Here is a 57,332-nt window from a genome sequence, read left to right as displayed (position 1 = left end):
GGCGACCATTGTCTATGGCGCCCCACCCCTGATCGCCGCCAAGGCGCTCGACGGCGAGATGGATGCCAGTCTCAACTTCTGGAATTTCTGCGCCCAGCTGGAGGCCAAGGGTTTTCGTCGCCTCGCCGGCATCGAGGACATCCTGCCAAAACTCGGTGCCAAGGGAGCGGTCTCCGCGGTTGGCTATGTCTTCGACGAGAGCTGGGCGGCAAGCCATCGTGACGCCGTGGCGCGCTTCATCGCGATGACCCGCAAGGCCAAGGAGCTGCTCGTGACCTCGGATGCGGCCTGGGACAAGATCGTGCCGCTCACTGGCACCACCGATCCGGCCATGCTCAAGACCTATCGCGACCGCTATCGCGACGGCATCCCGCGCCGGAGCATCGCCGACGAGGAGGCGGATGCGCGGGTGCTCTACCGCGTGCTCGCCGAGATCGGGGGCCGCGATCTCGTCGGACCGACGGTCGACCTCGATCCCGGTACCTTCTATCACGCAGTCCCCGGAGACTGAGGTGCTGCGTCTCCTCTCGTTCGCCCTGTTGCTCGCAATCTGGTGGATCGCCGCGCTGTTCGTCGGCGGCGCAAAGCTGCCCTCGCCGCCGGCCGTGCTCCAGGTGATGATCGCGGAGGCCTTGAGCGGTGCGTTGTTCCTGCATCTTGGCGCCACGCTGGCGCGCGTGGCGCTCGCCTTCACATTGGCGATGTCGCTCGGCAGTGCCATCGGCTATCTGATGGGCCGGGTGAAGCTTGCCGACCGGCTCGGTGATCCCTGGCTGATCCTTCTGCTCAATCTGCCCGCATTGGTCGTGATCGTGCTGGCCTATATCTGGGCTGGCCTCACCGAGGCCGCCGCGATCGCGGCGATCGCCATCAACAAGCTGCCGACTGCCATCGTCACCCTGCGCGAGGGGACCCGCGCGCTCGACAGCTCGCTCGACGAGATGGCGAGCGTGTTCGCGATGCCGCGCTGGCGCGCCTTCCGCCACGTCGTGCTGCCGCAGCTCGCGCCTTATATCGCGGCCTCCGCCCGTTCCGGATTGTCGCTGGTGTGGAAGATCGTGCTGGTCGCCGAGCTCCTGGGACGTCCGAACGGCGTCGGCTTCGAGATCGGCGTCGCCTTCCAGCTGTTCGACACGCCGCGGCTGCTCGCCTATTCGCTGACCTTTGCCGCCGTCGTGCTCGTCATCGAAACCTTGCTGGTGCAGCCGTTCGAAGCCCGCGCAACACGGTGGCGGCCCCGTGCGGCTTGAGGTCGAGATCACAGGCAAGACGTTCAGGAGTGCCGCGGGCGGAACGCACGAGGTGCTGGCGCCAGTCAAATTCACGCTTCAATCCGGTGAAGTCGGCGTGCTGATCGGCCCGTCAGGCTGCGGCAAGAGCACGATGCTGCGCATCATCCTGGGGCTCGACCACGAATTTCAGGGGCGCATTGCGCGGCCGCCGCAGGCACGGATCGGCATGGTGTTCCAGGAGCCACGGCTGCTGCCGTGGCGCTCGGTCGAGCAGAATGTGCGATTGGCTGCCCCTGACGTCACCGATGCGAAGCTCGCCGAGCTGTTCAGGATCCTGGAGCTGGAGGCGCATCGCGACCATTTCCCCGGCGAATTGTCGCTGGGCCTTGCCCGGCGCGTGGCGTTGGCGCGCGCCTTCGCGGTCGAGCCCGACCTGCTGGTGCTCGACGAGCCCCTCGCCTCGCTCGACGATGCGCTCGCCGGCCGTCTGCGCGACGAGATCGCAACGCTGGTGGCGAGCCGTCCGGTGATGACGCTGCTCGTCACTCACAGCCTCGACGATGCGATCCGGCTCGGCGACCGCCTGCTCTTCCTGTCGCCGCGCCCGGCTCGCATCGTGCAGGAGGTGCCGATCGCCATTCCGCGCGACGCACGCGGCGAAGCTGAGATTGCGGCGATCAAGGCCGGGCTAGCGCGGCGCATCCAAGGGGAAGGCGACGAACGCGCCGGGCGGGATGCCTCATAGGCAATCGCGCGAGGCGCGTGCTAGATTGGGTTGCAGCGGAGTCTGCTGATGAAGCGAACGATCGCCCTGATGGCGCTTGGCCTTGCTCTGCTCGCGACAACGGCGCGCGCGCAGGACATGATGCGCGATCTCGATCTGACGTCACCCGCCATGGTCTCTGCCGAGATGAGCCGGCAGGAGGTCGAGGCCACGCTGGCCAAAGCGAGCGCCGGCGCGCCCGCCGATTTGACCGGTAAGCGGTTATCGGGGCTCGATCTCAGTGGTCTCGACCTGAGCAAGGCAATTCTCCGTGCGGCACGGCTCAACAAGACGAAACTCGTCGGCGCCCGGCTTGATGGGGCGATCCTCGATCAGGCGTGGCTGCTGGATGCAGATCTCACGGGCGCGAGCCTGAAGGGCGCCAATCTGTTCGCGTCACAGATGGCACGTGCTCGCCTCGACGGCGCCAATCTGACCGGTGCGCGGATCACTGCAGATCTGACCGGCGCGAGCATGGTCGGCACGTCGATCGCGGATGCGCATCTCGGTGCCGACATGCGCAACCAGTCGATGGGGCTGATGCGCGCGGTGCTGAGATCCGCCAATCTGGAACGGCTGAACGCGCGCAACGCCGATTTGTCACGCGTCGACCTCGAATTCGCAGTCCTCAGGGGCGCCGACCTGAGCGGTGCATCGCTGAAAAACGCCCAACTCGGCGGAGCCGATCTGACCGGCGCCATCGTCATTGACGCCGATTTCGATGGCGCCGATCTCGTCTCGGCAAAGCTGATCGCCCCGAACGGCCTTGACCGCGCCAAAAATTTCGACAAGGCAAAGAACCGCGAACGCCTGATCAGGGAATGAAGGCGCGCCTTTGGGAGGACTGGCTGATGCGTTGGGTTCTGGCTTTGATCGCGTTGTTGACGCTTGCCGGCGAAGCCGCCGCGCAGACCAAGGGCAAGGGCATCCGGCTGTGGAATCTGACGACGGAGACGATCTCGGGCTTTCAGCTGTCGCCGGCCGGCAAGACCGACTGGGGTCCGAACCAGTGCTTGAACGACAAGGACAAGGAGGTCGACCACGACGAGCGGCTGCGCATTACCGGCGTCGAGCCCGGCCGCTATGATGCCAAGGTCAGCTATCCCAATGCGCGGCAGTGCATCGTTCGCGACATCGAGATCAGGGCGGATGCGGTATTCTCGATCGCCGACAAGGATCTGAAGGACTGCACCAAGTAGCGCCACCTCCCTCATCCTGAGGAGCCTGCGAAGCAGGCATCTCGAAGGATGGCTGCGGGCGAGAGCCGGGCCTGCATGGTTCGAGACGCGCTTCGCGCTCCTCACCATGAGGATCTTGGAGTAACGCGCGGCTCACGCCTTGTCGTTCGGGTGCGGATATTCGCAGCGCCACCGCACCGCATGCCACTTCGGATGCTCGCCGACCCATTGCGCGATATAGGGCGGCGCGGCCATCGCGCATTGCCGCGGCGACCCGGAATAGTTGAATACCAGATGCTGCTCCTCGCAGGTTGCAGGCGAGAGCACCGCACACACAGTCACCACCAGGTCAATCGGGTTCATCCGGGATCCTCTCGCAAGGGGCGGTGGAGATTAGCACGAAAGGGTTACGTTCCAAGGAGGGGGAAGTTTCAATCCGGACCGCGACGGAGCAGAACTTCACTTTCCAGCCTCGCCATCGGATGCACCGACCTTCATCCATTGGAAGACGTGAAACCAGCGCCTTGCCGCCCGTTCGTTTCGTCAATAAGCTGGTTCCCCACAACTGCTAACAGGCTGATGGCACTTACAGAACCTCCCTGGCGCGACGTCGGCGTCGCCGCATATCTGCTGGCGTGCGTCGCCGGCATCACGGCTTTCACGGGTCACGCCCGGCAAGTCGCCGCGCAACCGCAGTTGGACAAATCGGACTCGGGCCGCATGGAGCCTTCCCGTCCTGCAAACAACGACCAGCCGGCGGTCAAGCTTACGTCGAGCCAGCAGGGGCAGGTTGGCCTCGAAACCGCGATCGTAAAAGCCGCTCCGCATCCCGAGCAAATCCGCGCATATGGAGCGGTGCTAGACATCTCCCGCATTACGGAGCTCACCAACAGCTACGCCAATGCGCAGGCTCAACTCCAGACGGCGCAGGCCAAGCTTGAAGTCGCCAAGAGCGCATTCGAACGGACCAAGAATCTGGTCGACTCCGCCGCTCTCCCAAAAAAGGAAGCCGAAATCGCAGAGGGGACTTTGCGAGCCGACAGGGCGGCGCTTACCGCAGCGGAATCGCAGGTCCGAACTCTCGCGGCAACGGCGCAGCAGGAGTGGGGACCGGTGATCGGCCGGGGAATCGTCGAGCGCGCACCCTCCGTTGTCAGGTTGATCGAGCGCGATCAATTTCTGGTTCAGGTGACGTTGCCGCCCGGCGCGACTGTCATTGCGGCGCCGGGAGCGGCTCTCGCGCAGGCGCCGACGCGGAATGCGAATATCGATCTCCAATACATGTCCCCGGCAACACGCACCGATCCCCGGATTCAGGGATTGAGCTATTTTTTCTCTGCGCCAGGCGACAGCGGGCTGCTGCCCGGCATGAACACCATTGTTTATGTGCCGTCAGGCAACACCTACGACGGCGTGTTCATCGAGGACACCGCGATCGTGCGGTGGCAGGGGCGATCATGGGTTTACCTGCGAGTAAGCCCCGATAGCTTCCGACGGCACCCTATCAGCATGGATCAGCCGGTCTCGGATGACGATTACGTCGTCCGGGACATCCCATCCGGGTCCGAAATCGTCATGCGGGGCGCGCAGGTCCTGTTGTCCGAAGAGGCCAAGAGCGAGCTTCGGGGCGGCGACGATGACTGACGGCATCGGCTCCGGTTTGTCAGGGCCGCAAGCCGCTCTCGTCGCGTTCGCCATCCGCTTCCGCGGCATCGTGCTCGCGCTGTCCTTCGCGCTGCTGGGCTATGGCCTGTTCGCGCTCGGCGAAGCCAAATACGGAGTCTTCCCCGAGTTCGCGCCACCGCAGGTCACGATCCAGACCGAGGCCCCCGGCCTTAGCCCGGAGCACGTCGAGATCCTGGTCACGCAACCGATCGAAACGTCGATCAACGGCCTGGCCGGCGTCGAGAGTCTGCGCTCGTCGTCGATCCAGGGCCTCTCCGTCGTGACCGTCATCTTCCAGCCGCGCAGCGACATCTATCGGGCGCGCCAATTGGTGACCGAGCGTCTCGCCGTCGTCGCTGCGCGGCTGCCGCAAGGCGTGCAACCGCCGTCAATGACACCATTGACCCCGCTGGCCGGCACGGTGCTGGTCATCGGTCTGACGTCCGACCAGCGTTCGCTGATGGATCTGCGCACCATTGCGGATTGGACCGTTGCAAGACGGCTACTGGCCGTCCAGGGCGTAGCGCAAGTCTCCATTTACGGCAAAGATGTGAGATCACTACAGGTTCAGGTGCGCCCGGACGATCTGATCCGGTTCCGGGTCGGCCTGAACGACGTATTGGCCGCCGCGCGCAAGGCGACCGGAGTGCGAGGCGCCGGCTTCATCGATACGGCCAATCAACGCATCACACTGCAAACCCAGGGACAGTCTCTGACGCCCGACCAGCTCGCCCGCACCGTTCTTCTGCACGAGGGCGGCGCAAGCGTGGTTCTCGGCGACGTCGCCACCGTCGTGACTGCCCCCGAGCCGCCAATCGGAGCCGCGCTCATCGACGGCTCACCTGGCATCATGCTCATGGTCAGCCAGCAATATGGCGCGAATACGCGAGAGGTCACCACGCGCGCGGAAGCCGCGCTGCAGGAGTTGCGACCCGGCCTCGAGGCCGACGGGGTCAAGCTCCATGCGGACATATTTCGCCCTGCCAATTTCATCGACGCGGCGACAGAGAACGTGCTCTACGCGCTGCTGATCGGCGGGGCGCTCGTGGTCGTCGTTCTCTTTCTCTTTCTGTTCGACTGGCGCACCTCGATCATTAGTTGCACTGCCATCCCCCTGTCGTTGATTGCGGCCGTGCTCGCACTGCAATGGATGGGGGAAACCCTCAACACAATGACGCTGGGCGGCCTTGCAATCGCGATCGGCGAAGTCGTCGATGACGCCGTGATCGGCGTCGAGAACGTCGTACGTCGATTGCGCGAAAATCGCCTGGCCACCGAGCCGAAACCCGAGGCACGCGTCGTGCTCGACGCCTTCCTCGAAGTACGCACCGCCGTTGCCTATGCGACATTTGCGGTGCTGCTGGTGTTCGTTCCGGTCCTGGGGCTTTCCGGCATTGCCGGCCGACTGTTCGCCCCCCTGGGCATCGCTTACATCCTCGCAGTGATCGCCTCGCTCGCGGTAGCCCTGACCGTCACCCCGGCGCTCTCCATGCTGCTCCTCGTCGGACGAAATGGCGGACGGCACCTGCATGAACCGCCGGCAGTGCGGTGGTCCCGTCGCTACTACCGCGCCTTGCTGCGTCGTATCGGCCGTTACCCGAAGCTGGTGATGACGGCAGCCGCGGCCATCACGATCGCCGGCGCGGCAATGCTGCCTTTCTTCGGCGGGACCTTCCTACCCGATCTGCGGGAGGGCCATTTGATCCTGCACGTCTCCGCGATCCCCGGCACCTCGCTCGACGAATCCCTCCGCATCGGCAAACTGATGACGGATACACTCCGGCATATCCCAGGTATTCGCAGGGTGGCGCAGCATGCAGGCCGCGCCGAGGCCGGCATCGACACGGTTGGTCCGCATTCCAGCGAGTTCGAGGTCGATCTGGAGCCGGGACTCTCGGGTCGGGCACAATCCGAAGCCGAAGCGCGCATCAGGGCCGCTCTGGCCGACTTCCCCGGGGTTTCCTTCTCGAGCAAGACCTATTTGACGGAGCGCGTGGAGGAAACCGTCTCCGGCTTCAGTGCGGCTGTGGTCATCAACATCTACGGGCCTGACCTCGACGCGCTCGATCGCGCCGCGCGCGATGTCGCACGCGAACTCGACGAGGTTGGGGGCGCCCTGGATGTGCAGCGGCGAACGCCGCCCGGAATGCCGCAGGTCAATGTGACGCTTCGGCCGACCGATCTGCAGCGCTGGGGGCTCGATGCGGTCGAGGTCCTCGAATTGGTCCGCACCGCCTATCAGGGCGACATCGTCGGCCAGGGATATGAAGGCAATGCCGTCTTCAACATCATCGTGATCCTTGATGCGCATGCCCGAGCCAGGCTCACCCAGATCGACGACCTGCCGGTGCGCACACCGAGCGGTGCCTACATTCTGCTGAAGCAAGTCGCCGACGTTTACGAAACCTCGGGCCGCTATCAGATCCAGCACCAGAATGCGCAGCGCGTTCAGACCGTCACGTCGAATGTCAGCGGACGCGACCTCGAATCCTTCGTGGCCGCCGCCAAACGCAAGCTGGCTCGCGAGGTCACGCTTCCGCCCGGTACCCGCATCGAATTTGCCGGAGCGGCTGAGGCCCAAGCCCGGTCGCGGCGCGATCTCGTCGTCAACTCCTTGCTTGCCGGGACGGGGATCATCGTTCTGCTTGCGATGGTGACCGGCCATTGGCGAAATCTGTTGCTGGTCATGATTAACCTACCGTTCGCCTTCGTCGGTGGCGTGTTCGCACTGGCGCTGACCGGTGGCCTCCTATCGCTCGGATCGATGGTCGGCTTTGTCACGCTGTTCGGCATCACGCTGCGCAATTCCATCCTCATGATCTCTCACTACGAGCACCTCGTCCTGGTCGACGGTCGCGTGTGGGGGCTCGACACCGCAATCGAGGGCGCGGCCGACCGTCTCGTCCCGATTCTCATGACGTCACTCGTGACCGGCCTGGGATTGCTTCCACTCGCGATCGGCGCGGGAGAACCGGGGCGTGAAATCGAGGGGCCGATGGCGATCGTCATCCTCGGGGGGCTGATGACATCGATGGCACTCAGCCTGCTGGTGCTGCCGACCCTGGCGCTTCGATTTGCGCGCTTCAAGGGCACGCGGGAGCGCGACGATTTCAAGCCTCAGATACTGCAGCAGCGCTGACCGTGCGTCAGCGCATAATGGTGCGCGGAAAGCGAAGGCCGCTCTTTACGGGGGGAGGACCGAGCCCGATCAGATATGACTTTGCATCAACGGCAAGGCGCGGGGGGTGCCACGTGATGAGACGCGATGGCGATCCCCGACACTGCCACGGCTTCGGCGGCGTTTGCCGTCGAAGCCGCGGCAGGTCGTCGGTCTTACTTGCGCGAAGCGCAGGCGTACATGTTGATTTCCATGCCGACCGGCACTTCCACGATCTTCGGAGCTTTCCAAGCCATTCGGGGTCTCCCAAGGTATTAAGCGCGACATCGCGCGGGGCAAAACCTAGGGCTGGGTCCCCTGCAGTTCAAGCGCCGATTCGAACGCCGAACGCGTCTGTGTCGATTCTTCGCGGCCGCACTTCTCTCTCGGGCAAAGCCAGTTCGCTCTTGGTCAAGCACGGAGCTGAACGACGCGACTTTGCCCGACACACCACGCCCGAATCGACACGAGTTGTGCCGCGTCAACAGTCCTTGCCAGCTGTTTGCGTGTTGGGCTTGGCACCTCCCGCGCTATCCGCTGCGGTTGGCTGGCTCTGCATCTGCCGCTGGGCATCTTCCGACGAGGCAGCCGCGCCGCTGCTGGCGCGATTCATCGTGCTGGTCGGCGGATGCTGACCCGTTTCGCTCGATGAGCTCTGTGACTGCGCCGAACCCACGGTGACCGGACCAGAACCGGCATCCTTGTCGGTGCTGGCGCTGCCGGTGTTGCACGGGCCAGCGACGGCGACGCCCGCGCTCAACGTTAGGATCGCGCAGGCAGCAAGAACGGAACGTTTCGTGTTCATCTGCTTCTCCTCTTCTCCCGCCGCGCTGCCCCGGCGCCAAGCAGGACGTCGCGAAGAGAACAGGCCGAGCAGCCCGATGTTCCGAGCTTTCCGGTCGGAACTAGGTTCCTGGCCGATGGTACTTCAGCGCAGCAGACGCAACAGCGCGCGGCCGGCCCGCGTTTTCAGCTCCTTCGCATCGAGCGTGCCGTCCTTGTCCGGATTGGCGGCACTGAAGCGCTGCTCCACCACGGACAGGTACTCGTCGAGCGTAAGGGTCCCGTCGCGATCAGGATCGGCGGCGGCGAGCTCCTTCGCCGACAACCGCCCGCGCAATTCGCGTGCATCGAGCGTGCCGTCGCGATCGGGATCGAGCTTGGCGAACAATGCGCTGGCCGCCTTCTTCACCTCGGCGAGATCGAGCGTGCCGTCATTGTCGGTATCGAACATCTTGACGGCACTGGCGGGTGCCGCGAGGGCCGGACCGGACAGCAATGCAACCGTGAGCGCGAGCGCAACTGAGCGACGTGACAACATCGAAACCTCCTGACGACCTCGATTAGAACGGGATCAAACCGAAATAAGTCCGTAAACGAGCCCTGGTTCAAGTCGAAAATTGCAACCTGCGCGCGCCCCGACTCGCCGCCCCCCGGCGGGGACAGCCTAGCGGCTTCCATCCGGGCCGCTCCGTGCCGCGGAATTTTTCCAGCGTCTGCACACAAGTGAGCGTGGGGCTGTAAGGTTTCCGTCAGGTGACTGGCATCTGGCGTTCAACATATAGGCGTCGCACTTTCGACTTTCGTATTGACGCGTTTTGCATTCGGGCCGAGTGTTGTTCCCGCAGCGTCAATAGACGCGCATATTGGGAGGAACGGATGAAACGCTTTGCGATGGCCGCGAGCCTCGTCATGCTTGCATCGACTTGTGCAAGTGCACAGACCACCGAGCAGTTGGTCAAGGGCGCGACCGATACTTCGAACGTTCTCAACTACGGGATGGGCTACAATCTCCAGCGCTTCTCGACGCTGAACCAGATCAACAAGGACACCGTCAAGAATCTCGTCCCGGTCTGGAATTACTCGTTCAACGACGATCGCAGCGAGGAATCGCAACCGCTGGTGTACCAGGGCGTGATCTACGTGACCTCGCACAATGCGACCATGGCGGTCGACGTCAAGACCGGCAAGCAGATCTGGAAAACCAAGGTCGAGTATCCCGCCGAGACGCCTCGCATCGTCTGCTGCGGCATCATCAACCGCGGCGCCGCGCTCTACGACGGCAAGGTGTTCCGCACCACGCTCGACGCCAACGTGATCGCGCTCGATGCCAAGACCGGCAAGGAGCTGTGGCGGCAGAAGGCCGCCGACATCAAGGAAGGCTATTCGATGACGGTGGCCCCGCTGGTCGCCGACGGTGTCGTCATCACCGGCATCTCCGGCGCCGAGTTCGGCACGCGCGGCTTCATCGACGGCTGGGATCCGGCGACGGGCAAGCATCTCTGGCGCACCCATTCGATCCCCTCGCCGGACGAGCCCGGCGGCGACACGTGGAAAGGCGACACCTGGAAGCTCGGCGGCGGTTCGACCTGGATCACGGGCTCTTATGACCCCGAGCTGAACACAGTCTATTGGGGTATCGGCAATCCCGGCCCGTTCAACTCCGCGGTGCGCCCCGGCGACAATCTCTACACCTGCTCCGTGCTGGCGATGGATCCCAAGACCGGCAAGATCAAGTGGCACTACCAGTTCTCGCCGAACAACCCGTTCGACTATGACAGCGTAGCCGAGATGGTGCTCGCCGACATGAACGTCGAAGGCAAGCCGACCAAGGTGCTGATGGACGCCAACCGCAACGGCTTCTTCTACGTGCTCGACCGCACCAACGGCAAGCTGCTCGCGGCCAACCCTTACGTGAAGGTCAACTGGGCGACCGGCATCGACATGAAGACGGGACGTCCGATCGAGACCGACGTTTCGAAGGACGCACGCGAGGGCAAGAAGGTCACGGTCTATCCGTCGATCCTCGGCGGCAAGAACTGGGAGCCGATGTCGTTCAATCCGCAGACGGGCCTTGCCTACGCCAACACCCTCGCCTTCGGCGGCAGGTACAAGACCGAGCCCGTCACCTTCAAGCAGGGTGAATGGTATCTCGGCATGGACCTCACCGATCTCTGGGAGTGGGGTGACGGCCCGCGCGGCCATCTGAAGGCAATCGATCCCTTGACCGGCAAGTCCAAGTGGGAAGCGCCGAGCGACATCCCGCGCTTCTCGGGCGTGCTGTCGACCGCGGGGGGCGTCGTGTTCTCGGGCGCGCTGACTGGCGAGTTCGAGGCCTTCGACGCCGACACCGGCAAGAAGCTCTGGCAGTTCCAGACCGGCTCCGGCATCGAGGGACAGCCGGTCACCTGGCAGCAGGACGGCGTGCAGTACGTCGCAGTGACGAGCGGCTATGGCGGCGTCTACTCGCTGTTCTCCGGCGACGAGCGGTTGGCTCAGGTGCCACCCGGCGGCTCGCTGTGGGTCTTTGCGGTCAAGAAGTAACCACAGGCACGATGCTGAAAGAAACATCTTACAAGACGGCGGCGATGCTCGCCGCCGTCGCGGTGCTGACGGTCGCGCTTGCGGCGACCGTTCGTGCCGCGGACGACGCCACCGGCAATTCCATGCAGGCGCAGATCGACCATGGCAAGTCGACCTATGCCTCGAAATGCTCACACTGCCACGGCCCCAACATGATGAACTCCGGCACGATCACGCCGGACTTGCGTGCCTTTCCCGACGACAAGACACGCTTCGTCACCACGGTGAAGAACGGCAAGAACAACAAGATGCCGCCATGGGCCGACATCCTCAGCGACGACGAGATCGGCAATCTCTGGGCCTTTGTCTCGAGCCGGAGGAAACCATGAGGCGCTGGTTTGCCGCGTGGACCGTTGCCGTGATCCTCGCGGCGGCGCCCATTGTTGCGCGCGCGGCCGAGGATCCGCTGAAGATCTGTCTCGACGAGGACAGGCCGCCGCTCTCAGTGCATCACCGCGGCAAGTCGGATGCGGGCTTCGACGTGCTGCTGGCACAGGCGGTCGCCGAGCGCCTGCGACGGCCGCTGACGATCCAGTGGTTCGAGAGCAAACTCGATGAAGATTCCAGCCCGCAGCTCGAGGCCAATGCGCTGCTCTCGGACGGCCGCTGCGCGCTGGTCGGCGGTTATGCGCTGACGACGGATTCTCTCGTCAAGCCCGGCATGAAGACGGCGCGCCTGCCCGATTTCGCCGGGGCCAAGCGCGAAGACCGGCGTCGCCGCGTCGAACTCGGCGTGCTCGCGCCGAGCCAGCCCTATGTTTACTCGCCGATGACGGTGGTGCTCGGGCCGAAGGCGAAGGGCCGCAAGATCGGCGACATCGGCGACCTCGCCGGACTTCGCCTCGTCATCGAAAGCGGCTCACTCGGCGATGCCATCCTGATGACCTTCGACAAAGGGCGCCTGATCGACAACATCACTCATCTCGTGCCCGGCCGCGATGACCTCTTCGGCGCACTCCAGCGCGGCGACTATGACGCGACGCTGATCGACCTTGCGCGCCTCGATGCCCATCGCGCCGCCCAGCCTGATACGCCGATCACGGCGTCCGGCTACTACTACCCGATCGGCGCCAATCGCGGCTATGTCGGGCTTGCCAGCGACCCCGCCCTGATCGAGGCCGTCAACACGGCGCTTGGCCAGCTTGCCGCCGAAGGCAAGGTCGCCGAACTCGGCAAACAGGCCGGCCTCACCTATCTGCCGCCGCGCGAGCCTGCGATCCTCGGCGATGTCTGGATGAAGATCATTCAGCGCTGAGATTTCGTCATTCCGGGGCGCCCGCAGGGCGAACCCGGAATCCATGGGTCCACGGCGCATGCGGCCTCATGGATTCCGGGCCTGCGTGCTACGCACGCATCCCGGAATGACGATGCGGTTAGCGGCGAGCACAATGGCATCGACTCGCCTAGCGGCGCCGTGAACCGTATGATACCGGCGTTTCATTCGACCGTCGGTGCCATCTTGAACGCCTCGTCCGCCGCAAGCCTCCGCGACGCGCTGTCCCGCGAAATCAAGACCGGCGAGCTCGTGCGGGCGCTGATCGTCGTCGGCCCGTTTGTCGTGGCCTATTTCGCTTCGCGCGAGACGGCGCTGCTCAATCTCGGGCTGATCGCGGTCTCGCTGCTCATTCCCGCGCTCAGGCTGCACCTGGCGCCCAAAGTGGTCGCGTGGCACTACCTTGCCATTCTCATCACCTTTGCCGCTCTCTTCCTCGCAAGCCCCATCAAGCCGCTATTCGTGGTGCTGACGGCGCTTGCCGGCTTCCTTGCAGTGGCGGCGACGCGCTACGGCGAACATTTCCGCACTCTCGGCAATTGGGTATTCATCCCCGCCGTCTATCTAGCCTGCGAGGTGCGGGAGGGCGTGAGCGCCGCGGAAGCATTGCGTCACGCCGGCATGATCCTCCTGTCCTCGCCGATCGCGCTGGTGCTGGTCTGCGCTATCCAGATCTACGACCTGCGCCGACGCGGCGGTGGCGCCGCGGCCTCGCTCGGGCTGCCCGCGGCCGAGTGGTTTCTGCCGGCAATCGCGACGACCATGGCGGTCTTCGCCGCGGCGGCGCTGGTGGAGATACTCGACCTCGCACAGGGGCAATGGGTCATGTGGTCGGCCGCAAGCGTGATCGTCGGCGATCTCTCCGCGTCGACCGGCAAGCTGAAGCAGCGCGCGATCGGCGCATTCGTCGGGGTGCCGCTCGGCTTCCTCGCCGGCATCGCGCTGCCGCAAAGCCGGGTCGGCTATGCATTCGCCGTTCTCGCGGCCACCCTCACCCTGATCTCGTTCTCGCGCTACATCGTCGGTTTCGGCCTGCGCTGCTTCTTCATCGCGCTCGCAGCCTCCTTTGCCGGCGGCGCCAGCGGCATCGCGGAAGAGCGCATCACCAACGTGCTGATCGGCGGCACCTTCGGCCTCGTTGCAGTGGCCTTGACCGAGACCGTCTGGCTGCGCGTCATGCGGAAGGCGCGACCGCCTGGATGAGGCGAACAGGGCGCGGTCCGTCCAATGCGCCAATCTGTCTCGCCTGTCGGTCATGGCAGAGACGGCTCGATGCAGTACCCTCGGCACAAATCGGGGAGAAAAACATGTCTGCAAAGCTCGATCGCCGCCGCTTCGTCGCCGCCGGCACCAGCGTACTCGCGATGCCTTTCGTCACACGTGGCGCCTCGGCGCAGGCTGCATCGCAAGGTACCTGGCCATCGCGGCAGATCCGCATGATTTGCAGCTATCCCGCCGGCGGACAGACCGACCTGCTGGCACGCGCCTATGGCGAATTCATCGCCAAGCAAGTCGGCAAGACCGTCGTCGTCGAGAACAAGCCCGGCGCCTCCGGTGCGATCGGCACCGCAGAGGTCGCCCGCGCGGAGCCCGACGGCCACACCGTGCTGTGCTCGATCTCGACCACCTACATCATGAATCGGGTGGTGATGAAGAATCCAGGCTACGACATGGACAGGGATCTGACCCTCGTCAGCGTCATTCCCGGCGCCGGCCTCTTGCTGGTGGCGAACCCGAAAACTGGCGTCAAGACGCTGGAGGATTTCGTCGCCTTCGCGCGCAAGAGCGGCAAGGTGAACTTCGGCACCTACAGCGCGGGCTCGGCCCCGCACATGACGATCAGCGAGCTCAACAAGCAATACGGCCTTTCCATCGAGCCGGTCCACTATCGCGGTGAGGCCCCGATGTGGACGGGACTGCTGGAAGGTACCCTCGATGCCGCGATGGGCAGCTTCACTGCCGCACAATCCGTCCTGCAAAGCGATCGCGGCACCGTGTTCGCCGTGCATTCCAAGAAGGTCGGCGCGATCCCTGATGTCAAGACCCTCCCTGAGCAGGGCGCGACGTCGAAATTCTTCACCGTGAGCGGCTTCTCCGGCTGGGCGGTGCCGAAGGCGACGCCGCAGCCGATCGTCGACCGCCTTGCCGAGCTCTGTGTCGCCGCCAACAACGATCCGAAGGTGAAGGAGGTTCTCGCCACTTTCGTGCTCGAGCCTGCGATCGGTTTCAAGGACACCAACGAGCTGTACCAGCGCGAGCTGCCGATCTGGATCGAGAGCGCAAAGTCACTCGGTCTCGAGCCGGCCTGAACCGCACCGCGCAGGCGCGCCGGATGCCCTTCGCGGCCCGGTGTCCAACCAAAGCCTAGTGTCGAACGCCCATTTTCGCGCTATGATTGTGCCCTCGCGTCGACAGCCCTCACCGGCGCGGACGAGAAAGGCTGATCGTATGACACCGGATGCCGTCGCCGTCGCCGTTATGATCATCCTGCTCTTTCCGATGGGCTATTTCACGCTGGCTTCGCCCGCCTTCCTGCTGGTGAAGCTCGATATCCAGCCCGTCGCCCAGTTGCTACGCGGAATGTTCAACGCCCATTTTCTGGTGATGCGCGTTGTCGGCGTCATCGGAACGGTGGCTTTCCTGCTCGACGGCCGCCTGATGGCCGCGATCGGCGTTGGCCTGATCGCGGGCCTGGCGATCTGGGGACGCCGCTGGTTCATGCAGCGGATGGACGACCAGCTCAGCGCAAGGGATGCCGGCGATGCCGAAGCCCCGCGTCGGCTGCGCCGGCTGCATTGGAGCGGCATGCTGGGCAACGCGGTGCTGCTCGTCGCTCTCGTGACCAGCATTCCCTACATCGCCATGCCGGCCTGAGAGACATCACGGCCGCCGGCACGCGACCTGCGCGCCCTATCGGCGCGCCCGGCCGCGACGCGGCCCGCCTAATGTTCGTCGGCGCTCGCCGCGCTCTGTTGCGCCTTGTGGATCGAGGACGGCACGACGCCGAAATATTTCCGGAACACGCGGCTGAAATGCGATGAGCTGGAGAAGCCCCAGGAGAACGCGACGTCGGTGATGGTCTTGCCGGCGTGAGCCTCGAGCTCTTGACGACAGTTCTGCAAGCGCGCCTGCCAGATGTAGTCGCTCACGGTGGTGCCGCGCTCGGAGAACAGCATGTGCAGATAGCGCTTGGAGCAGCCGAGCTCGGCGGAGATCTGGTCGATGCACAGGTCCGGATCGCGCAGATGCTCGCGGATGAAGAACTGCGCGCGCACATACATCGCCTCGGGCCCGACACGGTCGAACATCGTGTCGGCTTCGCGCAGCGGCAGCAGCAGGAGATCGATCAGCGAATCGGCAACGCCGACGGCGCTGTTCGCCGACAGCTTTGCTGCCTCATCGAAGGTCGCGTGGACGAAATCATGGGCGATTCGCCCCGTCCCGGTCCTCGCCGACAATTTGCACGCAGGCATCCGCTGCGACGGAAACCCGCGGTCGCGCAGCAGGGCTTTGGGCACGATCACCACGTCGTGGCGCGTGAAGGCGGGGCTGATGATCGAATGCGGGCAGGAGACGTCATAGGCGATAATGTCGCCGGGGTTCAGCTCGATGTGGCGGCCTTCCTGCTCGAAATAGGACACGCCGTAGGTCTGGAAATGGATCTTGATGTACGGGTGTTCGTTCGCCTTGGCACGCGCCAGCGTGTGCGCGATGCGATGCTGGCTCACCTCGATCTGGCAGAGCTTCAGGCGCGAGACCGTGGTGTAGTCGATACGGCCTTCGAGCGACGACGCCTCCAGCGGATCGACGTCGAAATGCCCACACAGGCTCGTCAGTCCGTCGATCCAGCTCTGGATCTGCCGCTTCGGCGTCAGTCCGGTCGTCGAGAGCGTGTGAATTGTGTCGGACATTAATCCAGCCACTGGTTTGATCCGGAGCTTTGACGCGAATCGCGACCAGCGCTGCCGAAGCCCTCAGCCGTGGTTGCGTGACGTTTACCTCGAATTTGAGCGGTCTGTTGCAACGCGCGCCATCGTCCGTTGCCGCCCTTCAAGGTTAATCCTCCGCCTTAGTTGCACCGCCGTCAAGGGGAACCTGAGTCGTCGAAGGCGCCCCGAGGCAACGTAGAAGCCGCTGAATTCGCTACTGCAAAATCAAAATCTTCGCGTCCGTGCGCTGTCAAGCAAACCGGCTTCTCTCTTGGGCAAGTTTCCCGGTGGCGAAGTGGTTAGGGATTGCAGCAGGAACAACAAGAACGGGCCGCTCCTGCACGTGGACCCGTGGCTCTCATCAGGAGGAGGAAACAGCACAGCATCGTTTCTGGTCCCAACGTGACCGCCCTGCACGAGCAGACGCCGGACGAGAAGCCCGGTGATTGAGCAATGCTTCGGAAACAATAAACGAGACCAACGGAGGAATAACTATGCGCAAGGTGCTACTGGCGACCTATCTTGGCTCCGCGGCGGCTCTCGCCGTCGGCAGCGCCTCAGCCAATGATGAGCTGATCAAGATGTCGCAGAACCCGAAAGACTGGGTGATGCCGGCCGGCGACTACGCCAATACCCGCTATTCCAAGCTGAACCAGATCACTGCACAGAACGTCGGGAAGCTTCAGGTCGCCTGGACATTCTCGACCGGCGTGCTGCGTGGCCATGAGGGCGGCCCGCTGATCATCGGCAACATGATGTACGTCCACACGCCGTTCCCGAACAAGGTCTATGCCATTGACCTTTCCAACGAGAACAAGATCGTCTGGAAGTACGAGCCGAAGCAGGACCCGAACGTCATCCCGGTGATGTGCTGCGATACGGTCAACCGCGGCCTGTCCTACGGGGACGGCAAGATCATCCTGCATCAGGCCGATACCAACCTCGTCGCGCTCGACGCCAAGACCGGCCAGGTGGCCTGGTCGGCGACCAACGGCAATCCTGCGAAGGGCGAGACCGGTACGTCGGCCGCGCTGGTCGTCAAGGACAAGGTCCTGGTCGGCATCTCCGGTGGTGAATTCGGCGTGCAGTGCCACGTCACCGCTTACGACCTCAAGAGCGGCAAGCAAGTCTGGCGTGCCTATTCCGAAGGTCCGGATGACCAGATCAAGCTTGATCCGGTCAAGACGATGTCGCTCGGCAAGCCCGTCGGACCCGACTCCAGCTTGAAGACCTGGCAAGGCGATCAGTGGAAGATCGGCGGCGGCTGCACCTGGGGCTGGATCTCCTACGATCCCGCTCTGAACATGGTCTATTACGGGTCGGGCAATCCCTCGACCTGGAATCCGAAGCAGCGTCCGGGTGACAACAAATGGTCGATGACCATTTTCGCGCGCGACGCGGACACCGGCATGGCCAAGTGGGTCTACCAGATGACGCCCCATGACGAATGGGACTATGACGGCGTCAACGAGATGATTCTCACGGATCAGCAGATCAACGGACAGCCCCGCAAGCTCCTGACCCACTTCGACCGCAACGGTCTCGCCTACACCATGGACCGTGAGAGCGGCGAGCTGCTGGTCGCCGAAAAGTACGATCCGAAGGTGAACTGGACCTCCGGTGTCGACATGAACAAGAGCTCGCCGACCTATGGCCGTCCGAAGGTGCTCGATGCAGCTTCGACCGACAAGGCGGGCGAGGACGTCAACGTGAAGGGCATCTGCCCGGCCGCGCTCGGCACCAAGGACGAGCAGCCGGCAGCCTACTCGCCGGACACGCAGCTGTTCTACGTTCCGACCAACCACGTCTGCATGGACTACGAACCGTTCAAGGTGAGCTACACCGCGGGCCAGCCCTATGTGGGTGCGACGCTCTCGATGTATCCGCCGCAGGGTGAAAGCCATATGGGCAACTTCATCGCCTGGGACAACAAGACCGGCAAGATCGTCTGGTCGAACAAGGAGCAGTTCTCGGTCTGGTCGGGTGCGCTCGCGACCGCCGGCGGCGTGGTGTTCTACGGCACGCTCGAAGGCTACCTGAAGGCAGTCGATGCCAAGTCCGGCAAGGAGCTCTACAAGTTCAAGACTCCCTCCGGCATCATCGGCAACGTCACCACCTATGAGAACAATGGCAAGCAGTACGTAGCCGTGCTCTCCGGCGTGGGTGGCTGGGCCGGCATCGGTCTCGCCGCAGGTCTGACCGATCCGACCGCCGGTCTCGGCGCTGTCGGTGGCTACGCGGCCCTCAGCAACTACACGGCGCTCGGCGGCACGCTGACCGTGTTCTCGCTGCCGAACTAGGCCTCGCTCAGCATCGCTCCGGCGCGTGGATCAACTCCACGCGCCGGCTCGTCTCCAACGAACGCCTTCGAGGACAAACTCTTGCGTAAAATCTGCTCTGTCATTGCTGCGATCATCTTCGTGACCTCGGGGGGAATTGCTGTTGCGGACGGTCCGGGAGACCCGACCGCGGTGAAGAAGGAAGACGATGGAAAGTGGCTCGATAAGGAAGGGACCCCGACCTACAAGATTTCGGCCGACGGCACCGTGGACTGGTTCACCTATTCCGGATACCGCCGCTACCATTCCGACTGCCACGTCTGCCATGGCCCGGACGGCATGGGCTCCACCTACGCACCGGCACTGAAGGACTCCGTCAAGACCATGAGCTATGGCGACTTCCTCGGCGTGGTCGCTTCCGGTCGCAAGAACATCTCGACGGCGCAAGAGAACGTCATGCCGGCCTTCGGGGACAATCCGAACGTCGCCTGCTACATGGACGATCTCTACGTCTATCTGCGCGCCCGCTCCACCGAAGCATGGGGCCGGCAGCGTCCCTCCAAGAAGGAGGAGAAGCCGGAGGCCTACACCAAGGCGGAAGACGCCTGCATGGGCCATAAGTGAACGTTGCTGGGATTGCCGAGACGGCGTCCTGGCATTCTACGAGGATTTGAGGAGTTTACGATGAAGACACGCGCCGCCGTCGCTTTCGAAGCAAAGAAGCCGCTCGAGATCGTCGAGGTCGACCTGGAAGGACCGAAGGCCGGCGAAGTCCTGGTCGAGATCAAGGCCACGGGCATCTGCCATACCGACGCCTATACGCTCGACGGCTTCGACAGCGAAGGAATCTTCCCGTCGATCCTGGGCCATGAAGGCGCCGGCATCATCCGCGAGATCGGTCCCGGCGTGACCTCGGTGAAACCGGGCGACCACGTCATCCCGCTCTACACGCCGGAATGCCGGCAGTGCAAAAGCTGCCTCAGCCAGAAGACGAATCTCTGCACCGCGATCCGCGCGACGCAGGGCAAGGGCGTGATGCCCGACGGCACCAGCCGCTTCTCCTACAAGGGCAAGCCGGTCTACCACTATATGGGCTGCTCAACCTTCTCGAACTTCACCGTGCTGCCGGAGATCGCGGTCGCCAAGATCCGCGAGGACGCGCCGTTCGACAAGAGCTGCTACATCGGCTGCGGCGTCACCACCGGTGTCGGCGCCGTCGTCAACACCGCGAAGGTGACGCCGGGCTCCAACGTGGTCGTGTTCGGCCTCGGCGGCATCGGCCTCAACGTGATCCAGGGCGCCAAGATGGCCGGCGCCGACAAGATCATCGGCGTCGACATCAACGACGCCAAGGAGGATTGGGGCCGCCGGTTCGGCATGACCGAGTTCGTCAACCCGAAGAAGGTCACCGGCGATATCGTCCAGCACCTCGTCGGCCTCACCGACGGCGGCGCCGACTACACCTTCGACTGCACCGGCAATACCACGGTGATGCGCCAGGCGCTGGAAGCCTGCCATCGCGGCTGGGGCACCTCGATCATCATCGGCGTTGCCGAATCCGGCAAGGAGATCGCCACCCGCCCGTTCCAGCTCGTCACCGGCCGCAACTGGCGTGGCACTGCTTTCGGCGGCGCGCGCGGCCGCACCGACGTGCCGAAGATCGTCGACTGGTACATGAACGGAAAGATCCAGATCGATCCGATGATCACCCACGTGCTCAAGCTCGATGAGATCAACAAGGGCTTTGACCTCATGCATGAGGGCAAATCCATCCGTTCCGTCGTCGTGTTCTAGCTCACAGACATCACACCAAGGAGGATCGACCCATGACTGTTGCACTCCATCCATCGATCGACAACGGCCTCAAACAGGGCAGCGGCAGCTTCGCAGGCGGCACGCTGGTCTGCAAATGCGCGGACCATCCGGTCAAGGTCGGCATCAAGGGCGACGTCGCGCACAACCACGCCTGTGGCTGCACCAAGTGCTGGAAGCCGCAGGGCGCGAACTTCTCGGTCGTCGCCGTGGTGCCGCGCCAGAACGTCAGCGTGCTCGAGAACGGCGACAAGCTGCAGGTCGTCGACGCGTCCGCGGTAATCCAGCGCCACGCCTGCAAGGCCTGCGGCACCCACATGTACGGCCGCATCGAGAACAAGGGCCATCCGTTCTACGGCCTCGATTTCGTCCATCCCGAGCTGTTCCAGGAGCAGGGCTCGCAGGCGCCGCAATTCGCCGCCTTCGTCTCCTCGATCATCGAATCGGGCGTCAAGCCGGAGCAGATGGCTGGCATTCGTTCGCGGCTGAAGGAGATCGGCCTGGAGCCCTATGACTGCCTGTCGCCGCCGCTGATGGACGCGATTGCGACCCACGTGGCGAAAGCCAAAGCCGCCTGAGAAGGCCGCTTGAGCCGGGCCGCCGAGCCTTCGCCGGTCCCCTATCCGCTCGCTGGCGCCAACCACCGCCAGCGAGCCGGATCGGTCCCCGTCCCGGACCATCGCGGCGATGCCGCCGCTTGTGCACCATGCGTATGTGAGGGCCATCAGCTCCTCAGTCCTGGTCTCTGAATGATTGCGCAGGACCGCCCGCTTCCTGCTTGAAGTTCACGGCGCTTGCGCTTCTCCCTCCCTCGACTGAGGCATCCTGCTTCGTCCGTGCAGTGTTCCTGGCGGACGAAGCTTTTTTGTTGCGCCCGTTTCGCACATGCGCGGCATGAAGCCGCGCCCTGCTTTTGACAAACCAGCGATGCAATCTTTTCCCGGTGAGAACACTCGGCTGTGAACGCCGGGCCGGTGCGACCTCTGCTACGCTCGCGCCGTCACGATGCCGCGCGGATTCAAACAATCAAGAACAAACGGGAGGTATCGAGCACATCCGGACATCGCCATTGGAATTTCTGCTTCCCTCCGGGATTTGCCCGCGCGGGACGACGGCGGAATGTGGCGAGACGACGCACGAACCGTCGCCGACCCGCGTCGGCGAACTCTAGATTTGGCATGCTTATGAAGAGCGAGGGACGATCATGATCAAGGTGAAGATCAACGGCCAGGAACAGAGCTGGGACGGCGACCCGGATCTCCCGCTACTCTGGTTCCTGCGCGACGAGGCCGGGCTGACCGGGACCAAATTCGGCTGCGGCCAGGCCCTGTGCGGCGCCTGCACCGTCATCGTCGACAAGGAGGCCGTGCGTGCCTGCATCACGTCGGTGAACGACGTCGCCGGACGCGAGGTCACCACGATCGAGGGACTGCATCCCACCGGCGATCATCCGGTGCAGAAGGCTTGGCGCCAGGTCAACGTGCCCCAATGCGGCTTCTGCCAGGCCGGGCAGATCATGCAGGCCGCAGCGCTCTTGATGGACAACCCAAAACCCTCCCACGACCAGATCCGCGAGGCCATGTCCGGCAACATCTGCCGCTGCGGCTGCTACCAGCGCATCGAGAACGCCGTCCATCTCGCATCGACGGGAGTGTGACATGAATTTCATCGACAATCCCCGCAAGCTTCGCGGCTTCGAAAAGAACATCAGGGTCGAGAAAGTCTCACGCCGCAGCATCCTGAAGGGGCTTGGCGTCACCGGCGGCTTCGTGCTCGCCGCGCCCGTGATGTCGCGCCAGGCATTCGCCTATGAAACCGGTGCCGGAAAGATGCCGCACGGCGTCGTGGTCGATCCGCGCGTGTTCGTCTCGGTCGGCCCGGACGGCATCGTCACTATCGTCGGGCACCGTTCGGAAATGGGCACAGGCGTGCGCACCAGCCTGCCGCTGATCGTGGCCGAGGAGATGGAAGCCGACTGGAGCAGGGTCAAGGTGCAGCAGGCCCATGGCGACGAGGTCAAGTTCGGCAACCAGGACACTGACGGCTCGCGCAGTACGCGGCACTATCTGATCCCGATGCGCCAGATCGGCGCCTCCGCCCGCACCATGCTGGAGCAGGCCGCGGCGAAGCGCTGGGGCGTACCGGCGACCGAGGTCAAGGCCGTCAATCACGAGGTCGTCCACAGCGCCAGCGGACGCAAGCTCGGCTTCGGCGAGCTCGCAGCCGACGCCGCCAAGGAATCGGTACCCAGCATCGAAGGCCTCAAGCTGAAGGACCCCAAGGACTTCCGCTATCTCACCAAGGGCCAAGTCAGCATCGTCGATCTCCACGACATCACCACCGGCAAGGCGCATTACGGCGCCGACGTGCGGCTGCCCGGCATGAAATATGCCGTGATCGCCCGTCCGCCAGTGACCGGCGGCAAGCTGGTCAAGTTCGAGCCGGAAGAGGCGCTGAAGATCAACGGCGTCGAGAAGGTGATGCAGGTGCGCGGCTGGCCGTGGCCTTCGAAATTCCAGCCGCTCGGCGGCGTTGCCGTGATCGCGCGCAACACCGGCGCTGCGATCAAGGGCCGCGACGCCTTGAAGCTGGTGTGGGACGATGGTCCCAATGGCAAATACGACTCCGTCGCCTACCGCAAGGAGCTCGAGGAGGCCTCGCGCAAGCCCGGCCTCGTCCTGCGCCAGGAGGGCGATGCGGACGCCGCGCTGAAGAGCGCCGACAAGGTTATTGTCGGCGAGTACTACATTCCCCATCTCGCCCATGTCGCAATGGAGCCGCCGGTGGCGGTCGCCGACGTCAAGGGCGACAAGGCGGAGATCTGGGCGCCGGTGCAGAGCCCCGGCGGCACCCGCGAGGACGTCGCCAAGACGCTCGGCATTCCCGAGGACAACGTCACGGTCAACGTCACGCTGCTCGGCGGCGGGTTCGGTCGCAAGTCGAAATGCGACTTTGCGCTCGAGGCCGCACTGCTCTCGAAGGAGCTCGGCGCGCCGGTGAAGGTGCAGTGGACGCGCGAGGACGACATCCACAACGGCTTCCTCCACACCGTCTCGGTCGAGCGGATCGAAGCGGGTCTCGACAAGAGCGGCAAGGTGATCGCCTGGCGCCATCGCAGTGTGGCCCCCAGCATCGCCTCGACGTTTGCCGCCGGAACCGTGCATCAGGCCCCGTTCGAGATCGGCATGGGCCTCGTCGACATGCCGTTCGAGATCGCCAACATCTCCTGCGAGAACCCGGAAGCGGCCGCGCACACCCGCATCGGCTGGTTCCGCTCGGTCTCGAACATCCCGCGCGCCTTCGCGGTGCAGTCGATGGTCGGCGAGATCGCGCAAGCGACCGGCCGCGACCAGAAGGAGACGCTGCTCGCGCTGATCGGCAGCCCGCGCATCGTCAAGCCCGCGGTGAAAGACCTCTGGAACTATGGCGAGCCCCAGGACAGCTACCCGATCGACACCGCGCGCCTGCGCAAGGTGGTCGAGCTGGTTGCCGAGAAAGGCGAATGGGGCCGTCAAGTGCCGAAGGGCCACGGCCTCGGCATCGCCGTGCACCGCAGCTTCGTCAGCTACATCGCGACGATCGTCGAGGTCGCCGTCGACGACAAGGGCAAGCTGACGGTGCCCAGGGTCGACACGGCGATCGATTGCGGCACCTATGTCAACCCCGAGCGCATCGCCTCGCAGATCGAGGGCGCCGCGATCATGGGGCTGAGCATCGCCAAATACGGTGAGATCACCTTCAAGGACGGCAAGGTACAGCAGAAGAACTTTGACGACTTCCAGGTCGTCAGGATCGACGAATCTCCTGCGGTGACCAACGTCTACATCGTGCCGCCGGGACCCGACACGCCGCCGAGCGGCGTCGGCGAGCCCGGCGTTCCGCCGTTCGCGCCCGCGCTGATCAATGCGATCTTCGCGGCGACGGGAAAACGCATCCGCTCGCTTCCGATCGGCAAGCAATTGGAGGCCTGAGCACGGAACAGAAGGCGCCTCGCGCCGTTTCCATCGATCTGACAGGAGCAGATCGATGACCAACATCTCAAAGGCGCTCGCAGTCTCGCTGTCGGGCGCCTTTCTTTTGACGGCCGCCGGCGCGTTCGCCCAAGGCACCACCGCCCCGCCGACCACAGCCACGCGTCCCACCGCGCCGGACCAGAACTCCTTGCCCAACGCCAACGCCCCGCCCGCCTCGACCAGCCAGACCACCGGGCAACACAATCCTGATCCAAAGGTTCGCGAGATGAACCAGAAGGAAAAGGACAAGATCGACAGGCTGGGGAAGTAGTTATCTGACGGCTGCGCATGGATGTGCCCTCTCCCTTTGCGGGAGAGGGCAGCGATGCTGCCTAACACGAGCTCGCTTGGGTGAGGGGTTTGTTTCCGCGAGTCCAATTCGCGATTGTCGTCTGCGGATAGAACCCCTCATCCGGCGCTATAGCCGAAGCTATGCTTCGGCGTTCTTAAGAACGGCGGCCTAAGGGCCGCCTATGCCACCTTCTCCCACAACAAGGGGAGAAGGAAGAAATCTCATCATGCACGCAAAAATGCGGCGGACGTTGCCGTCCGCCGCATTCGCCACCCCCTGCTGCTCCGCCTGTTTCGATCCGCCGGCGGAGCTTATTTCTTCAGTGCGAACACCCAGATCACGCCGCCCTGCGGCACGTTGGCCTCGATGCCGATATTGTTGGTCGCGAGCGCATCCTGGATGCGTTGCGCGTCCACGCCCCAGCCCGACTGGATCGCGATGTACTGCGTGCCGTCGATCTCATAGGACGACGGCATGCCCATGATGCCGGAGTTGGTCTTCTGCTCCCACAAGAGTTCGCCGGTCTTGGCGTTGAAGGCACGGAAGTTGCGGTCGTTGGTACCGCCGACGAAGACGAGATCGCCTGCGGTCGCCGTCACCGAGCCGAACAGCTGCGACTTCGGGAAGTTGTGTTGCCACACCTTCTTGCCCGTGACGGGATCCCAGGCCTGCAACTCGCCGAAATGATCGGCGCCGGGCTTCGTCTTCAGGCCGATGTCTTCAGGCTTGGTGCCGAGCCACAGTTCGCCCGGCTTGAGCGGTATCTTCTCGCCGGTGAATCCGCCGCAGAAATTTTCGTTGGCCGGCACATAGACGAGCTTGGTCCTTTCGCTATAGGCCGCCGACGGCCAGTCCTTGCCGCCCCACAGCGACGGACAGAACTCGACGCGCTTGCCGATGACAGGCTTGTGTGCGGGATCGAGGATCGGCTTGCCGCTCTCATCGATGCCCTTCCAGACGTCGGTGGAGACGAACGGCCAGCCAGCGACGTAATTGATCTTGGTCGGGGTGCGTTCGAGCACCCAGAAGATGGCGTCGCGGCCGGGATGAACCAGGCTCTTTATGTTACGGCCGTCGCGCTGCAGGTCGATCAGGATCGGCGCCTCGACCTCGTCCCAGTCCCAGGAATCGTTCTGGTGATATTGGTGATAGGTCTTGATCTTGCCGTTGTTCGGATCGAGCGCGAGCACCGACGAGGTGTAGAGGTTGTCGCCGGGATGCATCTCGCCGGGCCAAGGCGCGGCATTGCCGACACCCCAATAGATCGTCTTGGTGTCCTTGTCGTAATTGCCGGTCATCCAGGCCGAGCCGCCACCGTTCTTCCAGTCGTCACCCTGCCAGGTGTCGTGACCGGGCTCGCCCTCGCCGGGAATGGTGTAGGTCCGCCACAGCTCCTTGCCGTCCTTGGCATCGAAGGCGGCGACATAGCCGCGCACGCCGAACTCGCCGCCGGAGCCGCCGACGATGACCTTGCCGTCGACGACAAGCGGCATCAGCGTCATGTACTGGCCCTTCTTGTAGTCCTGCACCTTGGTGTCCCACACCACCTTGCCGGTCTTGGCGTCGAGCGCGACGACATGATCGTCGGTGGTGGCAAGATAGAGCTTGTCCTCCCACAGGCCGACGCCGCGGCTGGTCGGATGCAGTTGGAAGAGATCGTCGGGAAGCTGCCGCTTGTAGCGCCAGTATTCGTCGCCGGTCTTCGCGTTCAACGCGATCACCTGCCCCATCGGGGTCGCCACGAACATCACGCCGTTATTGACGATCGGCGGTGCCTCGTGGCCTTCGACGACGCCCGTAGCGAAGGTCCAGACCGGCGTGAGGTTCTTCACGTTCGAAGTGTTGATCTGGTCAAGCGGGCTGTAGCCCTGCCCGTCATAGGTGCGCCGGTAGAGCATCCAGTTGCCGGGTTCCGGATTTTCCAGCCGCTGCGCAGTCACCGGTGAATAATTCTCGATCGGGCCGGCGGTCGCGGCAGTCGCGGCAAGACACGTGAAGGCGACGAAGCCGGACAGGTACCATTGCTTCCTGGTCATGGACGTTCCCCTTTTTCATCCGTTTGAATTCTTGTTGTGAATTCTTGTCGTTCGTCCCGTCGTCCGCCCATCGGCGGATGCGGCCTCTCGTGACGCGGGCATGGCCCGCACCGTCCGTCATCCTGGCTGCGCGCCACCTACCTTTCCGATGAAATTGCCGGCGACGCTGAGCGAGCCGTCAGCGAGCGCCAGCGGCAGCGCTGCGAGCCGTCGCGGCGCCGGCCCGAACACGACCTGCGCGCCCGCGCGGGGATCGTATTCGGAGTTGTGGCACATGCACTTGAACACCTCCTTGTCACCGACATCGCTCTTCACCCAAGCGGTAACCGGGCAGCCGGCATGGGAGCAGATCGCCGAATAGGCCGTGATCCCGTCGACAGCGCGCGCGCGAGTCTTCTCGTCAAGCTCGGCGGGATCGAGCTTGATGATCAGGATCTCGTTGAGCCGCGAGGCGCTACGCACAACCGATGTGTTGGGATCCTTCGGCCAGGCATGGACCGGCGGTCCGCCGGCCGGCAGATCGGCCGCGGTGATGAGTTTTCCCTCGTGATCGCCTTCGGAAAAAACGAGCACATCCCCCTTCTGTGGCCGTTCGTCCGAGCCGGGCGGATCTTCACCCGCGCGTGCCGGCGGAGAACAGCCGAGGCAAGCGGTGGTCGCGAGCGCGCCGAGCAGCAGCGTTCGCCGCGTTTGCTCGATGCCCGCGTCGGCGTCGTGTTCCGCAATGTTCTCGGATGGTGAGGAAGGAGCGTTGAACGATGCGCTTGACATGCCCATCAGCAGGCGCTGGAACTCTGCCGAAAACAAGGCGAAGAATTGGCGCCGCAGTGCATCAATATGACGTTGCTCGCTTTGATTGAATGCGAAGGAGCGCATTCCAGCGCATATTTGCAATTGCAACGTCACATCACGCGATCAGCATGATGATTTTGCAGATCAGACCGATGATGTTGGAATTGGTGCGGCGCGCTGTTGGTCGCGTAGCGCAACCTCAAAGCGACACAACTGCACGTTTTGCAGGCAGGTCGGTCGTGTTCAGGATCTGAGCAGATGACGCGGCGCAGCGATGCGGCCGGCGATGGTCGCCGATGCCATCTCAAAACTGTCGGCGATGCGGCGCGCCTTGTCGATGAAGAGCGCAGCCGCCGGCGGCGGGCAGACTTCGCGCGCGGTCTGCTCGAACAGATCGAGCCAGCGGTCGAAATGATCGCCGACCAGGTTGAGCGGCATATGCGCCCGCATCGGCGAGCCGTGATAGCGGCCGCTCATCAGCACGACCGAAGACCAAAAATCCTTGAGCTTGGCGAGGTGCTCGTCCCAATTCTGCACGATCGCAAACACCGGCCCGAGCAGCGCATCCTCGCGTACGCGTCCATAGAAGCGCGTGACGAGTTCCCCGATCATCTCTTCGGTGATCCCGGTGCGCTCGATCGCATCCTGGGTCAACAGGTTCCGCCGCGCAGCCGCCGCCTCGCGCTCGGCCTTAAGTCGATCCGACATGTCCTTCGTTATCCGTTCCGTTGTTCCCGCGAGCCGCCTCGTTCAACATTGTAGGCCCATGGCGCGCGGCGTCTTTGTCGCAGCGCAAATCGCGGGATCTGGCGGCGGACGCGAAGGGGCCCGCCGCCGATGCCTTCATCAGGCGCTATAGGTGTAAAAGCCCTGCCCGGTCTTGCGGCCGAGATGACCGGCATCGACCATCTCTTTCAGCAGCGGGGCTGGCCGATATTTAGGGTCGTTGAAGCCTTTATAAAAGACCTCCATCACCGAAAGCATGGTGTCGAGCCCGACGAGATCGGCGAGCGCGAGCGGCCCGATCGGATGGTTGCAACCGAGCTTCATACCGGCGTCGATCTCTTCTGCGGTTGCGATCCCTTCCTGTAGCGCGAAGATCGCCTCGTTGATCATCGGACACAGGATGCGGTTCACGGCGAAGCCCGGACTGTTCTTCGCCGTGATCGCCACCTTGCCGACGCGCTTGGCGAAATCGAGCGCCTTGGCGTGGGTATCGTCGGAGGTCTGCAGGCCGCGGATGAGCTCCAGCAGTGCCATCACCGGCACGGGATTGAAAAAGTGCATGCCGATGAAACGGTCGGGGCGGTCGGTTGCCGCGGCGAGTTTCGTGATCGAGATCGAGGAGGTGTTGGTCGCGACCAGCGTGCGCGGCGACAGCGTCGCGCAGAGGTCCTTCAGGATCTTGACCTTGAGCTCCTCGTTCTCGGTGGCGGCCTCGATGACGAGATCGCAATCCGACAGCTTCGCCCGGTCGGTGGTGCCGGTGATGCGCTTGAGCGTCGCCTCGCGGTCGGCCGCCGACATCTTCTCCTTCTTGACCAGGCGCTCGAGGCTGCCGCCGACGGTCGAAAGGCCGCGGTTCACCGCCGCATCGGAAATATCGACCATCACGACCGAGAGTCCGGCCGCCGCGCAGCTCTGCGCGATGCCGTTCCCCATGGTCCCTGCCCCGATGATGCCAACGGTTTGGATCATTGCGTCACATCCTTCATCCTTGCGTCCGTGCCAGCGCGGCCCGGCCATTGTTCCTGCGTCAGGGTCTAGCACCGCCATAGGCCTGGCGCGACCCGATCCTGTTCCTTAACGCATCCGACAAGGGAATAAAGCCGCGATTCCATAGCGAAAGGGGTATGATTTGGCGGCCCGGCAGGCACTGAGGCGGAAAGCAGACCGCGTGCCATCCCGCCCGCGACATTGAATTCCAGTTGAATTCGGTTCCCAAACCGCTCCACGTGGGTATTCTGTGATTGGCCTGCGGCAGGGAAAACTTCTCCTGCGGCAGGCCGAGCCACAAGTGCCTGCGGAACGCGATCTCGCAACTGCATTGCACTGCGACACGCGCAGGGAAACATCCGTGAAACGCCTCCGCAGTCCCGACACCGACGCCCCCGAGGCACTCCGGCCGGCGCCAATGTCCCGGCTCGGATGAACGACTTCGCGCAATCCATCGCAGCGGCCTTCACTCTGATCGGCGAGGCGGATGCCGAGCTGCTCGGCATCGTCGCATTGTCGGTGCGCGTCAGCCTGACCGCGAGCATCCTCGCGCTGCTGATTGGTGCACCATTCGGGGCCCTGCTTGCGATCACGCGCTTCCGCGGGCGGCAGGTCGTCATCGTGCTGACCAATGCCCTGCTCGGCCTTCCGCCGGTCGTGGTCGGGCTCGCGCTCTATCTCCTGCTGTCGCGATCCGGCCCGCTCGGGGCGGCGGGCTTGCTGTTCACGCCAACCGCCATGGTGATCGCGCAGACGCTGCTCGCGACGCCGATCGTGGTGGCGCTGGTGCACCGGCCGGCGAGCCTGCTGTGGGCGGAGTATGGCGATCTGGCGCGGATCGATGGATTGTCGGCCCTGCGCAGCATGGCGCTTCTGTTCGCGCTGGGACGGACCTCGCTGCTGACGGCCTTTCTCGCGGCTTTCGGCCGCGCTATCGCTGAAGTCGGCGCCATCATCATCGTCGGCGGCAACATCCGCGGCTTCACGCGCACAATGACGACCGCGATCGCGCTGGAGACCAGCAAGGGCGATCTGCCGCTGGCGCTGGGGCTTGGGCTGATCCTGCTCGCGCTCAGCGTCGCGGTGTCGACCGTCGCGTTCGTGCTAGTGGGACGCGTTGGGGAAAAATAGCTGCTCGCCGCCGACCTTGTAGCCTGCGATTGCATCCTGCCCCTTCGGCGAGATGAGCCAGTCGACGAAGGCCTGCCCCTCTTTCGCCTTCACGCTTGGATGCTTTGCCGGATTCACCAGCATGACGCCATACTGGTTGAACAGCCGCTTGTCGCCCTCGGTCAGGATGGCGAGCTCGCCCCGGTTCTTGAACGACAGCCAGGTGCCGCGGTCCGACAGGAGATAGGCATTCGAGGACGACGCCATGTTCAGCGCCGGACCCATGCCCTGACCGATCTCCCGATACCAGCCCTCCTTGCCCGCACCGAGATCGACGCCCGCCTCCTTCCACAGCCTCAACTCGGCCGCGTGCGTGCCGGACTTGTCACCGCGCGAGATGAACGGCGCCTTGGCCGTCGCGATCTTGCGCAGCGCCTCGACAACGTCCTTGCCGCCGGCGATGTGCGCCGGATCGCTCTTCGGCCCGACGATGACGAAGTCGTTGTACATGACGTCGAAGCGCTTCACGCCCTGCCCTTCGGACATGAACTTGTCTTCGGCCACCCTGTCATGGACGAACACCACGTCGGCATCGCCCCGCCGTCCGATGTCGAGTGCCTGGCCGGTTCCGACAGCAACGACCTTCACCTCGACCCCTTCGGTCTTCGAGAACAGCGGCAACAGATAGCCGAACAGTCCCGATTGCTCCGTCGACGTCGTCGAAGCCACGGTTATGGTGCGGTCCTGCGCGAATGCGATGGTGGACCAGAGCAGAATTGCTCCAACGGCGGCAATCTTCCTCATGCGTCGTCCCTCGAACAAGACAATGTGGTTCCTCAATAGCCGCAGTTGACCAAAACGGGAACCCCAACATTGGGCGCAACGAGAATTGATGCGAAGCGGTGCCGACGAGCCGACGCCTGGGAACGTCGTCAGCTCGGGCAGGTTGTCCCCGAAGTGAAGGTCAGGGAGACCACGATGAAGAAGATCATTCTGGCATCCGCGTGCGTGGTGGCAATGGCGACCGGAGGCGCATTCGCGCAGACACAACCCGCTCCGGGCGCATCCAGTAAGGGCGACGTCGGTCCCTCGTCGCGGGGACCCGCGACCAAAGGCATGACGACAGGCCGCTCGTCGAATATGCAGAACGAGGCCAGCGACAGCAAGGGCCCTCAGCCCTCGTCAGCCGGCAGCAACACGAACAACATGGGCGGCCAGGCCGGGAGTGGTACCGGCTCGGGCAAGTAGAGGGGCGCGGCTCCTCCTTCTTTCGAAACAAGCGTATCCGGGATGGGCACGGCAGCTCCGTGCGCGTGATCACGTGGGCGGCCGAGGCTTCGCGACGATCGCAGCTTCTCGATGATGGCCGGCGCTTGGTCCGGTTGAGCTGTGGCCGTCGCCAGACGATCGCGCCCGCGCACGATGATGCGACGATGTTCTGCAATTGGTCCCACCTACATTGACATCGGTGTGACGGCCGGGGCAGTTTTTCACATTGCTGACGAATCAGCGATTGCCTCACGCCGAGTACCCCTTGGACAGCTCCCAGTGCTTTCGAGACTGATATCGTTGCTGCGCCGCATCCCCGCGGTGGAATGGGCGTTTACCCGGCTTCGGCCTACGCACGGCAGCGTTGACGTCGCGCCGAATGCCGCAAGCGACTCGGCTGCCGCCGTTGCAGAAGCAGCTCCGCCTCTCGACACCGTTATCGGCGCTGCAGAGGACGCCGCTGTCGTCGCGGACAGCCCGTCCGCAGCGCCAAGGAATATCGAGACAAGGGATACCGAGATCGGTAATCATCCAACCCTGGAGGCGCCGGCAGACGTCGAGCCGCTTGTCATCGAAGAGGTTGCGATCTCGTCGGCCGAGAGCGAGCCGGTTGATGCTCCTGAAGTCGTCAGCAACGATCCGCCTGCAGAATTCCCGGTGAACGTTGAACCCGTCGTCGTCGAAGAAGCAGCGGTCGCCACCGCCGCCGTCGAGGTCGAGCCGGTCGATGTTCCTGAGCCCGTCATCAGCAGCAATTCAGCTTTCGAACTCCAGGCCAACGTCGAACCCATCGCAGAGGAGGCAGCGGTCCCGTCCGCCGATGTCGAGACTGCCTCAGTTGATGCACACGTCCTCATCGTCAACGACGATACGTCCTCCGGCCTGCCGGTGGATGTTGCGCTGGCCGTCGTGGACGACCCGTGTGTCGCGCTTGCCGATGGCGAAGTCACGACGGAGGATGTCGCCGAGAGCAGCATCGACAGCGCTCCGTCTCCCAACGCCGTGGTAGAGATCGAGCCGGGCCTTGCTAGCGATGCCGCGCCCGTCACGGCGACCACTGCTGCGGACGTTTCTACCGATACATCGAGCGTCGTCGCGGATGCCGTGCCGGAGCCGATCGCAGCGTCTCCCGCTCCGAAGACCCCCAACCCGCGGAAGTCTCGGCCAAAGGTCGCGGAACCCGTCGATCGCGCCGCGCTGATCCGGCAGCGCTGGGCGGAGACCGGCATCAGAATGTGGAATCCACGCCTTCACGGCACCGGCGATGCCACGCTCAACATCCAGGGCAGTGTCGGACTGCTGCCGCCAGCCCCCGGCGAGACGATGCCGCGCTACGACAAGCTGGAGTTCAAGATGCTGGGCGGGCAGATCGTCTGCGAGGGCGTCATCGTCGAGACGCCAGCGCATGCGAGCCAGCGCAGTTTTACGCGGCTCGCCGAGCCTGGGAAACCCGACCGGATCCGCGAGCCCGTGCGGGAACTTCAAGCCGCTCTTGGCTGATCCCTTCTTCCGCGGCCACCGGCGCAAATGTGCTAGGATGATCTCCCGACATGGGAGACCGCATATGCGCGCAAGGTCGCTGTCCCTGATCCTGATCGCCGCCTTCTGCATCTCGCAGCCTGCTCTCGCCGCCGGCAAACGGCTGCGTGCTACGGCTGCGCCCGCCACTGATCCGGCCGCGCCCTACAAGGCCGATCGGCTCTCCTCCTCGCGCGGCGAAACGATCCTTAACACGCCCGGCCAGACCACCGTGCTAACGCGGCAGGTTCTCGACGACATGAAGGCGACGAGCCTCCGGGATGCCATGCGCTCGACCGCCGGCGTGACGATCGGGCGCTAGGCCACTTTCTCGCTCAGGGGCTCGGATAACCTTTCCAGATCCACTCAAGCGCCGACGGCAGCGTCTGCGCGATCGTCGGCCGATCGACGTGCTTGGCGTTGCGCACGAACAGGAACTGATAGTGGTAGCCCTTCTCTGCCAGTACCTTGGCCATCAGCGCGTTCGACAGGGTCCAGTCGTGCATGCCATCGGGAATGGTGGGATTCGGATAGAACAGGTCCTGGTCGCCGCCGAAGAACCAGAAGCGGATCGGTTTCGTCGGCGCGCTCGCGATGAGCGGCACACCGGGCGGCTCCGCCGGCGTGAGCACGCCGGCCTTGGAGATGAGGTTGGGGCCGGCCGGCCCCGTCCATGCGCTATGATATTCCCAGGCGCCGCCACGCAGCGACGGATCGTGCGGCCATTGCTGGTTGACCATCGTCGGCGAGAAGGCCAGCACGCGATGATAGAGATCGGGGTAGAACCAAGCCATGGTGAAGGCCGCAGCCCCGCTCGAGCTCAACCCCATGGTCGCGCGCCCGTCGGGATTCCTGGTGAGCTTGACGTCCGCGTTCGCCTCGACCAGCGGCAGCACTTCACGCTCGACAAACTGCGCGTAGGCGCCTGACACCGCGTCATATTCGCGGCCGCGCTGGCTGCCCTGCGCATCCTGGCCGCCATTGCCGATCTGGATCGCGACCATCGGCGGCACTCGACGCTGCGCGATCAGATTGTCGAGAGTCGTTGCGAGGTCCTTGTAGGCGTTGGAGCCGCCGTCGCCAACCACAATGAACGGCGCCTCGGTGCCGGCGACATATTGCGCCGGCACGTAGACGTCGATCGTACGCGACCAGATGCCGGGATGGCTGGTGGTGACGACCATGTGCGACTTGTCTTCCGGCGCGGTAACGGTCGTCATGATCGAGGAATTGGTGCAGCCGGCGAGGTCGTCGCGGATCAGGCCGGGATTGTAGATCGTGCTCTGCTTCGAGGTCAGCGTGAAGGACTTGATCGTGCCGCGCGGTACGCCTTCCTTCGCGATCGTCTCCGGCGCGGGATTGTGGGTCGGGCCGATGATGAAATTGCCTTCCGCCCCCGGCGGCGGCAGCGTGCCGTCGGGCAGCTCGGTCGCGCGCGGATAGTTGGCGCTCGATGGATCACGCGTCGGCGGCGCCGTCTTGAAGTCGAGGCCTGTCGTGTCGATGAAGAACGGCGCCGTCTTGTCCGTGGTGTTCGCACCGGGCGGCACGGCCATGTTCTGGGTGACGCAGGCCGGCTGCGCGAGGGCAATTGAAGTGAAGGAGACGACAGAAATCAGCGTCCCCGCAAGGACGGATAATGAATTGGTCATTTCCAGCTCCCGGTACCGACGAGTCTTGCTGGCTCGTCTTGAGGCAAAGTATGGCGGGCCGCCCGCACGCGGTCAAACGCCAGCCGGCGGCGTTGCTGCGATACCCGCCATGCTCAAATCGGACGGCAACCGCTATTCCGCGCATGCCGCGAAGATTTCCGTACAAGAGGCCGTTGCTGCCGCACCTCGCCCGACGTAGCTTGCACACCGGCAAAGCCGTGCGAAATCGCGTCCAGCCAAAATGACAAGAACACTTCGGGAGGCAAACTATGAGAAAACTCACGGCCGCGCTGTGTGCGTTGGCGTTCCTCGCAAGCGGCGCGCAGGCGCAGACCCTCAAGGATTTTCTGGCGGCGGTCATGCAGAAGTGGACAGCACCGTTCGAGCCGTTCCAGCTCATCGGCAACATCTACTATGTCGGGACCGACGGCATCGCCGTCTATGTCATCAAGACCTCGCAAGGCCTGATCCTGATGGACACGGCGATGCCCCAGTCGACCGGCATGATCAAGGACAATATCGCGAAACTCGGCCTCAAGGTTTCCGATATCAAGGTCATCCTCAACACGCATGCGCATCTCGATCACACCGGCGGTTTTGCCGAGATCAAGAAGGAGACGGGCGCGCAGCTCGTGGCCGGCGAGCGCGACAAGCCGCTGCTCGAAGGCGGCTACTATCCCGGCGACGAGAAGAACGAGGACCTCGCCTTCCCCGCGGTGAAGGTCGACCGCACGGTGAAGGAAGGCGACAAGGTTACGCTCGGCGACATCACGCTGACGGCGCATGCAACGCCCGGCCACTCGCCGGGTTGCACCAGCTGGGAGATGAGCGTCAAGGACGGCGATCAGAGCCGCGAGGTGTTGTTCTTCTGCAGCGGCACGGTGGCGCTGAACAGGCTGGTCGGCCAGCCGACCTATCCCGGCATCGTCGACGACTATCGCGCGACATTCGCCAGGGCCAAGGCGATGAAGATCGACGTGCTGCTCGGGCCGCATCCGGAGGTCTATGGCATGCAGGCCAAACGCGCCCAGATGAAGGATGGCGCGCCGAACCCGTTCGTCAAGCCGGGGGAGCTCTCAACATACATCACCAGCCTGTCGGAGGATTTCGACAAGCAGCTGACCAAGCAGACCGCGGCGCTGGAGAAGAAATAACGACGTCAGGCACTGCGCTTCACGTCATTCCGACGGGAAGACGTGAAGCAAGCACGCCGGTCCGCAGCGCCGAGGTACTGCGGACGATCGGGCCGACGCACATGATTAGCAGGACGTCGCTGCGAGCAGCCAAGCGCATGGGCATCAAACATTCGGCAATCTAACGCCACCTCCCGAGCGAGGAAGCGCGGATCGAGCGGGTCTATAGAACGAAGCTGTAGCTACTTCGCCAGGCTCGGCAGATCGAGCCCCTTCTCATGGGCGCAGTCGATCGCGACCTCATAGCCCGCATCGGCATGGCGCATGACGCCGCTGGCGGGATCGTTCCAGAGCACACGCTCGATCCGCTTGGCTGCCTCGGGCGTACCGTCGGCAACGATCACCATTCCGGCGTGCTGCGAATAACCGATGCCGACGCCGCCGCCATGGTGCAGCGAGACCCAGGTCGCGCCGCTGGCGCAATTGAGCAGCGCATTGAGGAGCGGCCAGTCCGACACAGCATCCGATCCGTCCTTCATCGCTTCGGTCTCGCGGTTGGGGCTCGCCACCGAGCCGCTGTCGAGGTGATCGCGGCCGATCACGACGGGTGCCTTCAATTCGCCGCGCGCCACCATCTCGTTGAAGGCAAGGCCCAGGCGATGGCGGTCGCCGAGGCCGACCCAGCAGATCCGCGCCGGCAGGCCCTGGAACTTGATGCGTTCCTTGGCCATGTCGAGCCAATTGTGCAGATGTTTGTCGTCAGGCATCAGCTCCTTGACCTTGGCGTCGGTCCTGAAGATGTCCTCGGGATCACCCGAGAGCGCAGCCCAGCGGAACGGCCCGACGCCGCGGCAGAACAGGGGACGGATATAGGCGGGCACGAAGCCCGGGAAATCGAAGGCGTTCTTCAGGCCCATGTCCTGCGCCATCTGGCGGATGTTGTTGCCGTAGTCGAGCGTCGGGATGCCCTGCGCGTGGAAATCCAGCATGGCCTGGACGTGCTCGACCATCGACGTCTTGGACGCACGCTCGACCGCCTTCGGATCGGAGCCGCGCTTGGCTTCCCACTCCGCGAGCGTCCAGCCCTTCGGCAAGTATCCATTGATCGGATCGTGTGCGCTGGTCTGGTCGGTGACAATGTCTGGCCTGATACCACGGCGCACCAGCTCCGGAAAAATCTCCGCGGCATTGCCGAGCAGACCGACCGAGACTGCCTTCTTCGTCTTCGCCGCCTCCGCCATCATCGCCAGCGCTTCGTCGAGCGTTGCGGCCTGGCGATCGAGATATCCGGTGCGCAGCCGCATCTCGATGCGGCTCGGCTGGCATTCGACCGCGAGCATCGAGGCGCCGGCCATGGTCGCGGCCAGCGGCTGCGCCCCGCCCATGCCGCCCAGGCCGGCGGTGAGGATCCATCTGCCTGCGAGGCTGCCGCCATAATGGCGACGACCGACCTCGACGAAGGTCTCGTAGGTGCCCTGCACGATGCCCTGGCTGCCGATATAGATCCAGGAGCCGGCCGTCATCTGGCCGTACATCATCAGGCCCTTCCGATCGAGCTCGTTGAAATGATCGAGCGTCGCCCAATGCGGCACGATGTTGGAGTTCGCGATCAGCACCCTCGGCGCGTCCGCGTGGGTGCGGAACACGCCGACCGGCTTGCCGGACTGGACCAGCAGCGTCTGGTCGTTTTCGAGCTCGCGCAATGCCGCCGCGATCCGGTCAAAGCTCTCCCAATCGCGTGCGGCGCGGCCGATGCCGCCATAGACCACGAGCTCGCTCGGCCGCTCCGCCACATCAGGATCAAGATTGTTCATCAGCATGCGCAAGGGCGCTTCCGTGAGCCAGCTCTTGGCGCTGATGTCGCTGCCGCGGGGGGCGCGGATGGTGCGGTCATTGTCCAGTCGGCGGTTCATGCGGACCTCTTAATCAAGTCTCGGAAACGGATCGGATGGAAGCGCTCTGAGTGCGATGGCCGGCAGCGCGTCGGCTTCGATCAAGGCAGCGGCCTTGGCGAGATCGCCGGCCATGTAGCGGTCGGCGCCGAGCGCGGGCACCTGTTCGCGCAGTGCGGCAATGACGGCAACGAGCGGCACGCTGGTCGTATGCGGCGCGCGCAGCGTGATTCCTTGGGCGGCGACCAGAAGCTCGATGCCGAGAATGGCCGCGAGATTGTCAGCCATGTCCGACAGCCGCCGCGCGGCATGCGCGGCCATCGAGACGTGGTCCTCCTGGTTGGCGCTGGTCGGCGTCGAATCGATCGAGCAGGCCAGCGCGCGCTGCTTGTTCTCGGCATAGAGCGCGGCCGCCGTCACCTCGGCGATCATGAAGCCGGAATTGATGCCGGGGTCGGGTGTCAGGAACGGCGGCAGACCGAAATTGAGCGTGGGATCGACCAGCGTCGCGATGCGCCGCTCGCTGATGGCGCCGATCTCCGACAGCGCAAGCGCAATCGCGTCGGCGGCAAAGGCCACCGGCTCGGCGTGGAAATTGCCGCCGGAGACGATCTCGCCGGTCTCGACCAGCACCAGCGGATTGTCGGTGACCGCGTTGGCCTCGATGATCAGCGTACGCGCCGCCTGCGTGATCAGGTCGAGCGCTGCGCCCGCGACTTGCGGCTGGCAGCGCAGGCAATAGGGGTCCTGCACGCGCTCGTCGCCTTCGAGATGCGACAGGCGGATGTCGCTGCCGTCGAGCAGCGCCATCAGCGCCGCGGCCGCGGCTGTCTGCCCGGCATGACCGCGCAGCGCCTGAATTTCGGGACGGAACGGCGCCGTGGAGGCCATCGCTGCGTCCACCGACAGCGCGCCGGTAACGAGCGCAGCCCTCGCCAGGCGAAATGCCCGCAGCACGCTTGCGATGGCATAGGCGGTCGAGAACTGCGTGCCGTTGATCAGCGCGAGGCCCTCCTTGGGGCCAAGCGTCAGCGGCGCGAGGCCGGCGGCCATGAGTGCCTCGGCGCCGGACACGGTCTTCCCCTCGACGATCGCTTGCCCTTCGCCGATCATCACGGCCGTCATATGCGCAAGCGGTGCAAGATCGCCAGAGGCGCCCACGGAGCCCTGCTGCGGCACCAATGGATAGACACCACGCGCCAGCATGTCCTGCAGCTGTTCGATCACCTCGCGGCGGACGCCCGAGGCGCCGCGGCCGAGTGAGACGATCTTCAGCGCCATCATCAGTCGAACGATCGGCTCGGGCGTCGCCGGACCGACACCGCAGCAATGCGAGACGATGAGGTTGCGCTGGAGCAGCGCCGTCTGGTCGGGCGGAATGCGCTTCGACGCCAGCTTCCCGAAGCCGGTGTTGATGCCGTAGACCGGCGCGTCGGCCCGCGCCGCCTTCGCGACGATCTCCGCCGCCATTTCGACGCGCGGCCAGAACAACGGGTCGAGCACGACGGATTGACCTGCCAGCACGCACGCGAGATCGTCGAGGATGACCGCTCCCGGCTTGACGACGATTGCGGCACCCTGCTCCGTCACTGTCCCCTCCACACCCGGCGGTGAAGCGGATTGAAGCCGATGCGATAGACGAGCTCGGCGGGCCGCTCGATATCCCAGATCGCGAGATCGCACCACTTTCCGGCTTCGAGCGTGCCGATCCCCTGAAGCATGCCGAGCGCCCGCGCGCCTTCGCGGGTCACACCGGCGAGGCATTCGGCCACCGTCATCCGGAACAGAGTCGCCCCCATGTTCATCGCGAGCAGCAGCGAAGTCAGCGGCGAGCTGCCGGGATTGCAGTCGGTCGCCAGCGCCATGTGGACGTCGTGTTTGCGGAACGCCTCGACCGGCGGCTTCTGCGTCTCGCGAATGAAGTAGAAGGCTCCGGGCAGCAGCACCGCCACCGTGCCGGCCTTCGCCATTGCGGCGGCGCCGGTCTCGTCGGTGTGCTCGAGATGATCGGCCGAGAGCGCCGAGAATCTTGCGGCAAGCGCGGCACCGCCAAGGTTTGACAGCTGATCGGCATGGAGCTTGACCGGCAGCCCAAGTCCCCGCGCCGTCTCGAACACCCGCGCCGTCTGCTCGGTGGAGAACGCGATGCCCTCCATGAAGGCATCAACGGCATCGGCAAGGCCGGCCTTTGCAACGGCCGGCATCATCTCGTTGCAGACGAGATCGATGTAGCGGTCCTTGTCGCCGTCAGCCTCGACCGGCAACGCATGCGCACCGAGGAAGGACGTGCGGATTGCAACCGCCCGCTGGCGGCCGAGGTTGCGCGCGGCCGAGAGTTGCCGCATCTCGGTTATGGTGTCGAGGCCGTAGCCGGACTTGACCTCGACAGTGGTCACGCCCTCGGCGATCAACGCGTCGAGCCGCGGCAGTGCGCCTGCGACGAGCTCGGCCTCGCTCGCCTTGCGCGTCGCGGCCACGGTCGAGACGATGCCGCCGCCGGCGCGCGCGATCTCCTCATAGCTTGCACCTTTCAGACGCAGCTCGAATTCGTGGGCGCGGTTGCCGCCATAGACGAGATGGGTGTGGCAGTCGACGAGGCCGGGCGTGATCCAGCGTTCCTCGCAGTCTATTCTTTCGGCCGCATCGGCATCCGCAGGAAAATCAGTCTGCGCCCCCGCATAGACGATACGGCCGCCACGCGCTGCGATCACGCCATGCTCGATCTCGCCGAGATCGGGACGATCGGCCCGCATCGTGGCGAGCCGGGCATTGTGCCAGATCCGGTCGAAGCGCTCTGCCATGCAACGGTCCCTTCGTGGGATGCTTGACTTATATGTCTAGACATATAATCGTGGGACCGTTCTGTCCAGCCGGCGTGTAATCATGACCCGACTGCATTTCGCCTCCGCGCTCCTGCCCTCGGGCTGGGCCAATGACGTGCAGGTGGTGGTCACCGCCGGCGCGATCGCAGAGGTGACTCCGGACGTGGCGCCGGGCGCCGGCGACGAGCGCCATCACATCGCGCTTCCGGGGCTTGCAAGCCTGCACAGCCACGCCTTCCAGCGCGGCATGGCAGGACTTGCCGAGCTGCGCGGCGACTCCACTGATACGTTCTGGACCTGGCGCGAGACGATGTATCGCTTCGCGCTCGCGATGACGCCCGACGACGTCGTGGCTGTCGCAACGCTGCTCTATGTCGAGATGCTGGAGCAGGGTTTTACTCGCGTCGGCGAATTCCATTATCTGCATCACGATCGCGACGGCTCGCATTATGCTGACCCTGCCGAAATGGCCGCGCGCATTGCACAGGCTGCCGAAGCTTCCGGCATTGGACTGACGCTGCTGCCGAGCTTTTATGCGCACGGCTCCTTCGGCGGCGCAGCGCCGCATGACGGCCAGCGCCGCTTCATCTGCTCGGTCGATCAGTTCGCCACGCTGATGGCGGCCTCGCGCAAGGCGATCGCAACATTACCGGGCGCCAATATTGGCATCGCACCGCACAGCCTGCGCGCAGTGGCGCCGGACGAGCTCGCGGCGATCATCCCGCTTGCCGAGGGCGGCCCGGTCCACATCCATGCCGCAGAGCAAGTGAAGGAAGTCGAGGACTGCCTCGCCTGGTCCGGCCGGCGTCCGGTGCAATGGCTGCTGGAGCACGCGCCGCTCGATCGACGCTGGTGCCTCATTCACGCGACCCACATGACGGATGACGAGGTCGGCGGATTCGCAAAGACCGGTGCGGTGGCCGGTCTCTGCCCCATCACCGAAGCGAGCCTCGGCGATGGCATCTTTCCGGCACGTGAATTCCTGGCGGCCGGCGGCGCGTTTGGTGTCGGCACCGATTCCAACGTGCTGGTCGGCGTCCCTGACGAACTGCGCCAGCTCGAATATGGTCAGCGGCTCAAGCATCACGCGCGCAATGTGCTGTCCGGCGGCGCAGGCGCCTCGACGGGACGCACGCTGTTCGACCATGTCCTCGCCGGCGGCTCGCGGGCGCTTGCGCAGCCGCTCGCCGGTCTTACGCCTGGCGCGCGCGCCGACATCGTCACGCTCGACGCCGCGCATCCGTCGCTGGCAGGACGCACGCACGACGCCATCATCGACGGCTGGATCTTTGCCGCGGGCAGCGGCGCGATCGATTGCGTCTGGGCCAGCGGCAACAAGGTGGTCGAAACTGGACGGCATCGGCTGCGCGAAAAGGCGCGCACACAATTCAACGCAGCGGTGCGGAGGCTCGTCGCATGAGCCTCGCGACCGACGCCGCCGACAAACCGACGCTTTATAAGCGCATCCGCGCCGACATCGAAAAGCGCATCCTGACCGGGGAATGGCCGCCGGGTCATCGCATTCCATTCGAGCACGAACTGGTCGTGCGCTATGGCTGTTCGCGCATGACCGTGAACAAGGCGCTGTCGGAACTCGCGCAGGCCGATTTGATCGAGCGGCGACGGCGGGCCGGCTCCTTCGTGCGCCGGCCGCAGCATCAGTCCGCCGTGCTCAAGATTGCCGACATCCGCGCCGAGATCACCGCGCTCGGCCGCGCTTACGGCTACGAGCTGATCGGCCGCAAGCTGCGCGCGGCAACCACCGCCGACAGTGACCGTCTCGGCGTCAAGAAGGCCGGCAAGGTCGTTGCAATCACCTGCCGCCACAGCGCCGACAACGTGCCATTCGCCGTCGAGGACAGGTTGATCGATCTTGGGTCCGTGCCGAATGCTGCGACTGCGGATTTCTCGCGCGAGCCGCCCGGCTCCTGGCTGCTTCACCATGTCCCATGGACAGAGGCCGAGCATACGATCAGCGCCGTCGTGGCGGATGACCGCACGGCAGAAGCGCTCGACATCGCCGTCGGCGCGCCCTGCCTCGTGATCGACCGTTATACCTGGCGCAGCGCGCGCACGATCACCGCGGTGCGGCTGCTCTATCCCGGTGACTCTCACCGCCTTGTCGCCCGATTCAAGGGAGGCTGAGAGAACGATGTCGGCACAAATCGTGCAGTGCTTCGGGCAACGGTCCATAGGGGCCGACAGAGATCAACAGGACGTCAATCCATCGATCGGCAAGAGGACGACAAACATGCGTAGTTCAAAAGTATTTGCGACGATCATTGCCCTTACGGCCTCCACTCCGGTGCTCGCCGACGACGTCAAGGTCGGCGTCGGCATCTCCGGATGGACCGGCTTCGCGCCGCTGACGCTGGCGAAGGAGGCCGGCATCTTCAAGAGGAATGGTCTCGACGTCACCATCAAGAAGATCCCGCAGAAGGACCGCCATCTCGCCGTCGCCTCCGGCGACATCCAGTGCGCGGCCACCACGGTCGAGACCTGGATCTCCTGGAACGCCAATGGCGTTGCGACCAAGCAGATCTTCCAGCTCGACAAGAGCTATGGCGCCGACGGCATGGCCGTGCGCAACGACGTTGCCGCGATCAAGGATCTCAAGGGCAAGACCGTCGCGGCCTCGGCACCGGGCACCTCGCCCTATTTCGCGCTGGCCTGGATGCTCAAGAAGAACGGGCTTTCGGTGAAGGACGTCACCGTCGTGAACCTGGAGCCGGCTGCCGCCGCGCAAGCCTTCGTCTCCGGCCAGAACGATGCCGCGATGACCTATGAGCCCTACCTGTCGACCGTGCGTGCCGCGCCCGACAAGGGCAAGATCATCGCGACCACGCTCGACTACCCGATGGTCATGGATACTTTCGGCTGCACGCCCAAGTTCCTGACGGAGAATCCCAAGGCCGCCAAGGCACTCGCCGACAGTTATTTCGAGGCACTCGACATGATCGCCAAGGACCAAACCAAGGCTTACGAGATCATGGGCGCCGACGTGAAGCAGACCGGGGAGCAGTTCGGCAACTCGGCAAAGTATCTGCGTTGGCAGGACAAGGCCGCGAACCAGAAATTCTTCGCCGGCGACTTCCTGACCTTCAACAAGGACGCCGCCGCGCTCCTGCTCGAGATCGGCATCATCAAGGCCGCGCCGAAGGTCGAGGACCTCTTCGACGCGAGCTTCATCAAGTAAACCTCCTCAAGCTGCCGGTTCCGCGCGAGCGCGGGACCGGCGCGCAATCGACCTCTCGGATACACAGTCTGATGCGTCCTCTGAATCCCGTTACATCGAGGCAGCGCGTGGCGTATGGCCTTGCGTTCTTCGTGGTGTTCGTTGCTCTCTGGTCCTGGGCAACGTTTGGCGGCCATGTGTCGAAGACTTTCCTCGCCAACCCGCTGACCATGGTGCAGGAGGGCTTTGACCTGCTGACGAAGCAGGGATTCATCTACGACATCGGCATGACGATCTGGCGCGTCGTCGGCGGCTTCGCTCTTGCGGCGATCATCGCGGTGCCGCTCGGCGTGCTGATGGGCGCCTACAAGCCCGTCGAGGCGTTCCTCGAACCGTTCGTCTCCTTCGCGCGCTATTTGCCCGCATCCGCCTTCATTCCGCTCCTGATCCTGTGGGCGGGCATCGGCGAATTGCAGAAGCTGCTGGTCATCTTCATCGGCTCGGTGTTCCAGGTCATCCTGATGGTCGCGGTGACCGTCGGCGCGACACGACGCGACCTGGTCGAGGCCGCCTATACACTGGGGGCCAGCGACCGGGGCATCATCCGCCGCGTTCTGCTCCCCTCCTCCGCGCCCGAGATCGCGGAGATCCTGCGTCTGGTACTGGGCTGGGCCTGGACCTACGTCATCGTCGCCGAGTTGATCGGCTCGTCGTCCGGCATCGGCCATATGATCACCGACAGCCAGGCGCTGCTCAACACCGGCCAGATCATCTTCGGCATCATCGTGATCGGGCTGATCGGCCTCCTCTCCGACTTCATGTTCAAGGCGTTCAACGCCTGGCTGTTTCCGTGGAGGCTCGCGTGACGATCCTCAAAATCGAACAGGTCTCGCGAACCTTCCCCGCGCGCCACGGCAACGCACCGACGCGGGCGCTGGAGCCGACCGACCTGACCATCGGTAACAACGATTTCGTCACCATCCTCGGCCCCTCCGGCTGCGGCAAATCCACACTTCTGCGCATCGTCGCAGGCCTCGATCGCCCGACCAGCGGTCGCGTCACCCTCGACGGGCGCGAGGTGACCGGCCCGGGCGCCGATCGCGGCATGGTGTTCCAGTCCTACACGCTGTTCCCCTGGCTGACGGTGCGCGAGAACATCGCCTTCGGCCTGCGCGAGCGCGGCGTGTCCGAGGTGGAGCGCAACAAGATCGCCGACGCCTTCATCCGCCAGGTCGGCTTGTCCGGCTTCGAGAACCACTGGCCGAAGCAGCTGTCCGGCGGCATGCAGCAGCGCACGGCGATCGCCCGCGCGCTCGCCAATGACCCGAAGATTCTTTTGCTCGACGAGCCGTTTGGCGCGCTCGACAACCAGACCCGCGCCCTGATGCAGGAGATGCTGCTGGGGATCTGGGAACGCGACCAGAAGACGGTGCTGTTCGTGACCCACGACATCGAGGAAGCGATCTTCCTCGGCAGCCGCGTCATCGTCATGAGCGCGCGCCCCGGCCGGATCAAGGCCGAGATCAATGTGGACCTGCCGCATCCTCGCTCCTACAAGATCAAGACCACGCCGGAATTCGTCCAGCTCAAGGAACGGCTGGTCGAGGAGATCCGCACCGAGGCGCTGAAGGTTGCCGAACATGTCTGACACACACGCCGACGGGCAACGCGTTCTTGCCGACCTCAATGCGCTCCGCGCCGTCGGCGCCTACAAGACCGGCGTGCACAAGCCGACCTTCTCCGAGCCGCACAGGCAATCGCTGGACTGGCTGGTGCAAAAGCTGCCCGAGGCTGGCCTTTCCGCCGCGATCGACGGCATCGGCAATGTCTTCGGAACCAGCGCGAGGCCGGGGCCGAAGCTGCTGGCGGGCTCGCATCTGGAAAGCCAGAACTACGCCGGCTGGCTCGATGGTCCGCTCGGCGTGGTCTACGCGCTGGAAGCGGCGCGCGTGCTCAATGCCGATCCCGCGCTCAAGGGCGCCGTCGAAGTCGCGGCGTGGTGCGACGAGGAAGGACATTTCGGCAGCTTCCTCGGCTCGCGCTCCTATGTCGGGCAGGTCAGCGAGGCCGAGATCGATGCCGCGCGCGACCGCACCAGCGGCCGTACCATGCGCGATGCGCTCGCTGACATGGGTCTGTCGGGACGCGCGCGCGTCGGCGTCGAGCCCGGACGGCACGTCGGGTATCTCGAGGCGCATATCGAGCAGGGCGACACGCTCGAAAGCGGCAAGCTTGCGATCGGCGTCGTGACCTCCATCGTCGGCATCTGGCAGTACAGGATCGACTTCACCGGCGAGCAGAACCACGCCGGCACCACGCGCATGGCCGTGCGTAGGGATGCCGGGCTGGCGCTGGCCAAATTCTGCGTCGCCATCGACGAGCGCTTCCCCAGTGCCTGCGGCCCGCGCACGGTCTGGACCACCGGTCGCATCACGCTCGATCCCGGCGCACCGAGCATCATCCCCGGCGGCGCCGAGATGCTGTTCCAGATCCGCGACGACAACCCGGCCGTGATCGCGCGGCTGGAGGAGTTGTTGCGGGCGATGGCGGGCGAGGCCAGCGCCAAGGGCCCCTGCACCGTCACCGTGGAGAAAATCCGCACCGGCGCGCCCGCCATGATGAACCCAGGCATTCAGGACGCGATCGAAGCCGCGAGCAAGACGCTTGCCGACGGACGCTCCATCCGCATGCCCAGCGGCGCCGGACACGATGCGCAGATGCTGGCGACAGTCATGCCCGCGGGGATGCTGTTCGTGCCGTCGATCGGCGGCATCAGCCATCACTGGACCGAGAACACCGCCGATGCCGATATCGTCACCGGCGCGCAGGTGTTCGTCGACGCCTGCCGGCGGATCCTCGGCGGCTGAGCGTACAGGCCGTCGTTGCCTGATCGATCGTGGCGGGATCAGGCAAATTGTGCCTGCTTTGGGCAAGACACAGGATGCGCGGCGTGCCTAGAATTGCGCCTCGCACCCGCGAGAGATCCGCCTTGCCTGACAGCCCGAACGGCGCCGCAACACCCACTTCCATCGTCGCCGCCCTGAAGGCCGTCGCCGGCAATCCGCCGAAAGCGCGCGCAAGCTTCGCCAAGGGCTGGTGCGTTCGCGGCACCTACACCCCGTCGGACCGAGCTGGAGACGTCACGAGATCGCAGAGCTTCACCAGACCGTCGCGCGTGCTGGCACGCTTCTCGGTGGGCGGCGGCCATCCTGACGTGGCTGATACCAACAAACAAATGCTGCGCGGCTTCAGCTTCAAGCTCGGCGACGGGGATCATCGATCCGACATTCTCGTGGAGAGCGCTCCCGTGCATTTTGCAAGGACCCTCGACCAGATGCTGGCCTTCCTCGAGGCGCGCATCCCCGGGCCGGACGGCAGGCCGGACGAGGCGAAGGTCGCAGCTTTCTCGGCGGCCAATCCTGAGACGCTCAATCAGGCGAACTATGTCGCCGCGCGTCGGCTGCCCGGGAGTTTTGCCGGCACGACCTATTGGGGCGTGCACGCCTTTCCGGCAACCAGCACGCTAGGCGAGACGCGCTTCATCAAGTTCAAGCTCGCTCCGGTCGGCGACGACATCACGCTAACCGAGCAGGAAGCCGCGACGAAGCCGGTCGACTTCCTGCATGACGACCTGAACACGCGGATCGCTACCGGCGACGTGCGCTTCAACGTGATGGCTCTGCTCGACCGTCCCGGCGACCCCATCATGGACGTGACCATACGCTGGCCGGACGAGGACAGCCGCGAAGAGGTGCGTCTGGGCACGATCGTGATCACCGGGTTCGAACCGAACCAAGCCTGCGACGGATCCATTTTCAACCCGGCCAACCTCGCCAATGGCATCGGTTATCCGCCGGACGAGATCTTTGCGGCGCGGCGCACCGCCTACACGATTTCACTGGCGAAACGCCGCTGAGGCACTGGGGCCCCGCATCGCCGGCTTCACGTCTCGGCGCGCGAGGCGCCGAGCGCCTCGCGGCGCCACGCGGCTGGGCTGACGCCGACGATCGACGAAAACACGCGCGTGAAGTGGCTCTGGTTGGCAAACCCGGCGGAGATCGCGATCTCCGTCAGTGGCAGGTCGCGCACGGTCATCAACTGCTTGGCGGCCCTCACGCGCTGATGCAGCAGCCATTGGTGCGGCGGCAGGCCGACGGAGATTCGAAATGCGCGTGAAAAATGGCTGACCGAGAGGTCGAGCTCGGTCGCGATCTTCTGTAGCGAGAGCTTGCCGCCGAGGTCGGACTCCAGCCTCTCACAGGCACGTTTCGCCTGCCACGGAGCGAGCCCGCCGCGGGTGGGGGCAGCCATGCGCTGAAGCCCGCCATAAGTCTGGGCGACATGGGCGGTCAGCCCGAGCATCATGTGGTCGATGAAAAGCTGGTTGGCCTCGTCCGGCCTGCGCAGGCCTTCCCGCAGCGATGCGCCGATGTGACGGATGGTTCCGTCGTCGTGTCCAACGCCGACCCGACAGTCGAGTTCGTCGATCCGCGACGCATGGCTCTGCTCGCAGATGCTATCGAGTGCCGAACGCGGAATGTAGAAGTGCAGGGAGTGGAACGGCTTGTCGATCACATAGCGCGGATCGCGCTTGAGGTCGTAGAGATAGGTCGTGCCGGCGTGGACGTCAGCCTTCATCATACACTTGCCGTCATCCCAGATCTCGCAATCCGGGTAGTCTTGAAGTTTCAGGCTGACGAGAAAGGCGTCTTCTGCGGCCAGTGAACCGGACAGGCCGCGCACCGGGCGATCATTCCGGGTTTCGGTCACCGCGAGCTCGGTGCTGCGCAGCGAGCGCGTGACCAAGGCGGGCGGCGCCCGTTCCAGACGCAGAAATTGCCCGAGCCTCTGTCCGTAGGCGCCTGGCTGGGTCATGGGATTGGCCTTTCTGTGGAAGTCCGAGTGCAGGCCACAGTGTCCCGCAATTTCAGGCCCGCATTATCCAATATCCGGAAGCGACTGTCCACTTGTGTACACAAGCCGAGCTTCACACGTTTTCACGAACGCACGATCGAATCGCGCAATGCGCCTCAGGCGGCACGAGCCCCCCGCGCCGGTGGCGCATCGTCAGAATGAGGTGCCGCCGCCGAACCTGAACTCCTGGACGGTGTCGTATTTGCCCTTGGTGATCGGCACGGCATAATCGAACCGCAGCGGCCCGAACGGCGAGGCCCAGATCAGGCCGACGCCGACCGAGGATCGCACCACATTGCCGTCGTCATATTGCAGCCCGCAGGTCGGACAAGCCTTGGTGTTGACCTCGCCCGTGGCCGACCACGACGTCGGTCCCTGATAGCCCCATAGCGAGCCGGCATCGGCATAGACCGCACCCTTCAGGCCGACCTCCTTGGGCAGGAACCAGAACGGCATCTGCAACTCCATCGACGCGCCCCAGTATTTCGTGCCGCCGAGCGCATCGCCGCTCGCGCCCAGGCTCCAGTAAGTGATGTCGCGCGGACCGATGCCGTTCGAAGCGAATCCGCGCACGAGGTTCGGTCCCATCTGGAAATGGTCGAGCATGCGCAGGTCCTGGTCGCCAATCTTGTTGAGGATGCCACCCTGGAGGTGGATCACGCTGACGATCTCGGACACCAGGGGCGTGTAGTACTTCGTGTCAATCGCGGTCTTCAGATAGGTCACATCGCCGCCGACCCCGGCGAAATCCTGCCGGAAGTCGACCAGCAACCCGTCCGTGGGGTTCTTGGTGTTGTCGAGCGTATTGTAGGTCAGCGTGTAGCCGAGCGCCGAGGTCCAGGTCGCGCCGTTCGCCAGTTCTTTCCGGACCGGCAGGCTCGACTCGCCGTCGCCGTAGCAGCCGTAGCCGTAAACTCCCGAATCCGTGGAATTGGTCGGGTCCACGCCGCCCAGAACATTCTTGATGTAGGCCGGCGTCGGGTTGTAGGCGAGCGAGGTGTTCGATGCGTTGTTGTTGCAGTTGTTGTATGCGCTGGCGAGCGTGATGCTCTGCTGATAGAGCGAATAGCGGAGCTGGAGCGAGAGGTCCTCGCGCAACGCAAGGCCCAGGCGCGGAGAGAAGCCCAGCGTCGTCACGCCATAGCTCGTATAGCTGTTCGACAATTGCTGACGCCAGTACGTATCGAATCCGAGCGCCAGCCGATAATCGAGCAGGTAAGGCTCGACGAATGACAGAGACATGCCACGCGCGTACTGGCCATAGGTGACGGACGCCTTGGCGTAGAGGCCCTTGCCCAGCAGGTTGCGCTCGGCGACCGAGACCTCAGCCAGTGCACCGTCGGTCGTGGAATAGCCGCCCGAGATCGAGAAATCGCCCGTCGATTTCTCCTCGAGATCAACGATCAGGATGACGCGGTCGCTGGAGGAGCCCGGCTCGGTGACGATCTTGACGCTCTTGAAGTAGTCCAGATTCTTCAGCCGTCGCTCGGCGCGGTCGACCAGGGCGCGGTTGTAGGCATCGCCCTCGGAGAGGTCGAATTCGCGGCGGATCACGTAATCGCGCGTGCGGGTGTTGCCGCGCAGGGTGATGCGCTCGATATAGGTGCGCGGCCCTTCGTCGACGTTGAACACGACCGAAACCGTGTGCGCCTCGAAGTTGCGGTCACCGCCGGGACGGACCACGGCGAAGGCATAGCCGCGGCGCGAGGCTTCGATCTGCATCTCCTCGACCGACTTCTCGACCGATTCGACGTTGTAGAGCGAGCCGACATTGATGCGCGAATAGGTGCGCAGCGCGCCCGCGTCGAAATTTTGAATGCTGGAGCGGAAATTCACCGATCCGACCCGATATTGCTGGCCTTCCTCGATCTTGAAGGTGACGAGAAAACCCTTCTTCTCCGGATCGTATTCGGTCAGCGCGGCCACGACCTGGACGTCGGCGAAGCCGTTCTTGAGATAGAAGCGGCGGATCAGGTCGCGGTCGGCCTCGACGCGATCGGGATCGTAGACGTCGTTGTTGCCGAGGAAGCTGAGCAGATTGCTCTCGTGCGTCTTGATGACGTCGCGCAAGCGCGAGGCCGAGAAGGCGCTGTTCCCGATGAATTCAACCGATTTGACCGAGGTCTTGGCGCCCTCCTCGATCGTGAAGATGAGGTCGACGCGGTTGTTCGGCTGCTCGATGATTTCAGGCGTGACGCGCACGTCGTAGCGGCCCGAGCGCCGATAGATCTCGGCGATGCGTAGCGTGTCGGACTGAACCATGGCGCGGGAGAACGTTCCGCGCGGCTTGGACTGGATCTCGGCCGAGAGCTGCTCGTCCTTGATCTTCTTGTTACCCTCGAAGGCGACACGGCCGATCACGGCATTTTCCACCACCGACACCACGATGCGACCGCCGGCCTGATTGATCTTCACGTCCTGGAACAGGCCTGTCGCGATCAGTGCCTTGAGACCATCGTCAATGGCGGATTGATCGAGGCGGCCGCCAGCGGCGGGCCGGAAGTAGGAGCGGACCGTCTCGGCCTCTACGCGGCGGTTACCTTCGACCACGATCGTCTCCACGCTCTGCGCGGCCGCCGGCTGCGGCAACAGCACGACGGGAATTGAACTCGCAATCGATACACCACTCATCGCCACCGCGATCAGCAAGGCCCGCAACACCGACATTCCACACCTCAAGAGCACCTGCTGCTCTGAAACGAGACGGCTGTGGCCGCGATGTGGCTTTGAGATTGCTGTAGTGTTTCCGGTCGTTGAATTTGATGGGTTGGTCGGCGACCAGAGCGCCGCGGTTGCGACGACCGCGCGCGCCGCCAGCGACGACCGATTTGCGTCGAAGCCGCCGGGTTGGCGGCTTGCCCATGCAGACGCTCAGCAACATTGCGCAACGCCCGGATTCTTTACAGGCCCTTAAACCGGTGCGAGAGCCGGCGGCATCAGGAATTCGCATGGAATGGTTGCCAATGAACGCGCTTATCGTGACCGGAACGGCACTGGTCGCCCTCCTCACCTCAACCCTCTCCGCTCAAGTCGCAACCGCCGGCAAGCGCGATCAACAACAGACGACGCCCAATGCCGTCTATGATTATGGTCCGCACGGCCCCAACCGCTCCTACCAGACGGGCCCACGCACGCGCATCTATGTGAGCAAGCGGTCGTGGCTGGATGGCGGGACCGAAGTGCTGCCCGGCGAGCGCAAGTTCACCGACTACGCTTTGCCGCCCGGCTCTTCGTTCGCGCGCGAGAACAACAACCGGCCTCTCGATCGCCAGCCCCTGAGCCCCGACTCGGATCTGGGCGGATTTGCGCAGAGGATTCCGATTTCGTGGTGATCGGACTCTCGTGTTCCGGACGGGCGGCAACGCCATAGCGCGTCAAAGACGCGCATGAGCGTGCTTACTGCGCCGCGCAGAGCCTGGACCCAGAGCGACACGGCACATGCGGAGAGATGGGCCCCGGCTCTGCAGCGCACCGTCGAAGGGACGCTGCGCTGCGTCCAGCGCATGGGCGGCGATGGCGCCGGAGGTGGTCGCGGATGGCGAGGAGATGCGGAAGCGCGGTCATTGATGCCGGCTCTCTCCGACTCGTCATTGCGAGCGCAGCGAAGCAATCCAGGGTCTTTCCGCTGAGGGATTCTGGATTGCTTCGCTGCGCTCGCAATGACGGAGCAAGGTGCGGCATCGCCCGCCTCCAACGCACAATTCAATTTGCAGACGTACCTTCGCGTCCTCGCGGCATGTTTCGCCCGAGCTTTGCTTCGTCGCTCTCCCTCTAAAAGCCAAGAGGGCGCAGGGAAGGCCGGGTGCCAGCTTGCACCCGCGGTCCGCTGCGCGAAAAGCACACGCAGAGAAACCGCACAGCAGCATACAGGTGTAGCCAATCACTCGGCCTTCCCTGCGCGATGGTTGGACGGCTTATGCCGTGCTCTCCCGGGAGCCGAGTTCCTTCTGGCCTCCCTCACCCTTACGGAATTCACCGGCACCGCGCCGGTTGACGCGATTGCCGCATCCGCAAGAGCTTGACCGTAGCAACGACGGCCAGGACCACACGGTTTTGCCGTACGCACGGCTCGCCATTTCGCCGCAGTTTTCCCAGCCCTGTCGACGGAGCCGGAAACTTACAGACGAGACGAACCTGACAGCGCCGCTCGTCCGCGCGCGGCTTCGGGCTCACGGAGAGCAATCCGCCCTGCCCCAGCCTCTCGCGCCCGACGCTGCTGCGTCCACCGCAAGCCCGGCTCTGCGATCACCACGACAATGACCGCCCCTCAAGGGTGAGCCAGGATAGGCAACACATACGCTATTTCCGAATTTCGGTAAAGTGGAATGTTTTTGCGCGCGTGGCTTGACACCGACGCGTCCCAAATCCGTCGGTGTTTTGCCCGACGGCAGCCCTTGGGCGGCGAGATGGCTGCCATGCGACAGTTCGGGCAAGCCTCGGACATAAAGGCGCGGCAATTCTGGGGCCTGTGGAGTACCTCACCCCTGCCTGATTCCCCCGGAGTTCCCATGCTTTCTGCCGACCGGCCGGCGACACGCCTTGCGACCCGGCTCGCCTTCCTCGTCGCGGGCTTCGGCATCGCGTGCTGGGCGCCGCTGGTGCCCTTCGCGAAGACGCGCCTCGGCGTCGACGACGGCATCCTTGGGCTGCTCCTGCTCAGCCTCGGCATCGGCTCGGTCCTCGCCATGCTGCTGACCGGCGTCATGAGCGCGCGCTACGGCAGCAGGCCGATCATCATTGCGGGCGGGCTCGGACTCGCCCTGGTCCTGCCGTTCCTCGCGATCGCGAGCTCTCCCGCAACGCTGGCGCTGGCGCTGTTTGCGTTCGGCGCCGCGCTCGGCTCGATCGACGTTGCCATGAACATCCACGCGGTGGAGGTTGAGCGCGCCGCGAGCCGTCCGCTGATGTCCGGCTTCCACGCTTTGTTCAGCATCGGCGGCTTCGCCGGGGCTGCGCTGATGACGGCACTGCTCTCGCTGCAACTCGGCGCGCTCACTTGCACGCTGATCTGCGCCGCCCTGATGCTGATCGCGATGTTGGTGACCTCGCCCCGCCTGCTCCGTTCGGCGCAGGTGCAGGAAGGTCCGCTGTTCGTGCTGCCGCATGGATCGGTGCTCCTGCTCGCGCTGCTTGGCGCCATCACCTTCCTCGTCGAAGGCGCAATGCTGGATTGGGGAGCGCTGCTCGTGATCGGCGCGGGCCTCGTCTCGGAGGCACAAGGCGGCGCCGGCTATATCGTGTTCTCGATCGCGATGACGATGGGGCGGCTCGGCGGCGACGCCGTCGTCGCGCGCATCGGAGACCGGGCGACGCTGCTGTGGGGAAGCCTCATCGCCATCGTTGGCTTCGTGGTGCTGCTCACGGCTCCCGTCGCGGCGGTCGCCATGGCCGGCTTCCTGCTGATCGGCCTCGGTGCATCGAACCTGGTGCCGGTGCTATTCCGCCGGGCGGCGAAGCAGACCGTCATGCCCACGGGCCTCGCGGTCGCGGCGATCACGACCGCCGGCTATGCCGGCATCCTCATCGGCCCCGCCGGCGTCGGCTTCGTTGCGCGCATCAGCGGGCTGCCAATGGCGTTCTGGCTGCTGGCCGCGCTGATGGGTCTCGTCACGGTGTCGGCGGGCGTGGTCACGACGGAGCAGCGCCGGGCATTGCGCGTCGACGCGTAGGCGGCCTCACAACTTGCGCAGTCCGATCGACTTGATCACGGGCGCGAGGCTTGCCGATGTCACCTCGACGATGCGCTGGAATTTGTCGGGACTTGAATCGGCGTCCGGCTCCATGCCTTGCGCGCGATAGCTCGCCTGAAGCGCAGCGTCGGCCATGGCCAGCCGCGTTGCCTGGGCGATCCGATCGATGATCGCATCAGCGGTGTGCCGGGGCGCGAACAGGCCGAACCACCCTTCATAGCGAAGATCCGCCATGCCGGATTCGACGGCCGTCGGGATATCAGGTGCGCCGCTCAGCCGCCTTTCGGTGGTCACCGCAAGCAGCCGGATCTTGCCGGCCTCACTGAGCTGCTGCAATTGGACCGACATGACGGCAATGACGAGCGAGATCTGGCCGCTGACGAGATCATTGGTTGCCTGCGCGATGCCCCGATAGGGAATGTGGACGATGTCGAGCGCGCCGGCCTGCTGCTTGAAGGATTCGCCGACCAGGTGATTTCCTGTCGCAATGCCGGGCGTGCCGTAGGACAGCTTCCCTGGATTGGCCGCCGCATAGGCTATCAGTTCGCGCAGATTGGCGGCGGGCACGGACGGGTGGACGGCGAACACCAGCGCGCTGTTGATCAGGCGGTAGATGGCGCGGAAATCGCCGGCGGAATAAGCGGGATTTGCCGCGGTCAGCGGAATGATCACTTGCGTGCTGCCGTTTCCGAGCAGCAGCGAATAGCCATCAGGCTCCTCGCGTGCGACAGCCGCAGTGCCGATGGCACCGCCCGCGCCGCCGATATAGTCGACGAAGGTCGGGCCAAGCAGCGATGACATCTTGTCGACCCAGGGGCGCCCGATCTGGTCGCCCGATCCGCCGGCCCCGTACGGGATCACGAGACGGATGGGACGGGACGGATAATCCTGTGCTTGCCCGTTGGGTGGGATCGCAGCCAACCCCGATGCGCCTGTGAGCGCACGGACGAATTGTCGCCGCGAGAAAGAAGGCATGCTCGAATTCCGGAAGCGTAGTTGCTGTCGAGGCGGGGACCGGCTCCCTGTCATCCCATCGCAGCAATCCGCGACCGCCGTCAAATGCTTCGGTCCGATTGGCCGGCCGCGTCACCGCAGCATAGGGTCGACCTAACCCATTCCATTTTAAGAATTATTCTAATGAGCCGTGGGCGACCCAAGCGATCCGCGCAGGTCTGCCCCCCATGCTGCTTTCGGCCAGTTTACTGTACGCTTCGTTCTGATATTCCAGACCGCAATACCTTTTGACTCCCGCGAGGGGGCAATGGCGCGTGCCAGCACATAATCAACAAGACTCGGCCATTTCATTTGGGCCCTTCCGGCTGTTCCCGAAGTCCCGGCTTTTGGAGAAGGAGGGCGCGCCGCTTCATGTCGGCGGCCGCGCACTCGATATTCTGATCTTCCTCGCAGAGCGCCCCGGCGAAGTGATCGACAAGCGAGAGCTGGTCAAGCGCGTCTGGGCCGACGTCAATGTCGATGAAGGCAGTTTGCGCTTTCATGTCGCGGCACTGCGCAAGGCGCTCGGCGATACCGGCAAGTCGGCCCGTTATGTCGTCAATGTCCCCGGCCGCGGCTATTGCTTTGTCGCCTCGTTCGCTCAAGCGGCCCCGCAGGCCGCACCATCCACTGCCGAAATCGCCCTTCCTCGCTCCCTGCCCGCACAGCTTGCGAAGATGATCGGACGAGAGGAAGTCGTCGAGAAGATCTCCAGCGGACTTTCGCTCCATCGCTTCATGACCGTGGTCGGCCCGGGCGGCATCGGCAAGACCGCTATCGCCGTCACCGTCGGGCATCGCCGTTCCCAGGATTTCGGTGGACGCGTGTTTTTTGTCGACTTCAGCCCGTTACGGGACGCCAGCCACATCGCGACCACCATTGCTTCGGCGCTCGGGCTGACCATCAGCTCGGAGGATCCGACGCCGGCCCTGCTGACATTTCTGAAGACCGGTCCGGCCCTGCTGATCTTCGACAGTTGCGAGCATGTGCTTGATGCGCTGGCGCCGCTGGTCGAGCACATCGTTCGCGAAGCGCCGCAGCTTCGCGTTCTCGCAACCAGCCGCGAGTCCTTCCGCAGCGAAGGCGAGCGGATCTTCCGCCTCTTCCCGCTGGATTGTCCGCCGGAGCGCGACGACCTCGATGTCGCCGATGTCCTTGCCTACCCCGCGGCTCAGCTCTTCGTCGAGCGCATCGCGCAGAGCTCGGGTCCGTTCCAGCTCAGCGCAGAAGAGGCCCCGCTCGTCGCCAGCATCTGCCGACGCCTCGACGGCATCGCGCTGGCGATCGAGCTCGCAGCGGGCCGCGTCAATGCCTATGGCATCGCGGGCACCGCATCCCTGCTCGACAGCCGCTTCTCGCTGCAATGGCGCGGGCGCCGCACCGCCGTGCCCCGACATCAAACCCTCGCCGCAGCGCTCGACTGGAGCTACGATCTCCTGCCCGCCGCGGAAAGCGCCACCTTGCGGCGGCTGTCCGTGTTCGCCGGCCCCTTCGCGCCGGAGGCGGCTGCCGCGGTCGCGGCCGGCGACGGCCTCAGCGCGTCAGAGACGCTGGAGGCGATCGACAGTCTGGTGACCAAATCGTTGATCTCGCCGTCCGGCTCGCGAGCGCTGCGCTATCGCCTGCTCGACACTACGCGCACCTACGCGCTTGCGAAGCTGCAC

52 protein-coding genes (2 of these 52 cut by a window edge) are annotated in these 57,332 nt (G+C 64.4%); 35 read left to right on the top strand and 17 right to left on the bottom strand.

From position 1 onward, the window contains the following. The 5 genes in view from NLM27_RS05010 to NLM27_RS04990 are tightly spaced (at most 48 nt apart) and all read left to right on the top strand, a layout consistent with a single transcriptional unit that may run on beyond the window. On the top strand, positions 1-511 hold the 3' portion of the coding sequence (locus NLM27_RS05010; protein WP_254142289.1) for an ABC transporter substrate-binding protein. The gene continues 485 nt to the left of window position 1, outside the view; only the last 511 of its 996 coding nucleotides appear in the window; the start codon falls outside the window, past its left edge; it ends in the stop codon at positions 509-511. A gap of 1 nt (position 512) precedes the next feature. Further along, complete coding sequence (locus NLM27_RS05005; protein WP_254142288.1) at positions 513-1,250, top strand: ABC transporter permease; 738 nt, start codon at positions 513-515, stop codon at positions 1,248-1,250. Further along, positions 1,240-1,977, top strand: a complete 738-nt coding sequence (locus NLM27_RS05000; RefSeq protein WP_254142287.1) for an ABC transporter ATP-binding protein — start codon at positions 1,240-1,242, stop codon at positions 1,975-1,977. The genes NLM27_RS05005 and NLM27_RS05000 overlap by 11 nt, the downstream gene beginning before the upstream one ends. 48 nt (positions 1,978-2,025) lie before the next feature. Continuing rightward, positions 2,026-2,820 carry a pentapeptide repeat-containing protein gene (locus NLM27_RS04995; protein WP_254142286.1) on the top strand — a complete coding sequence of 265 codons (795 nt, stop codon included), beginning with the start codon at positions 2,026-2,028 and terminating at the stop codon, positions 2,818-2,820. A gap of 26 nt (positions 2,821-2,846) precedes the next feature. Next, complete coding sequence (locus NLM27_RS04990) at positions 2,847-3,194, top strand: hypothetical protein (RefSeq protein WP_254142285.1); 348 nt, start codon at positions 2,847-2,849, stop codon at positions 3,192-3,194. 132 nt (positions 3,195-3,326) lie between these two features. Here the strand turns inward: NLM27_RS04990 and NLM27_RS04985 are convergent, their stop codons facing one another. Further along, positions 3,327-3,536, bottom strand: a complete 210-nt coding sequence (locus NLM27_RS04985) for a hypothetical protein (RefSeq protein ID WP_130211758.1) — start codon at positions 3,534-3,536, stop codon at positions 3,327-3,329. A 357-nt stretch (positions 3,537-3,893) separates the two neighbouring features. Between NLM27_RS04985 and NLM27_RS04980 the strand changes: the two genes are divergently transcribed. Together NLM27_RS04980 and NLM27_RS04975 are read left to right on the top strand one after the other, a co-directional pair. Further along, positions 3,894-4,817 (top strand): efflux RND transporter periplasmic adaptor subunit, encoded by a 924-nt coding sequence (locus NLM27_RS04980; protein WP_254148757.1) that lies wholly within the window; start codon positions 3,894-3,896, stop codon positions 4,815-4,817. Next, positions 4,810-7,977: an efflux RND transporter permease subunit gene (locus NLM27_RS04975; protein ID WP_254142284.1), complete on the top strand. Its 3,168-nt coding sequence runs from the start codon at positions 4,810-4,812 to the stop codon at positions 7,975-7,977. Before NLM27_RS04980 ends, NLM27_RS04975 begins: the two co-directional genes overlap by 8 nt. Before the next feature lie 194 nt (positions 7,978-8,171). Here NLM27_RS04975 and pqqA read toward each other — a convergent pair whose 3' ends face one another. The 3 genes from pqqA to NLM27_RS04960 all read right to left on the bottom strand — a co-directional run bounded on the left by pqqA (position 8,172) and on the right by NLM27_RS04960 (position 9,316). Further along, positions 8,172-8,252: a pyrroloquinoline quinone precursor peptide PqqA gene (pqqA, locus tag NLM27_RS04970; protein ID WP_008562446.1), complete on the bottom strand. Its 81-nt coding sequence runs from the start codon at positions 8,250-8,252 to the stop codon at positions 8,172-8,174. A 224-nt stretch (positions 8,253-8,476) separates the two neighbouring features. Then, positions 8,477-8,800 (bottom strand): hypothetical protein, encoded by a 324-nt coding sequence (locus NLM27_RS04965; RefSeq protein ID WP_254142283.1) that lies wholly within the window; start codon positions 8,798-8,800, stop codon positions 8,477-8,479. A 123-nt stretch (positions 8,801-8,923) separates the two neighbouring features. Further along, complete coding sequence (locus tag NLM27_RS04960; protein ID WP_254142282.1) at positions 8,924-9,316, bottom strand: calcium-binding protein; 393 nt, start codon at positions 9,314-9,316, stop codon at positions 8,924-8,926. Positions 9,317-9,654: 338 nt separating this feature from the next. On the opposite strand from NLM27_RS04960, the gene NLM27_RS04955 reads away from it, so the two are divergent. The 6 genes from NLM27_RS04955 to NLM27_RS04930 all read left to right on the top strand — a co-directional run bounded on the left by NLM27_RS04955 (position 9,655) and on the right by NLM27_RS04930 (position 15,505). Then, a complete protein-coding gene (locus NLM27_RS04955; protein ID WP_254142281.1) occupies positions 9,655-11,319 on the top strand; it encodes a methanol/ethanol family PQQ-dependent dehydrogenase in 1,665 nt (554 codons plus the stop codon). Positions 11,320-11,330: 11 nt separating this feature from the next. After that, entirely contained in the window at positions 11,331-11,687 is a 357-nt protein-coding gene (locus NLM27_RS04950; RefSeq protein WP_254142280.1) for a cytochrome c, read from the top strand. Next, positions 11,684-12,613, top strand: a complete 930-nt coding sequence (locus tag NLM27_RS04945) for an ABC transporter substrate-binding protein (RefSeq protein ID WP_254142279.1) — start codon at positions 11,684-11,686, stop codon at positions 12,611-12,613. Before NLM27_RS04950 ends, NLM27_RS04945 begins: the two co-directional genes overlap by 4 nt. Before the next feature lie 204 nt (positions 12,614-12,817). Next, positions 12,818-13,834 carry an FUSC family protein gene (locus tag NLM27_RS04940; RefSeq protein ID WP_254142278.1) on the top strand — a complete coding sequence of 339 codons (1,017 nt, stop codon included), beginning with the start codon at positions 12,818-12,820 and terminating at the stop codon, positions 13,832-13,834. A 104-nt stretch (positions 13,835-13,938) separates the two neighbouring features. Then, the gene (locus tag NLM27_RS04935) at positions 13,939-14,940 is read left to right on the top strand and encodes a tripartite tricarboxylate transporter substrate binding protein (protein ID WP_254142277.1); all 1,002 of its coding nucleotides are present in this window, start codon (positions 13,939-13,941) and stop codon (positions 14,938-14,940) included. A 139-nt stretch (positions 14,941-15,079) separates the two neighbouring features. Continuing rightward, positions 15,080-15,505: a hypothetical protein gene (locus NLM27_RS04930; protein ID WP_254142276.1), complete on the top strand. Its 426-nt coding sequence runs from the start codon at positions 15,080-15,082 to the stop codon at positions 15,503-15,505. A 68-nt stretch (positions 15,506-15,573) separates the two neighbouring features. Here the strand turns inward: NLM27_RS04930 and NLM27_RS04925 are convergent, their stop codons facing one another. Beyond that, positions 15,574-16,542 carry a helix-turn-helix domain-containing protein gene (locus tag NLM27_RS04925; protein ID WP_254142275.1) on the bottom strand — a complete coding sequence of 323 codons (969 nt, stop codon included), beginning with the start codon at positions 16,540-16,542 and terminating at the stop codon, positions 15,574-15,576. Positions 16,543-17,054: 512 nt separating this feature from the next. Here NLM27_RS04925 and xoxF5 point away from each other — a divergent pair. From xoxF5 to NLM27_RS04890, 7 genes are all read left to right on the top strand, one after another. Next, positions 17,055-18,860 (top strand): lanthanide-dependent methanol dehydrogenase XoxF5, encoded by a 1,806-nt coding sequence (xoxF5, locus tag NLM27_RS04920; RefSeq protein ID WP_254142274.1) that lies wholly within the window; start codon positions 17,055-17,057, stop codon positions 18,858-18,860. 81 nt (positions 18,861-18,941) lie between these two features. Next, positions 18,942-19,463 carry a c-type cytochrome, methanol metabolism-related gene (locus tag NLM27_RS04915; RefSeq protein WP_256569930.1) on the top strand — a complete coding sequence of 174 codons (522 nt, stop codon included), beginning with the start codon at positions 18,942-18,944 and terminating at the stop codon, positions 19,461-19,463. 60 nt (positions 19,464-19,523) lie between these two features. Further along, positions 19,524-20,633 carry an S-(hydroxymethyl)glutathione dehydrogenase/class III alcohol dehydrogenase gene (locus tag NLM27_RS04910; RefSeq protein ID WP_254142273.1) on the top strand — a complete coding sequence of 370 codons (1,110 nt, stop codon included), beginning with the start codon at positions 19,524-19,526 and terminating at the stop codon, positions 20,631-20,633. Positions 20,634-20,665: 32 nt separating this feature from the next. After that, positions 20,666-21,229, top strand: a complete 564-nt coding sequence (gfa, locus tag NLM27_RS04905; RefSeq protein WP_254142272.1) for an S-(hydroxymethyl)glutathione synthase — start codon at positions 20,666-20,668, stop codon at positions 21,227-21,229. Between the two features lie 626 nt (positions 21,230-21,855). Then, the gene (locus tag NLM27_RS04900) at positions 21,856-22,308 is read left to right on the top strand and encodes a (2Fe-2S)-binding protein (RefSeq protein ID WP_254142271.1); all 453 of its coding nucleotides are present in this window, start codon (positions 21,856-21,858) and stop codon (positions 22,306-22,308) included. Position 22,309: 1 nt separating this feature from the next. Then, the gene (locus tag NLM27_RS04895; protein ID WP_254142270.1) at positions 22,310-24,622 is read left to right on the top strand and encodes a molybdopterin cofactor-binding domain-containing protein; all 2,313 of its coding nucleotides are present in this window, start codon (positions 22,310-22,312) and stop codon (positions 24,620-24,622) included. Positions 24,623-24,677: 55 nt separating this feature from the next. After that, positions 24,678-24,935 carry a hypothetical protein gene (locus tag NLM27_RS04890; protein WP_254142269.1) on the top strand — a complete coding sequence of 86 codons (258 nt, stop codon included), beginning with the start codon at positions 24,678-24,680 and terminating at the stop codon, positions 24,933-24,935. Between the two features lie 332 nt (positions 24,936-25,267). On the opposite strand, the gene NLM27_RS04885 is transcribed toward NLM27_RS04890, so the two are convergent. From NLM27_RS04885 to NLM27_RS04870, 4 genes are all read right to left on the bottom strand, one after another. Next, the gene (locus NLM27_RS04885) at positions 25,268-26,992 is read right to left on the bottom strand and encodes a methanol/ethanol family PQQ-dependent dehydrogenase (RefSeq protein ID WP_254142268.1); all 1,725 of its coding nucleotides are present in this window, start codon (positions 26,990-26,992) and stop codon (positions 25,268-25,270) included. A gap of 117 nt (positions 26,993-27,109) precedes the next feature. Beyond that, complete coding sequence (locus NLM27_RS04880; RefSeq protein ID WP_254142267.1) at positions 27,110-27,763, bottom strand: ubiquinol-cytochrome c reductase iron-sulfur subunit; 654 nt, start codon at positions 27,761-27,763, stop codon at positions 27,110-27,112. 264 nt (positions 27,764-28,027) lie between these two features. Then, entirely contained in the window at positions 28,028-28,492 is a 465-nt protein-coding gene (locus NLM27_RS04875; protein ID WP_254142266.1) for a group III truncated hemoglobin, read from the bottom strand. Between the two features lie 138 nt (positions 28,493-28,630). Continuing rightward, the gene (locus tag NLM27_RS04870; RefSeq protein WP_254142265.1) at positions 28,631-29,482 is read right to left on the bottom strand and encodes a 3-hydroxybutyryl-CoA dehydrogenase; all 852 of its coding nucleotides are present in this window, start codon (positions 29,480-29,482) and stop codon (positions 28,631-28,633) included. Between the two features lie 450 nt (positions 29,483-29,932). On the opposite strand from NLM27_RS04870, the gene NLM27_RS04865 reads away from it, so the two are divergent. Then, positions 29,933-30,631, top strand: coding sequence for an ABC transporter permease (locus NLM27_RS04865; RefSeq protein WP_254142264.1), 699 nt, complete (start codon positions 29,933-29,935; stop codon positions 30,629-30,631). Here the strand turns inward: NLM27_RS04865 and NLM27_RS04860 are convergent. Further along, positions 30,605-31,414: an extracellular solute-binding protein gene (locus tag NLM27_RS04860; RefSeq protein ID WP_254142263.1), complete on the bottom strand. Its 810-nt coding sequence runs from the start codon at positions 31,412-31,414 to the stop codon at positions 30,605-30,607. The genes NLM27_RS04865 and NLM27_RS04860 overlap by 27 nt on opposite strands. Positions 31,415-31,588: 174 nt before the next feature. Between NLM27_RS04860 and NLM27_RS04855 the strand changes: the two genes are divergently transcribed. The 3 genes from NLM27_RS04855 (at position 31,589) to NLM27_RS04845 (ending at position 33,719) form a co-directional block, all read left to right on the top strand. Next, the gene (locus tag NLM27_RS04855; protein ID WP_254142262.1) at positions 31,589-31,858 is read left to right on the top strand and encodes a hypothetical protein; all 270 of its coding nucleotides are present in this window, start codon (positions 31,589-31,591) and stop codon (positions 31,856-31,858) included. A gap of 321 nt (positions 31,859-32,179) precedes the next feature. Continuing rightward, positions 32,180-33,379, top strand: a complete 1,200-nt coding sequence (locus NLM27_RS04850) for a hypothetical protein (protein ID WP_254148755.1) — start codon at positions 32,180-32,182, stop codon at positions 33,377-33,379. A 64-nt stretch (positions 33,380-33,443) separates the two neighbouring features. Next, complete coding sequence (locus NLM27_RS04845) at positions 33,444-33,719, top strand: TonB-dependent receptor plug domain-containing protein (RefSeq protein ID WP_254142261.1); 276 nt, start codon at positions 33,444-33,446, stop codon at positions 33,717-33,719. A 13-nt stretch (positions 33,720-33,732) separates the two neighbouring features. Here NLM27_RS04845 and NLM27_RS04840 read toward each other — a convergent pair whose 3' ends face one another. Beyond that, positions 33,733-35,049 carry an esterase family protein gene (locus NLM27_RS04840; protein ID WP_254142260.1) on the bottom strand — a complete coding sequence of 439 codons (1,317 nt, stop codon included), beginning with the start codon at positions 35,047-35,049 and terminating at the stop codon, positions 33,733-33,735. Between the two features lie 269 nt (positions 35,050-35,318). On the opposite strand from NLM27_RS04840, the gene blaBJP reads away from it, so the two are divergent. Then, positions 35,319-36,203, top strand: a complete 885-nt coding sequence (gene blaBJP, locus NLM27_RS04835; protein ID WP_254142259.1) for a BJP family subclass B3 metallo-beta-lactamase — start codon at positions 35,319-35,321, stop codon at positions 36,201-36,203. A gap of 221 nt (positions 36,204-36,424) precedes the next feature. On the opposite strand, the gene hutU is transcribed toward blaBJP, so the two are convergent. Genes hutU through hutI form a run of 3 tightly spaced genes read right to left on the bottom strand, consistent with a single transcriptional unit; the run spans position 36,425 to position 40,875 of the window. Further along, entirely contained in the window at positions 36,425-38,095 is a 1,671-nt protein-coding gene (gene hutU, locus NLM27_RS04830) for a urocanate hydratase (protein ID WP_254142258.1), read from the bottom strand. Positions 38,096-38,104: 9 nt separating this feature from the next. Next, positions 38,105-39,664: a histidine ammonia-lyase gene (gene hutH / locus NLM27_RS04825; RefSeq protein WP_254142257.1), complete on the bottom strand. Its 1,560-nt coding sequence runs from the start codon at positions 39,662-39,664 to the stop codon at positions 38,105-38,107. Next, positions 39,661-40,875: an imidazolonepropionase gene (gene hutI, locus NLM27_RS04820; protein WP_254142256.1), complete on the bottom strand. Its 1,215-nt coding sequence runs from the start codon at positions 40,873-40,875 to the stop codon at positions 39,661-39,663. Before hutI ends, hutH begins: the two co-directional genes overlap by 4 nt. Positions 40,876-40,957: 82 nt before the next feature. Here hutI and NLM27_RS04815 point away from each other — a divergent pair, with 82 nt between their 5' ends. The 7 genes from NLM27_RS04815 to NLM27_RS04785 all read left to right on the top strand — a co-directional run bounded on the left by NLM27_RS04815 (position 40,958) and on the right by NLM27_RS04785 (position 47,987). Beyond that, positions 40,958-42,316, top strand: coding sequence for a formimidoylglutamate deiminase (locus NLM27_RS04815; protein ID WP_254142255.1), 1,359 nt, complete (start codon positions 40,958-40,960; stop codon positions 42,314-42,316). Next, positions 42,313-43,041 carry a histidine utilization repressor gene (hutC, locus tag NLM27_RS04810; RefSeq protein ID WP_254142254.1) on the top strand — a complete coding sequence of 243 codons (729 nt, stop codon included), beginning with the start codon at positions 42,313-42,315 and terminating at the stop codon, positions 43,039-43,041. Before NLM27_RS04815 ends, hutC begins: the two co-directional genes overlap by 4 nt. Positions 43,042-43,147: 106 nt before the next feature. Next, positions 43,148-44,092 carry an ABC transporter substrate-binding protein gene (locus NLM27_RS04805; RefSeq protein WP_254142253.1) on the top strand — a complete coding sequence of 315 codons (945 nt, stop codon included), beginning with the start codon at positions 43,148-43,150 and terminating at the stop codon, positions 44,090-44,092. A gap of 71 nt (positions 44,093-44,163) precedes the next feature. Further along, entirely contained in the window at positions 44,164-44,937 is a 774-nt protein-coding gene (locus tag NLM27_RS04800; RefSeq protein ID WP_254142252.1) for an ABC transporter permease, read from the top strand. Beyond that, positions 44,934-45,719, top strand: coding sequence for an ABC transporter ATP-binding protein (locus NLM27_RS04795; RefSeq protein WP_254142251.1), 786 nt, complete (start codon positions 44,934-44,936; stop codon positions 45,717-45,719). The genes NLM27_RS04800 and NLM27_RS04795 overlap by 4 nt, the downstream gene beginning before the upstream one ends. Beyond that, positions 45,712-46,938, top strand: coding sequence for a Zn-dependent hydrolase (locus NLM27_RS04790; RefSeq protein ID WP_254142250.1), 1,227 nt, complete (start codon positions 45,712-45,714; stop codon positions 46,936-46,938). Before NLM27_RS04795 ends, NLM27_RS04790 begins: the two co-directional genes overlap by 8 nt. Positions 46,939-47,060: 122 nt before the next feature. After that, positions 47,061-47,987: a catalase family peroxidase gene (locus NLM27_RS04785; protein ID WP_254142249.1), complete on the top strand. Its 927-nt coding sequence runs from the start codon at positions 47,061-47,063 to the stop codon at positions 47,985-47,987. A 26-nt stretch (positions 47,988-48,013) separates the two neighbouring features. On the opposite strand, the gene NLM27_RS04780 is transcribed toward NLM27_RS04785, so the two are convergent. Beyond that, a complete protein-coding gene (locus tag NLM27_RS04780; protein WP_254142248.1) occupies positions 48,014-48,946 on the bottom strand; it encodes an AraC family transcriptional regulator in 933 nt (310 codons plus the stop codon). A 192-nt stretch (positions 48,947-49,138) separates the two neighbouring features. Continuing rightward, on the bottom strand, positions 49,139-51,652 hold the full coding sequence (gene bamA / locus NLM27_RS04775) for an outer membrane protein assembly factor BamA (protein ID WP_254142247.1): 2,514 nt from the start codon (positions 51,650-51,652) through the stop codon (positions 49,139-49,141). Positions 51,653-51,933: 281 nt separating this feature from the next. On the opposite strand from bamA, the gene NLM27_RS04770 reads away from it, so the two are divergent. After that, positions 51,934-52,317, top strand: a complete 384-nt coding sequence (locus NLM27_RS04770) for a hypothetical protein (RefSeq protein ID WP_254148754.1) — start codon at positions 51,934-51,936, stop codon at positions 52,315-52,317. A 1,176-nt stretch (positions 52,318-53,493) separates the two neighbouring features. After that, a complete protein-coding gene (locus NLM27_RS04765) occupies positions 53,494-54,654 on the top strand; it encodes an MFS transporter (protein ID WP_254142246.1) in 1,161 nt (386 codons plus the stop codon). A gap of 6 nt (positions 54,655-54,660) precedes the next feature. On the opposite strand, the gene NLM27_RS04760 is transcribed toward NLM27_RS04765, so the two are convergent. Then, a complete protein-coding gene (locus NLM27_RS04760) occupies positions 54,661-55,650 on the bottom strand; it encodes a tripartite tricarboxylate transporter substrate binding protein (protein ID WP_254142245.1) in 990 nt (329 codons plus the stop codon). 293 nt (positions 55,651-55,943) lie between these two features. Between NLM27_RS04760 and NLM27_RS04755 the strand changes: the two genes are divergently transcribed. Beyond that, positions 55,944-57,332, top strand: partial view of a winged helix-turn-helix domain-containing protein gene (locus tag NLM27_RS04755; RefSeq protein WP_254142244.1) — the 5' portion only. 1,452 nt of this gene lie beyond the right edge of the window; only the first 1,389 of its 2,841 coding nucleotides appear in the window; the start codon lies at positions 55,944-55,946; the stop codon falls past the right edge of the window.

The organism is Bradyrhizobium sp. CCGB12, assembly GCF_024199845.1.
Lineage (GTDB): Bacteria > Pseudomonadota > Alphaproteobacteria > Rhizobiales > Xanthobacteraceae > Bradyrhizobium.
This window is presented reverse-complemented; position numbering and strand designations above follow the sequence as displayed.

Coding starts and splice junctions, on each gene's coding strand:
- NLM27_RS04995 (WP_254142286.1), top strand. CDS start 2,026: ATGAAGCGAACGATCGCCCTGATGGCGCTTGGCCTTGCTCTGCTCGCG.
- NLM27_RS04990 (WP_254142285.1), top strand. CDS start 2,847: ATGCGTTGGGTTCTGGCTTTGATCGCGTTGTTGACGCTTGCCGGCGAA.
- NLM27_RS04985 (WP_130211758.1), bottom strand. CDS start 3,536: ATGAACCCGATTGACCTGGTGGTGACTGTGTGTGCGGTGCTCTCGCCT.
- NLM27_RS04980 (WP_254148757.1), top strand. CDS start 3,894: ATGGAGCCTTCCCGTCCTGCAAACAACGACCAGCCGGCGGTCAAGCTT.
- NLM27_RS04975 (WP_254142284.1), top strand. CDS start 4,810: ATGACTGACGGCATCGGCTCCGGTTTGTCAGGGCCGCAAGCCGCTCTC.
- pqqA (WP_008562446.1), bottom strand. CDS start 8,252: ATGGCTTGGAAAGCTCCGAAGATCGTGGAAGTGCCGGTCGGCATGGAA.
- NLM27_RS04965 (WP_254142283.1), bottom strand. CDS start 8,800: ATGAACACGAAACGTTCCGTTCTTGCTGCCTGCGCGATCCTAACGTTG.
- NLM27_RS04960 (WP_254142282.1), bottom strand. CDS start 9,316: ATGTTGTCACGTCGCTCAGTTGCGCTCGCGCTCACGGTTGCATTGCTG.
- NLM27_RS04955 (WP_254142281.1), top strand. CDS start 9,655: ATGAAACGCTTTGCGATGGCCGCGAGCCTCGTCATGCTTGCATCGACT.
- NLM27_RS04950 (WP_254142280.1), top strand. CDS start 11,331: ATGCTGAAAGAAACATCTTACAAGACGGCGGCGATGCTCGCCGCCGTC.
- NLM27_RS04945 (WP_254142279.1), top strand. CDS start 11,684: ATGAGGCGCTGGTTTGCCGCGTGGACCGTTGCCGTGATCCTCGCGGCG.
- NLM27_RS04935 (WP_254142277.1), top strand. CDS start 13,939: ATGTCTGCAAAGCTCGATCGCCGCCGCTTCGTCGCCGCCGGCACCAGC.
- NLM27_RS04930 (WP_254142276.1), top strand. CDS start 15,080: ATGACACCGGATGCCGTCGCCGTCGCCGTTATGATCATCCTGCTCTTT.
- NLM27_RS04925 (WP_254142275.1), bottom strand. CDS start 16,542: ATGTCCGACACAATTCACACGCTCTCGACGACCGGACTGACGCCGAAG.
- xoxF5 (WP_254142274.1), top strand. CDS start 17,055: ATGCGCAAGGTGCTACTGGCGACCTATCTTGGCTCCGCGGCGGCTCTC.
- NLM27_RS04910 (WP_254142273.1), top strand. CDS start 19,524: ATGAAGACACGCGCCGCCGTCGCTTTCGAAGCAAAGAAGCCGCTCGAG.
- gfa (WP_254142272.1), top strand. CDS start 20,666: ATGACTGTTGCACTCCATCCATCGATCGACAACGGCCTCAAACAGGGC.
- NLM27_RS04900 (WP_254142271.1), top strand. CDS start 21,856: ATGATCAAGGTGAAGATCAACGGCCAGGAACAGAGCTGGGACGGCGAC.
- NLM27_RS04895 (WP_254142270.1), top strand. CDS start 22,310: ATGAATTTCATCGACAATCCCCGCAAGCTTCGCGGCTTCGAAAAGAAC.
- NLM27_RS04890 (WP_254142269.1), top strand. CDS start 24,678: ATGACCAACATCTCAAAGGCGCTCGCAGTCTCGCTGTCGGGCGCCTTT.
- NLM27_RS04885 (WP_254142268.1), bottom strand. CDS start 26,992: ATGACCAGGAAGCAATGGTACCTGTCCGGCTTCGTCGCCTTCACGTGT.
- NLM27_RS04880 (WP_254142267.1), bottom strand. CDS start 27,763: ATGTCAAGCGCATCGTTCAACGCTCCTTCCTCACCATCCGAGAACATT.
- NLM27_RS04875 (WP_254142266.1), bottom strand. CDS start 28,492: ATGTCGGATCGACTTAAGGCCGAGCGCGAGGCGGCGGCTGCGCGGCGG.
- NLM27_RS04870 (WP_254142265.1), bottom strand. CDS start 29,482: ATGATCCAAACCGTTGGCATCATCGGGGCAGGGACCATGGGGAACGGC.
- NLM27_RS04865 (WP_254142264.1), top strand. CDS start 29,933: ATGAACGACTTCGCGCAATCCATCGCAGCGGCCTTCACTCTGATCGGC.
- NLM27_RS04860 (WP_254142263.1), bottom strand. CDS start 31,414: ATGAGGAAGATTGCCGCCGTTGGAGCAATTCTGCTCTGGTCCACCATC.
- NLM27_RS04855 (WP_254142262.1), top strand. CDS start 31,589: ATGAAGAAGATCATTCTGGCATCCGCGTGCGTGGTGGCAATGGCGACC.
- NLM27_RS04845 (WP_254142261.1), top strand. CDS start 33,444: ATGCGCGCAAGGTCGCTGTCCCTGATCCTGATCGCCGCCTTCTGCATC.
- NLM27_RS04840 (WP_254142260.1), bottom strand. CDS start 35,049: ATGACCAATTCATTATCCGTCCTTGCGGGGACGCTGATTTCTGTCGTC.
- blaBJP (WP_254142259.1), top strand. CDS start 35,319: ATGAGAAAACTCACGGCCGCGCTGTGTGCGTTGGCGTTCCTCGCAAGC.
- hutU (WP_254142258.1), bottom strand. CDS start 38,095: ATGAACCGCCGACTGGACAATGACCGCACCATCCGCGCCCCCCGCGGC.
- hutI (WP_254142256.1), bottom strand. CDS start 40,875: ATGGCAGAGCGCTTCGACCGGATCTGGCACAATGCCCGGCTCGCCACG.
- NLM27_RS04815 (WP_254142255.1), top strand. CDS start 40,958: ATGACCCGACTGCATTTCGCCTCCGCGCTCCTGCCCTCGGGCTGGGCC.
- hutC (WP_254142254.1), top strand. CDS start 42,313: ATGAGCCTCGCGACCGACGCCGCCGACAAACCGACGCTTTATAAGCGC.
- NLM27_RS04805 (WP_254142253.1), top strand. CDS start 43,148: ATGCGTAGTTCAAAAGTATTTGCGACGATCATTGCCCTTACGGCCTCC.
- NLM27_RS04800 (WP_254142252.1), top strand. CDS start 44,164: ATGCGTCCTCTGAATCCCGTTACATCGAGGCAGCGCGTGGCGTATGGC.
- NLM27_RS04790 (WP_254142250.1), top strand. CDS start 45,712: ATGTCTGACACACACGCCGACGGGCAACGCGTTCTTGCCGACCTCAAT.
- NLM27_RS04780 (WP_254142248.1), bottom strand. CDS start 48,946: ATGACCCAGCCAGGCGCCTACGGACAGAGGCTCGGGCAATTTCTGCGT.
- bamA (WP_254142247.1), bottom strand. CDS start 51,652: ATGTCGGTGTTGCGGGCCTTGCTGATCGCGGTGGCGATGAGTGGTGTA.
- NLM27_RS04770 (WP_254148754.1), top strand. CDS start 51,934: ATGGAATGGTTGCCAATGAACGCGCTTATCGTGACCGGAACGGCACTG.
- NLM27_RS04765 (WP_254142246.1), top strand. CDS start 53,494: ATGCTTTCTGCCGACCGGCCGGCGACACGCCTTGCGACCCGGCTCGCC.
- NLM27_RS04760 (WP_254142245.1), bottom strand. CDS start 55,650: ATGCCTTCTTTCTCGCGGCGACAATTCGTCCGTGCGCTCACAGGCGCA.